The 57,671-nt window shown below is 37.2% G+C and carries 34 protein-coding genes, 3 tRNA genes and 1 pseudogene (1 of these 38 running past the window's edge); 21 read left to right on the top strand and 17 right to left on the bottom strand.

From position 1 onward, the window contains the following. Positions 1-731, bottom strand: the start of a protein-coding gene (locus tag OM074_RS10155; protein WP_301199362.1) for an NAD(P)H-hydrate dehydratase. The gene continues 799 nt to the left of window position 1, outside the view; the window shows 731 of its 1,530 coding nt (coding positions 1-731); its start codon is at positions 729-731; its stop codon lies off the left edge, out of view. Between the two features lie 294 nt (positions 732-1,025). On the opposite strand from OM074_RS10155, the gene OM074_RS10150 reads away from it, so the two are divergent. Further along, a complete protein-coding gene (locus OM074_RS10150; RefSeq protein ID WP_301199361.1) occupies positions 1,026-2,546 on the top strand; it encodes a peptide MFS transporter in 1,521 nt (506 codons plus the stop codon). Between the two features lie 194 nt (positions 2,547-2,740). After that, positions 2,741-3,748: a transglutaminase domain-containing protein gene (locus OM074_RS10145; protein WP_301199360.1), complete on the top strand. Its 1,008-nt coding sequence runs from the start codon at positions 2,741-2,743 to the stop codon at positions 3,746-3,748. 3 nt (positions 3,749-3,751) lie between these two features. Here OM074_RS10145 and OM074_RS10140 read toward each other — a convergent pair whose 3' ends face one another. The 5 genes from OM074_RS10140 to OM074_RS10120 form a co-directional block, all read right to left on the bottom strand. Next, a complete protein-coding gene (locus OM074_RS10140) occupies positions 3,752-4,693 on the bottom strand; it encodes a TonB family protein (RefSeq protein ID WP_301199359.1) in 942 nt (313 codons plus the stop codon). 26 nt (positions 4,694-4,719) lie between these two features. After that, positions 4,720-5,115: an ExbD/TolR family protein gene (locus tag OM074_RS10135; RefSeq protein ID WP_301199358.1), complete on the bottom strand. Its 396-nt coding sequence runs from the start codon at positions 5,113-5,115 to the stop codon at positions 4,720-4,722. 68 nt (positions 5,116-5,183) lie between these two features. Next, on the bottom strand, positions 5,184-5,573 hold the full coding sequence (locus tag OM074_RS10130; RefSeq protein ID WP_301199357.1) for an ExbD/TolR family protein: 390 nt from the start codon (positions 5,571-5,573) through the stop codon (positions 5,184-5,186). 150 nt (positions 5,574-5,723) lie between these two features. Then, the gene (locus OM074_RS10125) at positions 5,724-6,416 is read right to left on the bottom strand and encodes a MotA/TolQ/ExbB proton channel family protein (RefSeq protein WP_301199356.1); all 693 of its coding nucleotides are present in this window, start codon (positions 6,414-6,416) and stop codon (positions 5,724-5,726) included. Positions 6,417-6,597: 181 nt separating this feature from the next. Next, a complete protein-coding gene (locus tag OM074_RS10120) occupies positions 6,598-11,001 on the bottom strand; it encodes a translocation/assembly module TamB domain-containing protein (RefSeq protein ID WP_301199355.1) in 4,404 nt (1,467 codons plus the stop codon). A 266-nt stretch (positions 11,002-11,267) separates the two neighbouring features. On the opposite strand from OM074_RS10120, the gene tsaD reads away from it, so the two are divergent. The 5 genes from tsaD (at position 11,268) to OM074_RS10095 (ending at position 14,337) form a co-directional block, all read left to right on the top strand. Continuing rightward, positions 11,268-12,287 (top strand): tRNA (adenosine(37)-N6)-threonylcarbamoyltransferase complex transferase subunit TsaD, encoded by a 1,020-nt coding sequence (gene tsaD, locus OM074_RS10115; protein WP_301199354.1) that lies wholly within the window; start codon positions 11,268-11,270, stop codon positions 12,285-12,287. Positions 12,288-12,413: 126 nt separating this feature from the next. Next, entirely contained in the window at positions 12,414-12,704 is a 291-nt protein-coding gene (locus OM074_RS10110; protein WP_301199353.1) for a PqqD family protein, read from the top strand. A 20-nt stretch (positions 12,705-12,724) separates the two neighbouring features. After that, entirely contained in the window at positions 12,725-12,958 is a 234-nt protein-coding gene (locus tag OM074_RS10105) for a hypothetical protein (protein ID WP_301199352.1), read from the top strand. A gap of 8 nt (positions 12,959-12,966) precedes the next feature. After that, positions 12,967-13,869, top strand: coding sequence for a hypothetical protein (locus tag OM074_RS10100; protein ID WP_301199351.1), 903 nt, complete (start codon positions 12,967-12,969; stop codon positions 13,867-13,869). Between the two features lie 24 nt (positions 13,870-13,893). Continuing rightward, complete coding sequence (locus OM074_RS10095) at positions 13,894-14,337, top strand: S24/S26 family peptidase (RefSeq protein ID WP_301199350.1); 444 nt, start codon at positions 13,894-13,896, stop codon at positions 14,335-14,337. Between the two features lie 19 nt (positions 14,338-14,356). Here OM074_RS10095 and OM074_RS10090 read toward each other — a convergent pair whose 3' ends face one another. Further along, positions 14,357-14,563, bottom strand: a complete 207-nt coding sequence (locus tag OM074_RS10090; protein ID WP_301199349.1) for a hypothetical protein — start codon at positions 14,561-14,563, stop codon at positions 14,357-14,359. A gap of 302 nt (positions 14,564-14,865) precedes the next feature. On the opposite strand from OM074_RS10090, the gene OM074_RS10085 reads away from it, so the two are divergent. From OM074_RS10085 to OM074_RS10075, 3 genes are all read left to right on the top strand, one after another. Further along, positions 14,866-16,680, top strand: a complete 1,815-nt coding sequence (locus tag OM074_RS10085; RefSeq protein WP_301199348.1) for an ABC transporter ATP-binding protein — start codon at positions 14,866-14,868, stop codon at positions 16,678-16,680. 361 nt (positions 16,681-17,041) lie between these two features. Further along, entirely contained in the window at positions 17,042-25,249 is an 8,208-nt protein-coding gene (locus OM074_RS10080; protein WP_301199347.1) for a DUF8693 domain-containing protein, read from the top strand. A gap of 255 nt (positions 25,250-25,504) precedes the next feature. Next, the gene (locus OM074_RS10075) at positions 25,505-35,455 is read left to right on the top strand and encodes a T9SS type A sorting domain-containing protein (RefSeq protein ID WP_301199346.1); all 9,951 of its coding nucleotides are present in this window, start codon (positions 25,505-25,507) and stop codon (positions 35,453-35,455) included. 393 nt (positions 35,456-35,848) lie between these two features. On the opposite strand, the gene OM074_RS10070 is transcribed toward OM074_RS10075, so the two are convergent. From OM074_RS10070 to OM074_RS10055, 4 genes are all read right to left on the bottom strand, one after another. Next, positions 35,849-37,240, bottom strand: a complete 1,392-nt coding sequence (locus OM074_RS10070) for a hypothetical protein (protein WP_301199345.1) — start codon at positions 37,238-37,240, stop codon at positions 35,849-35,851. A gap of 2 nt (positions 37,241-37,242) precedes the next feature. Continuing rightward, positions 37,243-37,794 carry an RNA polymerase sigma factor gene (locus OM074_RS10065; RefSeq protein WP_301199344.1) on the bottom strand — a complete coding sequence of 184 codons (552 nt, stop codon included), beginning with the start codon at positions 37,792-37,794 and terminating at the stop codon, positions 37,243-37,245. A gap of 236 nt (positions 37,795-38,030) precedes the next feature. After that, positions 38,031-38,486, bottom strand: a complete 456-nt coding sequence (gene smpB, locus OM074_RS10060; protein WP_301199343.1) for an SsrA-binding protein SmpB — start codon at positions 38,484-38,486, stop codon at positions 38,031-38,033. Positions 38,487-38,514: 28 nt separating this feature from the next. Beyond that, entirely contained in the window at positions 38,515-39,126 is a 612-nt protein-coding gene (locus OM074_RS10055) for a YIP1 family protein (protein WP_301199342.1), read from the bottom strand. Between the two features lie 324 nt (positions 39,127-39,450). Here OM074_RS10055 and miaA point away from each other — a divergent pair, with 324 nt between their 5' ends. From miaA to OM074_RS10040, 3 genes are all read left to right on the top strand, one after another. Next, complete coding sequence (gene miaA, locus OM074_RS10050; protein ID WP_301199341.1) at positions 39,451-40,371, top strand: tRNA (adenosine(37)-N6)-dimethylallyltransferase MiaA; 921 nt, start codon at positions 39,451-39,453, stop codon at positions 40,369-40,371. Positions 40,372-40,519: 148 nt separating this feature from the next. After that, a complete protein-coding gene (locus OM074_RS10045) occupies positions 40,520-41,923 on the top strand; it encodes an adenylate/guanylate cyclase domain-containing protein (protein ID WP_301199340.1) in 1,404 nt (467 codons plus the stop codon). A 122-nt stretch (positions 41,924-42,045) separates the two neighbouring features. Beyond that, entirely contained in the window at positions 42,046-43,695 is a 1,650-nt protein-coding gene (locus OM074_RS10040) for a dipeptidyl-peptidase 3 family protein (protein ID WP_301199339.1), read from the top strand. A 387-nt stretch (positions 43,696-44,082) separates the two neighbouring features. On the opposite strand, the gene OM074_RS10035 is transcribed toward OM074_RS10040, so the two are convergent. The 3 genes from OM074_RS10035 to dpp5 all read right to left on the bottom strand — a co-directional run bounded on the left by OM074_RS10035 (position 44,083) and on the right by dpp5 (position 48,490). Next, a complete protein-coding gene (locus OM074_RS10035) occupies positions 44,083-45,240 on the bottom strand; it encodes a metallophosphoesterase (protein ID WP_301199338.1) in 1,158 nt (385 codons plus the stop codon). Positions 45,241-45,362: 122 nt separating this feature from the next. Continuing rightward, complete coding sequence (locus OM074_RS10030) at positions 45,363-46,307, bottom strand: protein kinase domain-containing protein (RefSeq protein WP_301199337.1); 945 nt, start codon at positions 46,305-46,307, stop codon at positions 45,363-45,365. A gap of 104 nt (positions 46,308-46,411) precedes the next feature. Then, positions 46,412-48,490, bottom strand: a complete 2,079-nt coding sequence (dpp5, locus tag OM074_RS10025; RefSeq protein ID WP_301199336.1) for a dipeptidyl-peptidase Dpp5 — start codon at positions 48,488-48,490, stop codon at positions 46,412-46,414. Between the two features lie 517 nt (positions 48,491-49,007). Between dpp5 and OM074_RS10020 the strand changes: the two are divergent. Further along, a pseudogene (locus OM074_RS10020) lies at positions 49,008-50,303 on the top strand (methyl-accepting chemotaxis protein); the annotation flags it as partial. Positions 50,304-50,482: 179 nt separating this feature from the next. Here OM074_RS10020 and OM074_RS10015 read toward each other — a convergent pair. The 3 genes from OM074_RS10015 to bcp form a co-directional block, all read right to left on the bottom strand. Further along, on the bottom strand, positions 50,483-50,848 hold the full coding sequence (locus tag OM074_RS10015) for an avidin-fold protein (RefSeq protein WP_301199334.1): 366 nt from the start codon (positions 50,846-50,848) through the stop codon (positions 50,483-50,485). A 138-nt stretch (positions 50,849-50,986) separates the two neighbouring features. After that, the gene (gene recA, locus OM074_RS10010; RefSeq protein ID WP_301199333.1) at positions 50,987-51,994 is read right to left on the bottom strand and encodes a recombinase RecA; all 1,008 of its coding nucleotides are present in this window, start codon (positions 51,992-51,994) and stop codon (positions 50,987-50,989) included. Between the two features lie 32 nt (positions 51,995-52,026). After that, positions 52,027-52,494: a thioredoxin-dependent thiol peroxidase gene (gene bcp, locus OM074_RS10005; RefSeq protein ID WP_301199332.1), complete on the bottom strand. Its 468-nt coding sequence runs from the start codon at positions 52,492-52,494 to the stop codon at positions 52,027-52,029. A gap of 255 nt (positions 52,495-52,749) precedes the next feature. Here bcp and OM074_RS10000 point away from each other — a divergent pair, with 255 nt between their 5' ends. The 7 genes from OM074_RS10000 (at position 52,750) to OM074_RS09970 (ending at position 57,592) form a co-directional block, all read left to right on the top strand. Further along, positions 52,750-55,281, top strand: coding sequence for a hypothetical protein (locus tag OM074_RS10000; RefSeq protein WP_301199331.1), 2,532 nt, complete (start codon positions 52,750-52,752; stop codon positions 55,279-55,281). Between the two features lie 75 nt (positions 55,282-55,356). Then, positions 55,357-55,632, top strand: a complete 276-nt coding sequence (locus tag OM074_RS09995; protein WP_301199330.1) for an ATP-dependent Clp protease adaptor ClpS — start codon at positions 55,357-55,359, stop codon at positions 55,630-55,632. A gap of 4 nt (positions 55,633-55,636) precedes the next feature. Beyond that, the gene (locus tag OM074_RS09990) at positions 55,637-56,104 is read left to right on the top strand and encodes an NfeD family protein (RefSeq protein WP_301199329.1); all 468 of its coding nucleotides are present in this window, start codon (positions 55,637-55,639) and stop codon (positions 56,102-56,104) included. 5 nt (positions 56,105-56,109) lie between these two features. Further along, positions 56,110-57,102, top strand: coding sequence for a flotillin-like protein FloA (gene floA / locus OM074_RS09985; protein WP_301199328.1), 993 nt, complete (start codon positions 56,110-56,112; stop codon positions 57,100-57,102). 198 nt (positions 57,103-57,300) lie between these two features. Continuing rightward, positions 57,301-57,387: transfer RNA gene (locus OM074_RS09980), tRNA-Ser, on the top strand. A 24-nt stretch (positions 57,388-57,411) separates the two neighbouring features. Continuing rightward, positions 57,412-57,486, top strand: a tRNA-Pro gene (locus tag OM074_RS09975). Between the two features lie 31 nt (positions 57,487-57,517). Beyond that, positions 57,518-57,592: transfer RNA gene (locus tag OM074_RS09970), tRNA-Pro, on the top strand. Positions 57,593-57,671 lie beyond the last annotated feature (79 nt).

Here is a 57,671-nt window from a genome sequence, read left to right as displayed (position 1 = left end):
AATTTATCACGGCTTTTAATGATGGATTGAATCTTGGATTTATCTGTGTAATAGTTTGTTGTTTGTTGTAAATCGATACCTTTTTCAAGGAGTCCAATGTTTAGTATTTCCCATTTGCCAACATATTTAGCGTTTTCTGGTAGTAAAAATGCCAGTTTGGGAAGTTGAAATGAAAGGGTGATATCTGCTTCAATAATTCCGCCTTCAAGTATCCTGGAGCTGTCGTATTCAGCAAACAGTCCGGATGGTATGTCAATAGAAATGACTGTATTTGTACAGTTGTTAATTTGTTCTATAACTTTTTTTGCCAGTCCTCTGGTTGGGCGGTTTAACCCTGATCCAAAAATGGCATCAATAAAAACAACATCTTCGTTGAAACATGAGAAATCAATATCGCTAACATCTGTAATTTCAGATATAATATTAGGTTTGGTTTTTCTTAATACTTCCAGGTTTGTTTGGGCATCGGGAGAAAGGTGTTCTGAAAACTTGATAACAAATACTTTAATATTAACAGGTAATAGCGATAAATATTTTGCCATTACCAATCCATCACCTCCATTATTCCCCGTTCCACAAAAAATAGCAAAAGAGTACTCCATGTGATTGTTTAAAATCCAATCCGTAGCTGCAGAGGCAGCACGATCCATTAAGTGAAGTGAGGAAATTGGTTCGTTTTTGATGGTATATTGGTCAATTTCTCTGATTTGATGTGGAGATAATATTTTCACGATGTCTAAATTTAAGTTTGCACTAAGGGGTTACTAAAGTAGTCTGATGATATTTGATATAGTAATTTACAAAAAAAGGATTCTGATATCAATAAATCTCAATATCTATTGGTTCCAATATCATTTTTCTTCTATATATGATAAAATGCACTAAATTCATGCCTCATTTTATCTACATTTGCCTGTATTAGCATTTTTACCATGAAATTATAAGGCTAATATCAATAAAAACGGTATAAAACAAATATAAGGAACAAATTACCTTGAAACATAAAATTTAAAATATATTATAACATGACTAATAACGATAAAGCTTTTTTTGGACACCCAATGGGATTGTCAACTCTGTTTGCCACTGAGATGTGGGAGCGATTTAGTTATTATGGAATGCGCGCACTGCTTGTTTTGTTTTTAACAGCAGAATTGGCTACAGGAGGATTTGGCCTGAACCGGGAGCATGCATTTACCATTTACGGAATTTTTACAGGATTGGTTTATGTAACACCGCTTATTGGTGGTGTACTTGCTGATAAAATCCTTGGACAAAGGATGACTATATATATTGGCGGTTTGACCATGGCTGTTGGTCAGTTTATGTTATCTGTTTCTGCCATTGGTGGGGATAACCTTGAGAGCAGGCAATTCTGGTTTTATGCCGGTTTAGGTGTTTTGATTTTGGGAAATGGCTTTTTCAAACCCAATATTTCAACCATGGTTGGGGATTTGTATGATAACAATGATCCTCGTAAAGACGGAGGTTTTACTATTTTTTATATGGGGATAAACCTGGGTGCCTTCTTATCTCCTTTTGTAGCTGGTTACCTTGGAGAGGCAATTAGTTGGGAGTATGGTTACCTGTCGGCTGGTTTAGGGATGTTGCTTGGTGTTATCTGGTTTTTAGTAAGGTCGGAGAAAACCCTTGGAAACATAGGTTTGCCCCCTAAAACAAAAATGGATCGCACCAGGTTGAAGCCTGTAGAATGGGGACAGATAGCATTGTATGTGGTAGTAATGGTGTTTGGTGTAATTGGTTTTATGAAAGGATGGGCTGCATTATCGGATGGAGCACAAACCAGTATACCAAGGATTGTAGGAGCACTTGGAGGAATATATCTTTTGGTATCTATAATCAGAGGAACTGAAACAAAAGAACAATGGGCCAGGGTTGCTGTTATTTTAATATTGGCTTTCTTTAATATATTTTTCTGGGTAGGTTTTGAACAAGCAGGTACTACATTTAACCTGTTTGCTGCAGACAACACTGACAGAATGATTGGGAGTTTTGAAATACCAGCCTCATGGTTTCAGTCTATTAATGCAATTTTTATTGTAATTTTTGCGCCGTTGTTTTCCATATTATGGCTGAAATTGGATAAGTTTAAATTGAATCCCAAAACCCCGTTTAAGTTTGCATGGGGGATGATGTTGTTGGCAGTAGGTGCTGCGGTGATGGCTATTGCAGATGGCATTTCCAATGGGGGTGAAGTAATGGTTCTTGTTTCTCCATTATGGTTAACTTTAGTTTATCTTATTTTTACCATGGGTGAACTTTGTATTTCGCCTATTGGATTATCTATGGTAACAAAATTGGCACCTCCTAAATTGGTTTCTACATTAATGGGAGTATGGATGTTCTCTTTTGCCGCAGGAAACTTTGGAGCGTCACAAATGGAGAAATTGTCTAAGTCAGTTGAGGTGGCTATGGGGCAACCGGTAAATGTATTCTGGTTTGTTTCCGTAATTACAGGTATAGCAACGGTTTGTTTGTTTATATTAGGGCCATGGTTAAGTAAAATGATGAAAGGAATTAATTAAAATATTTTTATTAAGATAAAGCCCGCTGGATATATTTCAGCGGGCTTTGTTTTTATATAATATCAGCTTTTTATAATATTAATGGTATAAAATGGTTTGCTTATCAAAATATCATATCAATTTAACACTACTTGAGTTAAATGTTAACCAGGGTTGCTATTTTTGCAGCTTATATGAAAAATACTGTTTTATAGATGAGAATATTAGGTTTTATAGTTTATATATTGTTTTTATGCGCACCATCATCTTTTTCACAAATAAGTGATGTGGTAAAAGAGCGTATAGATTCTGATTATAAAGGCATATCCGATATAAAGCATTTTGGTGCAAAATTAAACCATGATTTCTTTTCGAAAGATGATAAGCTTGGTGCTATATATTATTGGATTTGCACTAATGTAGAAATTGATGTAAAGAAATATTTTAGCAAAAATGGTGGCTATACCTATAATTTTAAATATAAAACGAGAGAAGAAAAAGTAAGGAAAATCCAGGAAACTGATAATAAGATGGCATTGGAGGCTTTTCGTTCAAAAAAAGCTACAGGGAAAGAATATGCCCATATGTTTAAAAAAATGTGCGATAATGCCGGGATTGAATGTGAGGTGATATCGGGTTGCCTAAAGAGTAAGTATGAGGATATAGGAAGGAAGCCTGGAAGATCAGATCATTTATGGAATGCAGTGAAAATTGATGGCAAGTGGCATCTGATTGATTCTTTTTGGGGTGCTGGATATTTAAATGAACAGGAGCAAACCTTTACCAAACAGTATTCCGAAAGGTTTTATATGTTATCTCCGGAAGAATTTTTTTTAAATCATTTCCCTAAAAGAACACAGTGGGTGTTGGTTGACAGGTCGCCTCAGGAATTTGAAGCCTTGCCATTATTCCACTACCAATATTTTTTCTTGAACATGAATTTACTAATCCCTGCCAAAGGGATAGTTTCTGTGGTTTCAAAGGGAAAAATATCTGTAGTTTTTAAAGAAAAGGGAGAAGGGATCAATACGCAAGATCTGTTTGGTTTTTCATATGGTTTTGAAAAGGATGAAACACTAGCCAAGATTATTCCCTTTAAAAAAGGGGAGTATGTTAAATTCCAGATACCTGTGCCGGACTTGAAACACGATTATTTTAGTATTTATTTTAAGGGACAACCGGTGGTTACCTATAAAATAAAACTGCCTGCAAATACTTTTTAATCCTTAATTCAATACAAAGTGATAAGTGATGGTTCCTTTCTGAAATGCAGCGGCATTAGGATCAGAGTTGAATTTTGCTTTTTTTGCAGCGGCAATGGCAGCAGCTTTTAAAGTTGAATTTTGAGTAGTGGAACCTTTTAGTTGATATACTGCACTTACTACCTTCCCGTATTTATCAACAGTTACCTGAACTACAACAATCCCCTCTTCCTGAATTCCGTAGCTGGGTTGAGGAAGGGAGCCAACCAATGAGCGACCTGTTAAGTCAAATCCTGAACCGGAATTGCCCAGTCCACTACCTGATCGGTTTTTACTGTTGGGATCTCCTGTTACGTATCCTTGGTTTCCTGATCCTCCGGCATCTCCTTCAGAACTGCTGTTACTGTTTGATTTTCCAAAAGCACTGCCAACTTTGTTTCTGGCTTCGTCAGCAATACGTTGTTCTTCTTCCCTTTTTTTGCGTTGCTCTTCTTCTATGCGTTTTCTTTCTTCTTCTGCTTTTCGTTCGGCATCCGCCTTTTCTTTGGCTATTCTGTCTGCTTCTTCTTGTTCTAAACGTTCTTTTTCTTCTTTAGCCTTTCGTTCTTTCTCTTCCTGTATTTTGCGTATTTTTTCTGCTTCTTCTTTTTTCTTTTGCTCTGCACTTTTTATTTCGGGGGCTTTGTCATAATCCTGGGTTTTAATGTTCTCTTCAGTTTTGGGTGCGGACTTTTCTTTTGGGGTTGGTGGAGGAGGTGTTGTTTTGGGTTGAACAGGTGTTGGTGTGCTCGACGACTTCGGTGGCTCAACTTCTCCCAGTCCGGTTTCTACATTTCCCAGGTTTACTAATATGCCTTCTTCTTGTTGAGGCAGGGTAGTTAAACCAAAGACCATAAGCAAAATAAGTATAATTGCATGAAATACAATTGAACCAATAATACCGTGTTTGTTATATTTTTTTTGCATTGCCTTGTGTCGTTTATTTTACCGGATTATTTGGGTTGGGTTGCCAAAATAAGTTTGTATTTGTTTTTTATGGCTATATCTCTAATCTTTCCTACTACAGAAAAGGGAACTGATTCATCAACGTGAAGCGCAATATAAGTTTCCGGTTCTGCATTCATTATTTCCTTCAATCTTCGTTCCATTCTCCAAAAAGAAACCTCTTCGCCCTCAATAAAATATCTTAAGTCTTTAGTTACAGAAATAGTGGTATTGGGTTTAGCTGAAACCTGATGGTCACTCTTGGGAAGGGTTAAATCGTTATTGGCAACAGGGGTTACAAGAGTGGATGTGATCATAAAAAATATCAGCAACAGAAATACAATGTCAGTCATGCTCGACATGCTAAATCCTGAATCCACCTTGCTTCTTCTTTTTAATCCCATTGTTATTTTCTATTTAATATTCGCATTATCCAACTCAGGACTTCATCCTTCAAGTCTTTAACTTCCAACTACCTAATATCTAGTACTACTTTAATGGCATGCGATTCTGCAATGTCCAATAATCTTGCCACATCACCGGTGGGAGCATTTTTGTCTGTCCTGAGTTTTATGTAGGTTTTATCCGTGCTCTTAAAATATTTTAACAGGGTATTTTCCAATGCACTTTCGTTAACCCTTTTATTCTCTACATAAAAATTTCCGGCGGAAGTAACTCTTGCGTTTATAAACTTTTCAATCACTACCTTTTTTGTTGCTTGTTTGGGAATGAGCAACTTGATGGCATTGGGGTGAACCATGGTAGAGGTAATCATAAAGAAAATAAGCAACAAGAATACAATGTCGGTCATGCTCGACATGCTAAAGCTTGCATTTATTTTCGATCTTTTTTTTAAAGCCATTATAACTAGTTTGTCAATAGTTTATAAAGTTTATAAAGTTTATAAAGTTTGTAAAGTTTTAAAGTTTGTAAAGTATTTGATCAGAAGTTGTCAATAGTAATCTAAGCAACTTTAAACTTTCAACTATTATACTTTCAACTTTGTACTAACTTATGCAACAGGTTCGTTCAGTAAATCCATAAACTCCATGGTTCTGGCTTCCAGTTTAAATACTACTTTTTCTACCCGGGCAACTAAAAAGTTATAGGCAAAATAGGCCATAATGCCAATAGCCAATCCTGTTACTGTTGTTACCATGGCAGTGTAGATACCGGAGGACAGCAAACGTACATCTATGTTGTTCCCGGCGTTGGCCATGTCAAAGAAAGCCCTGATCATACCAATAACCGTTCCCAGAAATCCAATCATAGGTGCGCCTCCTGATACTGTTGCTAAAGTTGGCAATCCTTTTTCAAGTCTGCTTATTTCAAGGTTGCCCACATTTTCTATTGCAGTGTTTACATCCTGAAGCGGACGGCCAATGCGGCTGATTCCTTTTTCAATCATGCGGCTTACCGGATTGTCAACTTGTTGGCATAGCGCATAAGCTGAGTCAATCTTCCCGTCAATGATATATTCTTTTATTTTGTTCATGAAGCTTAGGTCTTCAGCTGCCGCTTTTCTAATGGCAAAAAACCTTTCAATAAAAATATACATGGCAACAAATGATAAAAAAATCATAGGGACCATGATCCATCCGCCATTAATGGCCATTTCAATGTAATCCATTTGGTTTTGTGCAGATGCAGCAGCTGCATCTACAGCTTCTGTGGGTGTTGATTGTATGAATGTAAGTAGACTCATGAAATTCAAGTGTTAAAATATTTTTGGTAAAAATATAAATAGTTTCAAAATGATAACGGATTATTGTTTATAAAATTATGCAGAGAGGATCTATTCGTTGGTTTTCGTGTCTATTCCAAAGGTTTAAATATTAAAGCTGAAGAGAATCCAATATATTATAAGTGAAACGTACAGGTTGCTTCTAGTCGTCTTCGGGTTTAACTTCCTTTTCTTTTTTGGCTTTTCCGGTAAGCCAGTTCCAGTATTTCCTGATCAATTCGCCAAAAGTGTTGAATTCTTCCTGGTACGATAAGCCTACGCCCTGGGTTGTTGGTGAGTCGTTATAAGTGAAATCGTCGTTGCTGTGTGTATAGGCTTTTGCCCTGAGCGAACCGGATTTGTTTAACTTTACATCCATATCAAAATCGCCAACAATGTTACTTGTGTTCTGTTGGGTGGCGCTATATCCTCCATATTCAACATTCCCGTTCAGTGAAACCCGGTTGTTAAATATTTGCGTTGATAATGCCACTTCAATTTGCTCACTCGATATTTCATCTTCCGGACGGTAATTAATACCCACATCCAAATCGCTGCTGATTTGCGAAAGCCAATTGCTCAGGTAACTGGATAACATCTCTGAAGTGGTTGTTAAGGCTGCTCTGTTTACCTGGTTGCTGTTGCCGGTGCCTGAATTGTAACTTGGGGTAAAAAATTTGTTTAATATGAGCAAAGAAAGAACCTGACGGTTTAATTCTTCTTCTGTACTAATGGCATCTTCAATAATATTTTGGGTTGATTCTTCCATGGTGGGGGCCGAGATATCAAAATGTACTGAAGGTTGGGATAACCGGTCTCCTAAAATCAAATCACAGTTAATGGGGATGCGTTTATAAATTTCGCTGTTTTCGGAAATTTCGTCGGTGGAGGGGGCAACCAATGGTTGTATGGATGTTTTGATCTTGTATGTGGCCATAATATCTATTAAGGCATCATAAGGGTCTCCTTCCCATATTACCGTTCCTCCTTTGTTGATGTTAAATCTTTTGTTCACCACATTTTCCAGTGAAAACAGGTAGTCCCCGTCTTCTGCGGTATAATCTCCATAAAAGTTGATGTTTCCTTCTTTGGATATCTGAACCTGGATGTTGCCGTGCCCTATGGTTTTCAGGATGTCACCAACTGAAGGGTCGAAGATAACTTGTATTTCAGCGTCCTCAGTTACTTGTAAACCCATGTTCATGCTAAAATTTGAAAGGTCTACCTGGTATTCGTTTGTTTTTTCTAAGTCCGTATAAAGCGAAGTAGTATCTGCATGGCTGATAAACTGGATGAAATTGTTATCGAGCGACTCTTCTTTATCGGTTATAGGAATGTAAAATTTTGTTTTCCCTTCTGTTTTTCCTTGTATATCAATGTTTAAATCGTTTGTCAGCCCTTTAACCGAAAGGTCTCCTGATCCATATACTGTTCCATAGTAATAGGGGTTGTCCTGTACTTTGGTGTTTAATAAAAGCATATTATCAGCTCTGGCATATAAATCATAACTCATGCCCCGGAACAAGGTATGGAGGATTTCACCTTTAAAGCTACCGGTTTTTCCTTGGGGATCTGTTATGGTCATATTTTTAAATACGATAGAATCCTCGGTTAACCTGATGCTATCTTTTATATAAAAGGAACATTTAAGCAGATTTACATCAAACATAGCATTGTTAACATGCATATCCCCATCAATGTCAATATCCTTACTGTTGTTATTCAGGTTTACATGCCCGGATGCTGTGCCCCGGAAATTTTGAGCTACTTTGCTTAAATATAAGTCCAGGAATCCAATGGGGATGCTGTCAAAATCAAAGGCAAATTCAAAGTTTTTGTTTTTGGGACTAAAAAAGCCTTTGCCAACCATGGGCGTTATTGCATTGCGTTTGGCTTTAGTATCTAATACAACCGCCTTTTTTTCTTTGTCCCATTGAGAGTTGATACTTAAATTTCCGATTGATTCATTGTTAACAACAAAGTCGTTGATGATAATATCGCTGGTTACGATGGGGGAATGAATGTTCTCTTTTATTTCGATACCTCCATTCAAAATACCCCCAAACGATAGCCTTTTGATATTAAAGAATTGGGTACTCTCGCTAAGGTCGATATTTCTGAAGTAGGCTGACAGTTTATGGTTTCCTTGGTTGTACACAGAACCATTTATGCTGATCTCCTGGTTAAGGTGGTGGGTGCGGAATGTGTTGATCCGCATTCCGTTTGGATTGAAGTTGAATGAACTCTCCTGTATGGTCCAGGTAGTGTCGTTTATGATTATTGCAGATGGAAGTAGCTGGATGTTAGCGTATAATTCGCCATTGTATGATTTGTTAAAAGTGGAGCTGGTAAAAATGGCCCCGCTGTTGGTCTTCTCTTCCCAGTTGTTCCAAAATACATTGTTAACCAGTGTGTCGTTGCTGGCTTTTTGAGAGAGGGTAAAATTATAGAAAGGCAAAAAGTCGGATATTGAAAACTTCTCAAACCTTAATTCGTTGGATACTTTTTGGTTGTCGCTTTTTAAATGCAGGTTGATGTTTTCTCCTTGCAGCGATTTGTACTTGAGTTCACTAAAATCGGCGTAAATTTCCATGTGGCTGTTTGCATGGTTGTATTCACCGGAAATGGTACTGTTGTCTGATATTTTAATTTTTGGATTAAGGTTAAAGAGTAATTCTTCTATGTTTTTGGTTTTGATATAAAAGTTTATGTCGCAAGGTGTTTCATTAGTCAGGGTTTTAATATTAAACAGACTGGGAAGGTAGGAGTGCAACAGGTTGTTGGCTTGTATAGGTAGTTGCTTTAATTGGTAATCCCCGCTTAATTCAGCTTCAATCAGGTTGGATGCAACTTTTAATTGCCTGAAATTTTCAGCTTCCTTTATTGATGTAATGATGAAACTATCGAGCTCAAATGTGTTTTTATCAGTTATGATGCTGCCATTCAGTAGTTCTATATCTCCTTCTATTTCGTTTAAGTTTTTACCGTATAAGTATGAGTGCACTTCGGCATTGATACTGGTGTTTTCAATGGAAGGCGCTATTTGAAGGTTTGCCAGGTTCAGGTTTTTGACAGAAGCATTAAAATCAAATTCAGGAACTTCGTTTTCAAAATCCATTTTTCCATTGAAAGAAACTTGTGCATTAGGGTCGTTTAGCGAAATTTTACCATTAAAACGCTTGTTTGAAAGCAAGCCGTTTAAAACTATTTTTTCGTAATTATAGTGATTGTAGTCAATGGAGTCAATTGTTCCGTTTATGTATGCATTAAAATGTTTGTCCTTGGTTCTGTAACCCTGCACGGAGACATCCATGGTAATTTTATTCAGGTTTTCTTCTGAGTTAAGAAGTTTTCCTATGTTTAATGAGGTTGTGTTTAAAAAACCGGAATATACCAGTTTGTTGTCTTCTGTTATTTTAATGCCCAGGTCGGTTTTTATTTTCCCTATATCAGTTGTAAACTGCCCATATGCAACCAGGTTGTCAATAAATCCGGAAAATTTACCGCTGTATTTTATTTCGCCTAGTTGATCAAAAGATTTTGGCAAACTGAAATCGTCAGCATTTTTATACAGGGGCATAATCTTAGTGAGATCAGGAATATTTGTTGAAAGCTCTTTTACATTCAAAAACAAAAATGTTTCGCTGAGGTTTGGGAGCCCTTGTATGTCGAAATGGGTATTCAGGCGAGTGTCAATTCCTGCATTGATATGAATGTTGCGCCCTTTGATATTGCCTAGTGTCCCTTTTAATATCCCTTTCATGTTAATGGGATATTTTATTTTAGGAAAGGCAGGGAGAAAGTACGCTATATCCTGATGTGAAGCAGAAACGGAATTGATGTCAATAAAAAAGGGCATCTGGGCAAAATCCCTGTTTGCCTTATTTGTTGAATCAAGTTTCAGTTCCAGTTGCTGTATGCTCACATACGAATGTTTTGTCTTTGTTTTTAGTTGTTTGATAGTGAAACTACTATTCCCTGCAGCAATAATTCCTTTGGTGTTGTTTATGGCAAAACCCGACTTTTCAATAAACGACAGGTTCTTTATCTGTGTAGAAAAAGAATCTTTAAAGGTTTTAATCCTGTTAATGGTGAAGTTTAAATTTGAGATTTGGATATTGCCGGGATCAAAAATGTGGTTTTCCTGTTGTTTGTTGTTGGTTTTGTATAGTAATCGGCTGTTTATGAGCTTAAACTCAGTTGTGTTGTATTTCCATTTGCTACTGCCGGATTGTCGGGTTTGGATTGAATCCAACACGGTTTTAAAATTAAATTTGTTGTCGATTTTGTAGAGCTTTGAAATGGCATTTTCGGCAGTTATCCTTCCAAAGTATAACTGGTTCCTCGAAAATACCAGCGAATCAATATCGGCCTTCAGGCTTTTTACATACAAGAGCGTGTCGTGGTTGGTGTCTTTTATAATAAAGCCTTTTACCACAATACTCTTTATGGGCTGGATGTTTATTTCTTCTAAAGATACTTCCACACCAAAATCTTCTGATAGCCGCGATGTTATCAGTTGGCCAATTGAATTTTGAACACCTGGTATTAATACAGCAAAGTACATCAGCAGGGGTAAAATAATCAGGCCCAGGATGGAATAGAATAATATTTTATAAGATTTTTTAATAATTTTGCGTTTTTATATTGCAAAAATAAACAAAAAGGTGATTTAAATGCACTGTTTTATGGGTGCATAGCAAACATTTTGCCATAGATTATAGTTTTTTGATAATAAATGTTCAGAGGTTGTTTGTTGCTGGAGTGGAAACAGGAAGTTGTTTTTCTGTTTTTGCCAATAACCAATAACCAACGACTAATAACTATTATATAATGAGTACATATATTTTGGGTATTGAATCTTCGTGCGATGATACTTCGGCTGCAGTTTTTAAAGATGAGGTGATCCTTTCAAACAGGATCGCCAATCAGGATGTGCATAAGTCTTATGGAGGGGTTGTGCCGGAGTTGGCATCAAGAGCTCATCAGCAAAATATTATACCGGTTGTTGATCAGGCATTGAAAGATGCCGGAGTGGATGCAAAAGACATTAATGCAGTTGCTTTTACACGTGGCCCCGGGTTGATGGGATCGCTGCTGGTAGGGACTTCTTTTGCAAAAGGATTTGCATTGGCTAATAATATTCCATTGGTTGAAGTAAACCACCTTCATGCCCATGTGCTGGCTCATTTTATCAAAGAACCGAATGAGGATACGGAACACCCGGAATTCCCTTTTTTATGTTTGTTGGTTTCCGGGGGTAACAGCCAGATAGTATTGGTAAAAAGTTATACCGAGATGGAAGTTGTGGGGCAAACCATTGATGATGCAGCTGGTGAGGCTTTTGATAAATGTGCAAAGGTGATGGATTTGCCATACCCCGGTGGTCCGTTGATTGATAAACTGGCCAAGGAGGGCAACCCGGATGCTTTCCAGTTTGCGAAGCCCAGGATAAAAGGTTATGACTATAGTTTTAGCGGATTGAAAACTTCGTTTCTGTATTTTTTAAGGGATCAGTTAAAGTTTAATCCGGATTTTATCGAGGAGAACAAAAGGGATCTTTGTGCCTCTTTGCAAAAAACAATAGTAGACATACTTTTGGATAAGCTGGAAAAGGCTGCAAAAGATTTAAAAGTGAATCAGATAGCGCTTGCCGGAGGTGTTTCGGCCAACTCGGGATTGCGTGAAGGATTGGTCAGTCTGGCCCAAAAGAGAAAATGGAAAACCTTTATACCTAAGTTTGCGTATACTACCGACAATGCGGCCATGATTGCCATTACCGGCTATTTTAAGTTTCAGGAAGGACAATATGCCAATCATGAGGATGCTCCATTTAGCAGAGTGGTGTTTTAGTATAAAAAAATGACCATTTTATTAAAAAGTACCATACTTTAGTCAAAACTGGTGAAGTATTTTACCAAAAGGGTAAGGTATGAATATGTTTTTTTATATTTTTGTCGCGAACTGAAAATTAGATAGATGGATTTTTCAAAAGTCTACTACAAGAGTGAGGGTTTTGTGGAGAAAGCTATTGGTAGTGAAAAAGTGTTGGTTCCGTTAAGCGATAATGTGGCAGATATGAACCATGTATTGACACTTAACGAGGTTGGGACTTTTTTGTACGATGGGATAGACGGTGAAAAATCTTTGGATGAAATTTTTAGTTTGTTGCTTGAAGAATACGACGTTACCGCAGAGGTAGCAAAAAGAGATATAGAACAATTTATTGACGAAACGGTTAATAAAGGTATAATAATAGAAAAGCACTAGTGTAAACACATTACTAGTAGATGGAAGTAAAAAGAGGAAATAAAAAAGTATATTCAAGGCCTGAGTTGGAGGTGGTAAGTGTGGATAATGTGATATCTATGGTGATGGAGACAACTTTTTCTGAGGATGAGGAAGAAGATTTATGGGGTGACCCAACAACTAAGCAAATTTCTCCAACCAACAGTCCTGCAAAAACATATACTTTATCAGAGGAAAAGGATCCGTTTGGAGGAAGTACACCTTTTGATAATTAAACCAAAGTATGTGTATTGGCATCAATTTATTGGCTTTAAATGTAGCTGATCTGGTTATTAAATTTTTTTCTCAAAGTAAAAAAATAGAGTTTGATATAGAATCTTCAGTGTTGCATTACAAAGAAAATGATGATGTACCTGAGGATTTTTTTTTAGAATATTCCCTTTCGGATACTCCTTTTATACAAGATGCGGATTGGTCTTTTGTAGGTAAGCCTGATAAAAATTCTTTCCTGAATTATTCCTGGTATATTTTAAATGAAAAAGATAAAGTAGTTATTAAAGTTGAATATGAAGATCATATTCAGCTAAAAGAGATTACTGCCGTGCTGGATTTGAAGAAGGGTAAGGGAGTTGTTGCTGTGGTGCCCCTTAGTGGAAATGTTGATGTTGTAAAGATTGATCCTTTGATTCATCCGCTAGGTTCTTTGTTGTTGCTTTATTTGGTCCATCAAAAAGGAGGGTTGCTGATGCATGCTTCCGGCATAGTAGATCAGGGCAATGCTTATGTATTTACAGGTGTTTCAGGTATTGGTAAATCTACCATGTGCAGGTTGTGGAAGGAGTGCGGCGCCCGGGCTGTTAATGACGATAGGGTTGTTTTGAGATTGCAGGGTGATGATGTAATTGTTTACAATAACCCGATGCCATACTATGCACAGTTTCCTGTACAATCTACTCTTAATAAGATATTTTTGCTAAAGCAATCGCCTGAGAATTATATAAAACCTTTAAAAGGTGTATTTGCCTATTCAAGGGTATTGGGCAATTTTATACAGCAGTTTTATGATAAGGATATGATTAGGCAGCATTTGGAGTACATTGAAAAGGTTTTGTTAAAGGTAGAGGTGTATGAGCTTGGATTTAAGCCTGATTATGATATCGTGAAACTGGTTAGAGCAATGGATTGAGTTTGTTGATGTTTTTCTTTACCTATGAAAGATTCTAGATTAGAAAATATATCCTACACATTTATTGAATTGCTTAATACAGGAAAAGAAGTTGATATCCCTGTTTATGGGATGAGTATGTTTCCTTTTTTTCTTCCGGGAGATACTGTTCGTGTGAAAAAAGTTGCAGTTCAGGATTTAATTAAAGGGGATGTTGTTGTTTTTAGGGGGTCTTTGAGGTTAGTAGCTCATCGCCTGCTGAGTTGGGATAAGAATAACAGGCGTCTTTTTTGTAAGGGAGATGGTTTAATATATAAAGACAGGCCGGTTGTATTTAATGATTATTGTGGGAAGGTGATATTGCATTTTCGGAAAGGAAGAGTGATGGAGTCTTCAAACCTGGGAAAAAGATTAATTGCTTATGTTTCTCCTTTTACAGGAATTGTGTTTTTTATATTGGGACGTATTTGGTATCGATTTTTCAAGTGATGGTTTCTTTTTAAACCTGTTAGGTCTCCATTAACGGGGCTACTAACTGGGTTTCTACCCATCTCTCCATTGACAAGGTTGTTAATTGACGGTTTTTTAACCATCTCTCCATTGACAAGGTGGCTAATTGACGGTTTTTCACCCATCTTTCCATTGACGAAGCAGCTAACTGACGGTTTTCTACCCACCTCTCCGTTGACGAGGCTGCCAACAAACGGTTTTTCACCTATCTCTCCATTGACGAGGCTGCCAATAAACGGTTTTTTACCTATCTCTCCATTGACGAGGTAGCTAACTGACGGATTTTTACCTACCTTTCCATTGACGAGGTGGTCAAAAAATCTCTTTTTTTGTACTAAATATTGGGGGATAAACGCATCCGGGAGTTTTTTGCGTTATAATAAAACGATCTGGCACATGCAACTCGCTTACTCATATTTTTACTACCTTCGACCAAAGTAAGATATTGGGTATTGCCTATAATTTTAATGCTTGATACTTTATCCTTTATATGTGATTCAAAATAAAATGAGAATAAACAGCAATAATATTTACCGTGCACTAAGGTTGGTATGGGAAAGTTCCCGTAAATGGAGTATAATAAATTTCTTTTTTGTTATACTAAAAGGCTTGATGCCGCTGATGCTTATTTTTGTGGTACAATGGTTAGTTGATGAAGTGGCTGGGTTGTATGGTCAGGGATCAAATGGTGTGTATTCCGCTTTGTTTAGGGTGTTGTTTTTTGCAGGAGTAGTTTTTGTTGTAAATGCTTTTTGTAATGCAGTTGCAGGCATTGTTCGTGAAAAACATTCTTTCTTTATAAGTGATCAAGTTCAGAACATGATTCATTCCCGTACTACATCCTTTTATTTTGCTAATTATGAAGATCATAAGTTTCAGGATGTTTATTACAGGGCTGTTAATGAGGCCTCGTACCGGCCATCTCACACCTATTATTCATTTATTGGATTGGTTCAGAACGGCATTTCTCTTTTGTTGATTGCAGGATTGCTGGCTTCGCTGCATTGGTCAATGATAATAGCGTTGCTTATAGTGGCTTTTTTAATCATCTCAATCAGGTTAAAGTATTCTCAAAGAGTGTATCGCTTTAAACGAGAGCATACCGAAGATGAAAGGTGTGTTGGTTATTATAACCGGTTGCTTACAGGGAAAGAATTTGCAAAGGAATTGCGTGTTTTTAATCTGGCAGGAATATTTAAGGCTAGGTTTGAGCAGCGGAAAGATAGTTTGCGAAATAAAAGATTTGCCTTATCTAAATTAAAAACCTTTTATGAACTTGGGGTGCAGTTGTTAACAACTTGTGTGTTGTTGGTTGTTTTTGCATTTGTTTCAAACGAGGCTATACAGGGAAATATAACCCAGGGGCAGATGGTGATGTACTTCTTGGCTTTGTATAGGGGGTATAATTTTTTGCAGGATTTTTTAGGCAGGATATCCAGTTTGTATGAGGATGGGTTGTTTTTAAAAAACTTCTTTGAGTTTTTAGATTATGATTTGATAAAAACAAAAAAAGTAGGCAGGGAGACTTTGTTTCCTGAAAAACTTAGAAAGGGAATAGTGGTGAAAGACCTGTCTTTTAAGTATCCGAATAGTGCTCGTAGGGTATTTGATAAAGTCAATTTTAAGATTTTGCCTGGAGAAACAGTTGCTTTTGTAGGCGCTAACGGGGCGGGGAAGTCAACACTTGTAAAATTGTTGTGTGGATTATACCAGCCAAATGAGGGAAATGTATTTTTTGATGATGTGGACTTGGCGACTATTAAGCCGGAATCTTTAGCTGAGAATGTAAGTGTCGTATTTCAGGATTTTATGCTGTATAATATTTCAGCAAGAGAAAATATTTGGTTGGGCGACGTGAATAAAGATATTTTGCATGTGGGGATAGAGGAAAGTGCTAAAAAATCAGGGGTTCATAACTTGCTTAATGATTTACCCAGTGGTTATGAAACTACTTTAGGTACACTGTTTAAAGATAGTGAAATGTTGAGTGTTGGAGAGTGGCAGCGCCTTGCGTTGTCGCGTTCTTTTTTTAACGATGCCCAGGTGGTAATACTGGATGAACCTACGAGTAGTATGGATGCTCAAACGGAGTCTATGTTAGTGGAAAACTTTAAGAGAATAACTGCCCATACTACTTCGATAATTATTAGCCATAGGATGTCGACCATTAAGTTAGCAGATCGGGTTGTGGTGATTGATGGCCATGGTATTGCAGAAGAGGGGGCACCGGAGCAATTGATGAAGCAAAAGGGTGTTTTTTATCGGATGATGGAGGGCGCTCATCGGGCAGGTCAAATTGGAAAAAATGATATTATGGGGTAGTTAAGTAGGTCGGGGAATATTTGATAAAATGATTTTATAAAGAGTTTCGCTTTTGGTGAAGCTCTTTTTTTGTGCTGTGATGTATTGTTTTGTATTTAATTGCTAATTGTCATTAAAAATACCGAAGAATAATGCTAATAGTTAAAAAAATCCAATAAAATATAGAAGTTTGACTAAGGTGTTAAAGTATTCTATAAAAAAGTTGATTTATTTGATTAAAAGCCCTAATTATTGGTCAAAAAAGTGAAACCCTTTTGAAAATATACGTACAAATCTAATGTCTGCCTATTTTTGTGGACAGAAACCTCATAGATGTAACAATTATTATTGGGCGTTATTACTTTACGAAAAATTATTAGTTATGAGAAATATATACTTCTTCTTGTTGTTTGTGTTCCTTTTGGTAATGGGAACAACTGTACAGGCGCAAACAACCTGGTATCTTAAAAATAACGGGGATTGGAATGTGGCAACAAACTGGACGCAGGATCCTGCGGCAGCCGTAATAATACCTACAGGAGGTGGGGTTCCTGCAGCCTGGGACAATATAGTTATTCCCAGTGCAAGAAAAGTTACGGTTCCGGATGCTTTAAATCTGGAGTGCAGCAACGTCACAATTTATGGAGAAATTGATTTGGCAACTTCTACCGGGCATACTTTTAATACGTTAATGGGGAATGGAGTACTGTCTCTGGCCTCAGGGAATTTTCCGGCAATTGGTGATGATTCTGATTTTGTTACAGAAGGAGAGGGCGAAGGAACTGTCAAACTGTATGGGAATACTTATTCCTTAACTACAGATAAAACATTTTACAATCTGGAAGTAAATCTTACCGCAGGACAAACTGTGACTTTGGGGGCTGATTATACAATAAATGGAAACCTGACCATTAAATCAGGGAAACTGGATGTTGGTAATTCAACCACTTCAAGGAGTGTTGATGTGTTGGGAAATGTTAGTGTTGAAGGAACAAATGCATATTTTGAAGTTGGAGACTACAATGCGTTTCATAATCTTACTTGTTATGGCGATTTTTTTAATAGTGGTACTGTAAAATTTACCAATCAATCCCAGCCAGATTATGGAAGCCCTACTTCTACCGGAGCTTTATTGTTGACCATGGCCGGATCGTCTGACAACTCGTTAACGTGTAATAATACTACTGATTTATACCGTTTAATTATTAATAAAGGTACGGATCAGACCTATACCGTAAGTCTTTCTGCATTAAGCGAAGAGTATTTTCGACTATACTGTGAAACCAATGTTAGTGGAGCTGCCAATAAATCGTTATACCTGCAAAATGGTACGCTTAAGCTAAGCGGTAATATGTTTATCCCTTCGCTAACAGAGGGTGGATCTGACTTTGAAATACCTACTACGGCTCAGTTGTGGTTAAATAGTTCGGGAGTTACCGTATATTCTACAGCAAGGAGTAATGCTGAAACAACAGTTGGTGGTATTACCGGTACCGGGGTGAATACAAATAATTCAGGTTCCCAGTCGTTTACGGTTAAAGGGAAGTTGAGGATTACAGAAGGTACACTGGATACAAAATCGCATGGATTAGTGGCATGGAACGATGGTAATGCTATTGTACAGATTGAAGGAGGGGTAATCACCACTCCCGGATTAAGAAGTGCCGGAACATCTACAGGAAGGTATTCTTATCTTCAATCAGGAGGTAGTGTTACTATGTATGGTGAAATAAATAGTGATGGCATTGAAAATACATCTGCAACTTTTAGTATTAAAGGTAGCGATAATGTATTTAGTATGACCGGGGGTACTCTGGAAATCCAGGACGGTAATGATGTTGGTGGTCCCGATAGAGCAATAGAAATTGAATCCGCTGAAGGTAATTATAATGTTACAGGTGGTACTATTCGTTTGAATAGAGTGAGTGGTGGTGGTGCAGACTTTTATGTGGCAAGTACGGCGCCATTGGGTAATTTGGAAGTACTTGCTGATGTGTCCGGTACTAACGTGGTATTTGAGTCAGAAATTTCTATTCTGGGGGATGTAACAATTAATGCAAATGCTACCATAAACACGGCGAATTATAATTTAAGCATAGGTGGCGATTTTACAAACAGTGGAACATATACACCAGGAACAAATGCTACAATTTTTAATGGATCTCAAAATAGTAGTATTGTAAATACAACTGTTTCGTCCGTTGTTAACTTTAATAAGTTGGTGATTGATAAGGATGAGAATACTTATGGCTTAAGTATAACTGCAGATAGTTTTACCGGAGATCATCCGGTCAATGTATCAGATAGTTTAACCATATATAAAGGACAATTTGATCTTAGTGGTTTTGAAGTTGATGTTCAGGGTGATTTGACAGTTTTAGATGGTGATATTTTGGATACAGAGGTTTCTCCAGGTTTGATTGTTTTAAATGATGGGTCGGGCTCTCAGGTTATAAGAGGTTCTGCTATTTATAATCCTTCAATGGGGTACATAGAGCAGGATAACTCTAATGGTATTTCAATTGCTACAGATGTTGAAATGGAGGATTTTACATTAACAAATGGAGTTTTAAGTATTGGAGATTATAGACTCACTGTTAATTCTGGTTCAATTTCCGGTAGTGGATTTAGTTCATCAAAAATGATTCAGGCTTCAGGAGGCCATGGAGCAAGGGGATTAAGATTAAAATTGGAAGCGGATTATACAACAAATGATGAGATTCTCTATCCGGTTGGTACACCGGGGGAGTATACAAATTGCATAGTTACAATAACAGGAGATATTGTTCCTGTTAATGGATATCTTACAGTAGCTCCTGTTGCACAAGAACACCCAACTCACGAAACAGGAAAGAATATCGATGTAATGGCAATTTATTGGAAAACTATCGCAGAAAGTCTTTCTGGTATTATAGGTGATGTTCAGTATGACTTTTATTACGATAATAGTTTTACAAGTTATGGTAAAGAATATTATTATTTGGGAACAACATGGGCTATGGATGCAAATGCAAATTCTCCGCTTACTTTTGAAGAGGGACTAATAGGCGGTTTTGCCACAGGTGATTTTACAGCAGGAGAGAATAATGGCTTTAAAAATGTAACAACAGTATATACAGTTGGTTCAGGAGATTGGACTGCAGATGCAGCTACGGTTTGGAGCGGAGGAAGTGTGCCGGAATCATATGAATTTGTTGAAATTAGGGATGGTCATACTGTAACGATGGACGGTAATAGTATTACTGTAGGTTCATTAGATATTCAGGATGGAGGTAAATTAGATGTAGGTACAACAACAGGCCATTCATTTAATATTGTTAAGGGAGATGGAACATTCAGTATTGCTTCTGAAAATATACCTACGGCAGACTATTACGAGTTTATGAATTCAGATCTTGCTACATTTGAGTATTATGGGGCAACTGATATTGATATTCCTTCAACATTTAGTGTGTATCCTAATTTACTTATAACAGGAACCAGTTCCAGTCAGAAGCTTCTTCCTGATGGTATAGATGTTTTGGTTAGAAAAGACCTTACAGTAGATGGAGATGGCTCTCTTAGAACAAATGATGCTGATGATTTGATAATTCAAGAAGATTTGATCGTTTCTAACGGTGGATTATTTGAAATAAATAATGGTAATTCTCACCAAATTACAGTGTATGGATCAATTGACTTGAGTGGAGCAGGTACAAATGAGGTTAAGGTTCGGGATGGAAGTGGAAATGCAAATGTCTCAATATTAAATTTGTATAATGATATATTGTTGTCGGCCAGTTCGGTTGTGGATTTATATAGTGACATTAATAAGCCGGTTGAATTGCATTTTGTAGGAGATGAAAACTCAACAGTAGATAATTCAGCTGGTGCAGATTTAGACTTTAGTGAAGTTGTAATTAATAAATCATCACTTAGTGATGTTGTATATATTAATGGGGCTATTGAACTATTAGCGGATGCTGATGAGGCAGATAAACCATTAAACCTTATTTCAGGAGAGTGTCACCTTGAAAATTCAGGCTCAGTTACAATATCTTCAGGAGGGTATGATTTTGATATTCCATCAGGTACAATCTTAAGGGTTGATGATGGTACTACATTAAATGTAACTGGTAATAATAAAGGGATTTGGCTTGATGGTAGTCTGATTATTGAAGGATCTGGTGTTTTGAATAATAATGGAGGAACAAATAATTATATTGAATATTCATCATCAGGTGATGCAAGTATTTCATTAGCTGGTACTGCTCAACTTAGGGTTGGTTCTCAGATCAGGAGGTCTTTGTATTCTGATGTAGGAACAATAGATTTTAGTCAAAATAGTGAAAATACAACAGTAGTAGTAGGAGATACTGATGCAGGAGATGCAACACGAGGTGTGTTTGAAATAGTTGGTGGAAGTTCATCTTTTTCTCAGGCTGAAAATGCTGAAATAGTTATTGAAAGAGGACATGGAAGCAGTAATGTTGCTTTGGAGCTGAGTCCGGGAACTTCTGTTATTAATTCAGGAGCAGGTTTTGTTATTGGAAATGATGATACTCCAGCCAGTCATACTATATCTGTTTGTACGGAAGTAGAATTGGAAAACCTAACGGTAGAAGGAGTTAATAATCCAACGGTTCAATTGCTTATATTACCTGCTACTTTAAATGGAACATTAGATATTCAATCAGGTTCTTTTAATGCTAACAGTCTTGATCTAACAATAAATGGAAACTTATCTGTTAAGGATGGGGATTTATTATGTGATGCTAATACTACTACTTTTTCAGGTATTGTTGCTCAAACAGTCGATATTGAAGCATCCGGAACAGGCTCTTATACTTTTGATGATGTTGTACTGAACTCAGGTAATACATTAACTTCCGGTGTTGACTTAACTGTAAATGGTGATCTTACCATATCTTCGGGTACTTTGAATTCGGATGGTAATGTGGTTAATGTGAAAGGAGATTTGGTTAATAATGGAATAACATTAAGTGGTTCAGGAGATGGAATTGTATTAAATAACACTACAGGTTCTCAAAATATATCTGGTTCGGGTAGTTACGGGAGGTTAACAATTAATAACGGGGATGGAGTGGTGATGCCATCACAATCCTCAGCTATTACCATTACGGAAATGCTTAAACTGGAGGACGGTATTTTTGATATTGGCCGTAACCTTATGGTATTGACAAATACAGCCGTGTTTGATGCCGGAGCGACCTATTCAGGTAACTTTACTGATGACAATATGATTCAGACTAATTTGTCGTTTACGGATGCAGGTATTAAAAAAGTATTTTCAGATACACAAAGTGGTGCTTTTGTTTATCCGGTAGGTTCGTTTGGTTTGTATACTCCGGTTACTATTGATTTTGCAGCAAATGGAAATTCAACAGGTTCCATTAGGGTTAAAGCGGCAAATGAGCCACATATCACTATTTCAGGAAGTGACATGGATCATGTATTGCAATATAACTGGACATTAGATGCAGATGGAATTACAGGATTCCAGGGAGATATAACTATGCAGGCAGACGCTTCAGATGAGCCTGCTTCCAGTGATCCGGCGCAATTTATAGGTGTACGATTCGAATTGGGCGGTACTGAAGTGAATTTATATCAGGAAGCTGATGATTATAATGAAACCTTGCATACGGTGAATATAGATTTTAATGAACCGGGTGTTTATTTAACGGATGATGAAATTGACGGTGATTATACGGCGGGAGAGTCCTCGGTGAACTATGATGTAAAGGCGTTTATTTCAGTGGGAGCCGGAGGAAACTGGACCAATAGTGCCACCTGGGATTATTATGATCCGGATACGGGAGCAACATCAGATAACGGAACAGATACTCCACGGGGAGCAATTGTTTACATAGCTGATGGAACTACTGTTGTTATGGATGCAGATGAGCGTGTTGCTTATGCTTCGTTTATACAAGGTACAGGTAGGTTGGAAGTTGGTACAACACTAAATCACAGGTTAGGTTCCGTATCGGGTACAGGTACACTATCTGTTATGTCAGGAAGCCTGCCTGCCGGAATATATACCGACTTCTGTTCTGCATCCGGAGGTACACTTGAATATGCAGGTTCTTTTACATCCTCTGTTTTAAGTGAGACTTCGGTTGTAAATAATATTTCATTTTTAGGTTCGGGTACAAAAACTTTACCTAATTATGAGACAGAGGGGGTAACTGTTTTAGGTAATTTAATTATAAATGGACCAACGGTTCAGGCCTATACGGGTCAGGATTTAAATATAGAAGGAGATCTTACATTTACCTCCGGAACTTTTGATGCAAACGATGGGAAAGTAATCTTTAATGGATCGGCATTGCAAAATATAGCTGCAGGAAAGGCATTTACTGCTGTTAATTTAAGTGATTTTTACGATTTTGAAATTGACAATTCTGCCGGAGTATCAGTAACTAATGATATTGAAATATCAAACAGGTTAACGCTTACAGAAGGAGTGTTGTATACAGATGCCGGAGGAAGCCTGGCGCTAACAAAAACAAATCCAACAGCCGAGGATATTACAGCAGCTACAGGTAAGGCTTCTTCTTATATTGATGGACCAATGATAAAGAAAATTGCTGATGGGGATAGTTTCGTCTTTCCGGTAGGTGATCAATCAAGGTATTCGCCAATAGAAATCAATACCGATGGAATAGACACCGATGGTGGTGGTTCTGATCCTGAAATATGGGAGGTTGAGTATTATAACGACTCTTATTCCGATGTATCAACCTTGCATGATGTGGCTTATGTTAGTCATGGTGAATACTGGCGGGCTGAAGGCCCGGATACTGAAGAGGCCATTGTTACTCTATGGTGGGATGATTTAAGTGGGGTGAATCCAGATGATACCAATTCAAGGATGGTTCAATACACCTCAGCAAATGGATGGAGTTCTGTGGCGGCAAGCTTTGATGATGTTAGTTCATCAGTTGCTTCAAGTGCGGATGTAGTGTTCAATGAGTATAATCCTAATGGTAATTACTTCACTTTTGGGTCATTAGCTATTGTGGGTTTTGAATGGGATGGAGATATTAGCTCAGACTGGTTTACTGCCGGGAACTGGGAAGGTGGAGTTGTACCTTCAGCAGGTTCGGATGTTACTATTGATGCCGGAGATACTTATGAGGCTGAAATTAGTGGAGCTGCCAGTGTAAATAGTCTTACCATTACAACCGGGGCTTTAACTTTAAAACCTGGCTCGCAATTAACGGTGAGTGGAGCCTTGGCTACCAATAATGCGTTAACCGTTCAAAATTCAGTTACTAATCCTACATCTATTATTACCAATGGATCGGTTAGTGGTAATGCAACCTATACATGGACCGGGTTTGCGAATTTGTCATGGTACCATATTGCGCATCCGGTAAACGGGGTAACTACTTCAGAATATGATACCTCTTTTGGAGCAAGTAATTTTGCGCTGAACAGGTATAATGCCGGAGCATGGGAAAGAGTTGCAGGATTGAATAATATTGGGGCATATACTTTTAATGACCCGCTGGAGGGCTATTCGTTAAATATCAGATATGCTTCTCAAACACTTACTTATTCCGGAGAATTGAACTTTTTATCAAGTTATTTGGACAATACTTATACTGATGGTTGGTACCAGGTAGCAAACCCATATCCTTCATATATTGATGTGGAAGAAGTAGGTTTTGATATGGGTGATTTTTTGCAGACCATATATATTGATGGCTACGATAAAGTGACGCATACTTATAATATCGAAACTAATGTGGGAGTTAATGGTGGATCAAGATATATTGCACCGGGTCAGTGTATGTGGCTGAGAACCTATACGGCTACAGCAGATGCTATTTCAATAGCAAACTCTACTAGGGTTCATTCTACAGGAAGCTTGAAGAGTGCTATGATTGAAGATAACAATATTTTCAGGATGGAGGTCTCTGATGGCTCTACAACTGATGAGTCGGTGGTGTTGTATAGTGCAGAGTTTGGTTCGGAATTGATTACCAGATATGATTCGGAGAAGAAAATGAATGGTGGTGATGTGGTTAATATATATAGCATTAAAGAGGCTGGAAATATGGCTATCAATGCACTTCCTGAATTATTGGCAGCTGATATTGTGCCAATTGGCTATAAGGTTTCAGATGCCGGGGCGTTAACCTTTAAAGCAACAAATATTGTTGGGTTTATGCCGGAGGTGGATGTTTATCTGGTTGATAAGTTGGAAGGTATTGAGGTTGATCTAAGAGAAGATCCTGTTTATCCGTTTACCTCATCAATAACAGAGTCTTCAGATAGGTTTGAATTAAGGTTTGAGGCTGCAGTTATAACAGATATCGAAAAGGGTAGATCGGATGTGTCGCAACGAAATGTTGTAATTTATTCAGCAAAGCAAGAAGCTACAGTAAAAGTAACCCAGGAAGTACTGCAGAAAGAGAATAGGATTATTGAGGTGTATAATGTAGCAGGCCAGTTGGTTGAGCAACTTGAACTAAATGATGTTGAAACAGTATTTGATCTTCCGCAGGCTAATACTATGTATATTATTAATGTTAAAGTAAATAATTCATCCTACCAGCAAAAGGTACTGGCTAAGTAATGTCTTTTATACCAGTTAATAGCCTTGTAGCGTAATTGGGTTAAATAATAAAGTAATAGTATATTTCAACCTGGTAGGTTTCATTAACTTGTCAGGTTTTTTTTGTCATTTAATTTAGGTAGTTAATCAGCATTAGGAATGTGTTCGTTAAACAATGGCGGTGTTTGTGTCGTTGTTTTCTGAAAATATCTATTTTTGTAGGAATTTTGAAATTATAATGTTTGTAAGTCAAATATTTTATAAAGATTGATTTGTATGAATAGAAGTTTTCAGTTTCTGGTTTTACTGTTCTTTATTAGTGCTTTGGGTTTAGTTGCCCAGACTGGTCCGGGAGGCATATGTACCAGTGATGATTTGGTGGTTTGGCTTAAGGCTGATGCCGGAGTTACAATGGATGGATCAAATATAGTGAGTGAATGGGTGGACCAATCTGCTAATGGTTTTGTTGCCTCGCAGTCGAATGCAGGTTATAGACCAACTTACCTTGCAGATGGAGGGAATGGTTATCCGGTTATTCGGTTTGATAAGGATTTTTTATTTATTCCTGATAATTCTGGTTTAGATGGTTTTGCTAATGGAATATCGGTTTTTGTTGTTCTGAAATCAAGCGGTGCTAGTGAGTTTCAAGGAGTAGTTTCTAAAAGTACTAGCTGGAATGCGAATTGTTCTTATAATATGTACATACGTAGTGATGGAGATTTAAGGATGATAGTAAATAATGGCGGAGCAGATGCTCAGTCCCTTGGAAGCGGAACAATTGGTTCAGATACTTATATTTTATCAGGTATTTATGATCCTATAGTTAAGCAGAGTTTGGAAATTTTTTATAATTCAACCTCTAGTGATATAGATGGAGGAGAAACTGCAACTGTAGGTTCTTATAATTCAAATTTAAATATTGGAAATGACACGCCTTCAGGTAATACGAATGCCTTGAAAGGAGATATTGCCGAGGTCATCATTTTCAATAAAGGATTGAAAAGTGCAGAGCGTTTATTGTTAGAGAATTATTTAAGTGAGAAATATGGAATAACAGTTTCCTCTGATATTTTTGGAGTTGATGGAGGTTATGATTCATCATATTTTACAGACTTTACTGGTATAGGACAAGAATCAGATGGAGCTGTATCTATTGCAAATAGTGCTGGTTTTTATATCAGTGATAATGGAAATTCTTTGGACAATAGTGAATACATTACATTTGCTCATAGCAATATTGTCAATTCGGTGGTTACTACTGAAATTTCAGGAAGTGTTGAAGCCAGGTGGGCCAGTGATTGGTGGCTTGAGAAAACTTCAGTAAATGGGATCAATGCAAATATAACTTTTGATTTACCGGAAGGGATAGAAGGTGGGGAATACCCACAAAATATCTCTAATTACGTTTTATTATATCGGGCGTCAACCTCAGGAAACTATTCTGTTGTAACGGCTACCCCAAGCATTGGAGATGCCGATCAGGTGGTGTTTGATGTAACTGATGTTAATTTGCAAAACGGGTATTATACCCTGGGTACTAATAATCAAACCGATAGCCCGGTAGAAGGAGCGCCCGGAATCACATGGTACACATTAAAAACAGGCAATTGGGATTCCTGGGAAACCTGGACCTTAGATCCGTCTGGCGCCTTGCCTAATAATCCTGATAAAACATACCCTCAGGAACTTACAGATAGAGTTGTGATCAAGGACGGAAAAACGGTTACAATGAATTTGAATAATTTGCATTGTGCCAGTATTGAAGTTGAAGGACGTTTAGACTTGGTTCAAACCTCGGGGCATACCTTTGATAAGATATCCGGAGGAGGTAGGGTTTTAATGGCCTCGGATAATTTCCCATCATATCTTGATGCCTCAGGATTTATGGATGTTGGGCAGGATGAAGGAACCGTAGTGTATTATGGAAGTAGCTTTTCTTTACAAAACGATTACACTTTTTATAATATGGAAGTGAATATGACTTCGGGAAATATCCTGACAGTTTTGGGAGATTATACTTTAAATGGTGATTTGAACATTAATACAGGTACTTTTAGAATAAATGATAATGATGAGGAGGATGTAATTACCTTGACTGTAAATGGGGATGTAGCTGTGAAGTCCGGAGCTGGAATCCGAACAGGATCAGGTGATACTTATACATGGTTTGGAGGTAATCATGACCGATATCATCAAATAATAATGAAGGGGGATTTTGTTAATAATGGTACTGCCTTTTTTACCAATAGAACAAGTGCTGACTATAATGATGACGATGATACAGGTGCTTGTGAGGTGATTTTTAATAGTGATATTCGTAATCAAACAGTTCTGTGTAATGGAATAACCCGTTTTAATCAGCTTACTTGTGATAAAGGAACTGATAAAACATATATTTTGGATGTGTCAGCAAATGCCGTGGCTAATTTCAACTTATTTGGCCGCAACAATGAAAATGTTTCAGGCGATAATGGAGAAGGAGGCGACAGGGATGGCAACAAAGCATTACGCCTGTTGGCAGGAACATTAAAATTGGGTAGCAACATTGTTATTGAAGAATTAGCAGAAAATAATACCTGGGATATTGATGCTGATGCCAGATTGTGGCTGTATGCAAATGCTTCGGTTAAAATAGATGGGGCAAATTATTTGGCAATATATGGTACCTTACAGTGTTCTGACAATGCTACTTTTAGCGAAGTAACAGGTCTGGGTGCCATATTGCGTAATAGAGGAGTACTTAAAATTGAAGGGGGAATCCACTCTTTCAATTCAATCAGAACGTCATCCTGGGGGGCGGGTGATGATCATCTGGGGGCATATGTTCAGTCTGGAGGAACCATGAATGTAATAAATGAGTCGGGTCAAAACCAATATGCAGCATTTCACCTTCCATTTAAAACCAATGTGTTTCAGATGAGTGGTGGAACCCTGTTTATTAATGATCAGCAAAACGGAGGTGATGCTGATGATTTTTCCATGATTGTTAACTCTAGTGATGATAACAGTAATGTTACTGGAGGTACCGTGATAATTGATGCTGGACAGAATGTAGGAACCAGCAATTCATATAAACTCAATCTTAGGGCTCCGGTTTGGAACCTGATCCTAAGGAATTCATATAGTACAACATTTTCTATTGAGATAAGTCCTTATGATTATACCGGAACCGGAGGTGATGCAGAAGATATGGAAGCTTTACCTTTAAAGGTGTTGAATGATTTTGTTATAGAAGGTGCTGATTACACTAACTCACTTCCTGAATATTCAAATGCTGCTGATGTTACTTTTAACACGAATAATGCAGATGTGTACATTGGACGTAATTTTAGTATTTATGAAGGAGCTACTTATAATTATGGTACCAATACCACAACGTTTAATGGAACAGAGGATGGAGAGTTATATATTGGCTTTTCTACACCTGATAATGGTTATGAGCAACATTTTAATGATTTTGTATTAAATAAATCCCAGGGTAAAGCATTGAAAGTTGTTGGAGATGAGCAAAAAACAGCTCAATATCAGCTTGATAATGGTTATGCTCCTTATAGGGCAAATTTGGTGTATATTGATGGAGATATAACTATAGAGAGTGGGATATTGGATCAGGGGGCGCATAATGTCAGGTTGTTTGGAGCCAGTAACACGGTAAAGAAAAATGGACAATGTGGAGTTTATGAAGAAGGTTTGACCAATCCATTTGCTTTGGTTATGTTTAAAGATGGCACAATTAATACCGAAAGTGGAGCCGTATTTGGGAACGTAAAACTAAATCCAGGTAATGGGAATTCAGTCGCATTTACTAGTGATGTATATGTTAAACGTATATTCTTTGCAAATGGAATGCTTAACCTTGGATCGTATAACCTGAAAGTAGATTATTTGGATGATTATAATAATGGTATTAATAATGGGAATTATGATTATGATCCTTATGAAATAAGTGATGGTAGTTCATCTGAGTTTATTTATACTGCAGGCAATGTATCTGACGGAGGTTTAACATTGCTTGTAAATGAAAACCGGACTTACGGTTTCCCAATAGGAGTAAGCGGTAAGTACACACCTGCAGAAGTAATTGTTTCTAACATAGATGATGCTGGTTATATAACGATTAACCCTGTTGATGAGGTGTTGAAAACGACTAATGATGTTGGAAATGTTTTAGAGTACTACTGGCGGGTTCGTCCGGATGAGTTTTCTGTGATGCCTGATGTTATTTATAATTTAACATATGATGACTCAGATGTAATGGGTGGTACTAATGCTGAAAAGAATTACTACCCGGGAAGGGTATTAGGTGAAAGCCCATATACACGATTACACATTCATGACAAAGGCAGAGTTGACGATGCAAACAATATTATAACATACGATGATTCAAGTGGAGGTGGCCTGCCATTAGTCAGAGCTAACTATACAGCAGGAGATAATAGTCGATTTACGGGAGATGTAGAAATATTTTACTCCAGGGACAATGCCCGGGAAGCAAGATGGAGATCTAACAACACCTGGACACGTAGTGACCGCTTGAATGACCTGGATGGGAATGGTACAATTGATGAATATGAATATCATGACAGCCGCCAGCCAGGTGTAAATGATTACCCTAAAGAAGGTGATGTGGCTGTAATAGGTTGGGTTCCTTGGGGTAACACAACCGGAAATGGAGGGGAAGGAGAACCGCATGGGATTTGGATCGATGGTACCCAAGAGGCGTGTGCTGAGTTAATCTTTACTCCCATGGAAGATGTTTCAGGAAATCCAACGGCTCGGGTATATAGATCAAATTTTCAATTTAGGCCATGTTTATGTATAAATAATAATAGTGGGGAATTAACCTGTGACCTGGTTAGCGGGGAAGGTATGATTTGGGCAAGAATTGGAGATCCGGATTTTTCTTTAATGGATTTAAAGGAATTTGTTGTGCAAGATTCTTCTTATATTGTTTACGAAAACTTTAGTAATGATAGGATTATTAGCAATTCGCCCGATATTTCGCCCAACTTGATGATTGCTAATAGTGGCTGGGGGAGTAGTAATTTTAATGTTACCCTGGATAAAGATATAGTAACCAACGGGAACTTTGAAATTTTAGGAAACGCAAATGTGATTTTGGATAATGACTTAGATGGAGATTTTACTATAGGTCGTAATTTGGAATTTTTTGAGATAACTAATCCGGAAGAAGGATCTCCAAGTGGGGGAGGTGCGGAATTAGTTTTCCAAAATAATGGAAATGAACGAAGTGTAACTGTTGGTGGAGATATTCTCCTTCGTAACACAAACAACCAAATTTATGTTCAAAATGCCAATGGTTCAGCTTTGGATCATGAGTTGTTTGTTTTTGGAAGTATCAACCAGTCAAAGGCAGGAATCGGATTAAATTTATGTGATGGACCCGGTAATGATAGGATTACGTTGTGCTTTAAAGGAGATTCTGATGAAAGTATTGATATACTTGCAGGAAACAATCCTGATTTATATAGACTAGTAATTGATAAAGGAAATGATAATACCTCAGCCTTATCATTAAATTGTAACTTTTCAATTCAGGGAGCAACTTCCGGGGTAGGAGTTGAAAAGGCCATAGAATTACAAAATGGTAAGTTAATAGTTAACCATAGTGGTATAGATATGGATTTAACTACAGGAGATGATGATTTTTATATCCCATCGACAGCAGCTTTGGAGGTGCAAAAAGGAACTGTAAATGCCCTAGGAAATTCAGGTATCAGTTTGGACGGTTTGCTGAAAGTATCGGGAGGTATTGTTGATATGGCATCGGGTAGTGGAGATGACAATCCAATAGTATATTCTGCTTCGGGCAGTGCAGCTATAGAAGTAAGCAATGGGGGTCAACTTTATGTGGGTTCACAAATCCGGCGTAGTGAAACTAGTCTGGAAGGTGTTCTTTCATTTACCTTGCAGGATGAGTTAAGTAAAGTGGAAATTGGGCAGGATGCTGCAGGGATAGATGATAGAGGGATTTTTGAAATTTTGAATGATGGAAGTTCTTTTACTCATACTGCAGGAACTTTTACTATAGTAAATGATCTTAGGGCCAATGCTTCTACGCCAACTTTCTATTTTAATCCAGAAACAAGTAATCTGACTAGTGGTACATCTATAAATTTTGGTAATGGTAATACATCATTCCAAGGTAAAGTCTTTACAATTTATGCCGGGGCTGAATTGGAAGACCTGAATATAGATAACACTAGTATGGAAGGTGTTAAATTAACATCTAATGTTGTTCCTTTAACTGTTAATGGGAGTCTTAATATTACCGAAGGCGCCGAGTTGGATGCAAATGGACTGGATCTAGTTGTAAATGGTAATTACTTTAATGCAGGAACCTACACAGCCAAATACAATAATACATACTTTTCAGGATCTGCAGACCAGGTTGTAACACAAACTGGTATTGGGAATTTCTATAATTTGTATAAAAATACTTCAAGCAAACTGGTTCTTAATAATAATGTAACAGTCGATCGGGAAACACATTTAACAGCCGGAACATTTAATGATGGGGGTTATTGCTTTTTTGCAAAAGGAGATATGTATATTGATATAGTTACATCATCTGGTACTGATGTTGATGGAGATGGAAAGGGGATTGTTGCTTGTGGAACAGAACAACAGAACCTGTTTGGAAATCCAACAATGGCAGTGTTTAAAATGGATAATCAGGAAGGAGTTCAGATTCCTGTAGGAAATCAGGTTACTATTTCCAATGAGTTAATTATGAATAAAGGTATTCTGGATATTGATCAGAACATGCTGGTTATTCAGAAAGGTGCAGATATAATTGAGGAATCATCCTTTTCAGAAGACAACATGATCCAAACCAATATATCATTTACCGATGCAGGGATTAAAAAGTACTTTAGTGCCATTAGTTCTAATACTACTTTCACTTATCCAATTGGTTCTCAAGGAAAATATACACCTGTTGTTTTTTCTATAGGGACGCTAAATGAAGATGCTTCTATCAGAGTAAAAGCTGCCGATGAACATCAGCCAACAGTTCAGGAAGGACTAGGGGTTATGGGTAGCGGTGAAACAGATAATGTATTACAATACTATTGGATACTTGATGCAGAGGGTGTGAGTAATATTGCAGCATCGGTTGTGATGCAAGCTCAGGCTGATGATGAATCAACAACAGGAGTATACAATACAGGTCAGTATATTACAGCCAGGTTAAGAAGTCGGAACTCGGGGATTTGGGATAAGTATGGAAATGCTGTAAGTAATGATTATAATGAGAGCACCCATGAATTGACATTTACTTTAGCGGGAGGTAATGACCAAATTGATGGAGATTACACGGCAGGAATTGATGATGCAATACCAGATCAGGTAGCACAATATGTTTCTGTTAAGAATGGTAGTTGGGGAGATGAAGATACGTGGTCACCAACAATACCTAATGGCCCTCGTGGAGCAAGGGTATTGATCAGGCATGATGTTGATATGGATGATAATTATAAAGTTTCTTATGAAACAAGAATCGATAATGGAGGTAAGCTTATTGTTGGGGATTCATATGGACATCGCCTGGGGAATGTGTATGGAACCGGAACTTTATATATGGAAAGAGGCGATATGCCGGCTGGAGAATATGATGGTTTTTTTGCTGCAGATAGTGGAAGAATTGAGTTTGGTTACACAGGGGTTTTAGATGGTAGTGAAGATTATGATATTTTGAGCTCAATTCCTTCATGTAATACAGTTGTAGTTAGTGGTGATGGAATACGTCGACTGCCCAATATTGAATTGCAACTGCATGGAGATTTGATAATTGGAGAAGAAACAGAAACAGACACACCAGTATTAATTAATGAGCATAACCAGAAACTGAATATTAAGAAAAATTTAATATTTTATAATGGTACTTATACGTCAAAAAACGGTGCTGATTGTACGATTAATTTTAACGGTTCTGCCCAACAGATGATTGGAGGTCCTAGGGGTTTCACTACAGGTAATTCCAGTACACTTTATAATTTAGAATTAAACAACAGTACTGGTTTATTATTAAGTAATGATATTGAGATTTCAAATAATCTGACATTTGGATCTGGTGTAATATATTCTTCAGAAAGTGCTAATATTACTATAACCAACACTGCAACCAATTGTGTATCCGGAACTTCAGATTTGAATTACGTCTCCGGGCCTTTAATAAAAGCAATAAGTGCGGGTGATAAGTTTGATTTTCCTGTTGGAGATGCCGGGCGATATGGGAATGTGGTTGTTGATAACGTGAGCGTTACGGGTAGTTGGGAAGCTCAGTATTATAATAATAATCCTGGAGATGATGGTTTTAGTCCCGATAATATGGTTGATTCTCCTGAGTCTGAAAAAGTAGCTTATGTCAGTCATAATGAATACTGGCGAATTGAAGCGCCTGCATCAGGTAATACCGCAAACCTTACGTTAAGGTGGGATGAATCTAGTGGAGTAAATCCAAATAACGAATTTAGGGTGGTTCGTTGGACAGATCTGTCTCCTGATGATTTGTGGTCTAAAGTTAATGTTGGCACAGTTGATATAGATCTAAGTACTGTTGATTTAGAATCAGATTTGACTTTTGGATATACAGGCGGAAATAACAATCACTATGTAACTTTTGGTTCTATTACGATACCTGCATACGATTGGAATGGTACTACTTCGGATTGGTTTGATAGGGATAATTGGAATTCAGGTTCTGTTCCTACCGCAGGAACTATCATAACTATAGATAATGTTGGTGAAGCACCAATTATTTCTAAAGGTTCTGTAGCTCAGGTTTATGATCTTACTATTGCATCAGATGCCAGTTTAACGCTTAAGCCTGGAGCTAAATTAACAGTAAATGGAAGTTTGAAAACAAACAATAAGTTATTTGTTCAGAACACAGTTGCGAATCCTTCATCCATTATTACGTATGGGTTAGTAGAGGGTAACGTAACATATAGCTGGACTGATTTTGCAAACTTATCCTGGTATCATATAGCACATCCTGTTTCAGGTGTAACGAATGCTCAATATGAGGCGTCTTTTGGATCAGGTAATTATGCTTTAAACAGATATGTAAGTGGATGGGATCGAGTTGCAGGGTTGAGTAATAAGTATGCAGATAACTACAGTTTCTCTGATCCATTAGAAGGTTATTCGTTAAACATCAGGTATGCCGGACAAACGCTCTCTTATACAGGGGCTTTAAATAAAGGTGATAGTTATACTGATGATTTCTCATCCGGTTGGTATCAGGTTGCCAATCCTTATCCTTCATATATAGATGTAGAAAACAGCGGATTTAATCTAAGTGGATTTTTAAATACTGTTTATATTGATGGGTATAATAAAGTGACGCATACATATAATCGAGAAACAAATGTGGGAGTAAATGGAGGTTCAAGATATATTGCTCCAGGACAGTGTATGTGGTTACGGACTTATTCTGACCAATCGGTTACTATAAATAAATCAGCACGGATACATGCATCGGGAAGTTTAAAAAGTGTATTGGTAGAAAGTAACAATATATTTAGGATGGAGGCTTCTAATGGTATTTCTACAGATGAAACCGTTGTATTGATAAGTGATGAGTTTGGATCAGAACTTATAACAAAATACGATTCTGAGAAAAAGATGAATGGAGGAAATATTATTAATCTTTATAGTATTAAAGACAATAATGATCTAGTAATAAATTCAGTTCCTGAATATGAAGAGAGTGTAATTCCTTTGGGATATCAAGTATCAGAAAAAGGTATGGGCGAATTTACTTTTAAAGCAACAAATATAGCGGCATTTATGCCTGAGCTTGATGTATATCTTGTTGATAAAGTAAATAAAGTAGAGGTTAAATTAAGAGAAGAGCCAATATATACTTTTACACCAGATTCAACTGAAGCTAATGCCAGGTTTGAATTAAGGTTTGAGGCTGCTGTTACTACGGATATGGAAACAGAAGAAACTAAGGTTTCGCAACGAAATGTTGTTATCTACTCAACAAACCAAACAGCCACTGTAAAAGTTACAGAGGATGTATTGGCTAAAAAGAACAGGTTGATAGAAGTGTATGATGTGGCAGGACAGTTGGTGGATCAAATAGAGTTAAATGATAAAGAAACAACCTTTGACTTACCGCAAGCTTACGTGATGTACATTATTAAAGTAAGTGCCGGAGGTTCATCATACCAGCAAAAGGTAGTGACGAAATAAAACAAAAAAAGGCAATAGCTTAAATACAGGCCTGACAGTTTTTTAACTAGTCAGGCCTTTTTGTATTACCATTATGTCCTAAAGCAGGTTTATGCCCCTGAAACCCGCGACAGGACAGGAGAAAGTGGTGCAGACGATAAGAAAGTAATACAGCTTCACTATATTTTTATGCAGGACGAGAAAATTTTTATGCAGGACAGCGGGAAACTCGTGCAAGGTGTTAAGAAACCCGTGCAAGGCGGGGAGAATATCATGCAAGTGTAAAAAACTTTACAATGCCCTTTGCTATTGTTTCAAAATAAGGAACCGATCTTATTTACAAGGTGCTTATAAAGATCGTATCCTATTGGCTATAGGCTACCGGCTATCAGCTATTCGCTATCAGCTCTTTGCTTAAAACTTGTAATTTACCCCAAATAATACCCCAAATGAATAAGGCTTATAATCATACCCTGTTGCATTGGTAATGGAGTTGATAAAATACTTTAAACGGGGCTCCACATTAAAATCAAAAGAGGAATTTAAAGGAGTACGAAGCCCAAACCCAAAACTGGCACTATATCCCACGGAATTGATATTTTCCATACTGCCAATTTTGCTTTTGCTATTGTTGTTTATCCTGTATGCATTATTCCCGACTAACAAGTTGGTGCTAAACCCGCCGTTTAGGGATACTGCAATTTTTCTTTTAATGAGGTCATATTTTAAAATAAAAGGAATCTCAATGTAATCAAGCTCTTGCTGAACATCAACTTCATAAGAGCTGGTACTTGTCAACGAAGAGATGTAATCCGTTTTTTCGGAGATAACACCTGGGCTTGGAGAGTCGGCATACACATTACCGGAAGATCGTTTTTGTATAGTTCCCAGCGAATTTTGCAATTCGTTGTTGCCAGAGGTAACCCTTTCTCCATAATCGGCTATTGCATCGTACGACAAGGAGTTGTTAAAGACTATAGATGAATTGCTAAACTTTTGGCCAACTTGAGTATACATAAGGCCAGTTTCTATCCTTAAGCGTTTGCTTGTTTTAAAATCCAGGTTTATTCCACCGGTCAAACTGGTTATACCACTTTCTTTATTGGCATAATTTTTATCCGAATTTCGATAGGAATAGGATGGAGCAATTTTACCTCCAATTGAAATTTCCGAAAATAATTGTTTCCTGTTTTTTTCTTTAGTATCTGTTTCAGAAAACACAAGGTTGGTTAACTGGTTTGTTTCAAAATCTTTATTGAGTACAAAAAATACAACAGACGCATTAATCTCTTCGGTTGGTAAAGCTCCTGTTTTGTAGTTATCTAACTTTGAATATTTGGGGTGTTTGTTTTTATTTAATACAATTGTGTTCTTTTTATTTAAAGAAGCGAAGTGCGTATTGTTTTTATTTAATTCAGATTTTTCCATAACAGGGCCTTGGTAGTTTTTTGATAAGGTTTTTTCATAATTCGTACCAGCCTCCTCCTGTCTATCTGAATCAATATGGTTTTCTATACTTGAAATTACTTGAGTGTTTTGTTTGACTGTTGTTTCTGTAATCGAAGAATTATCAGCTGTATAATTAGTTTTTTGGGTATTGGAGATTCTTTGATTAAAGAAAAGAGTGGCTAAAAATATTAAGCCAATAATAGCTGCAGCAGCTGTACCTTGCCAAATTACCAGGATCCTTTTCCTTTTGCGTTCCTTACCCAATTGGGAGTTTATGGCGTCCCATACATGAGTAGGAGGTGTTTCCGAATGATTGGATAATCCTTCCCTAAATAACCTGTCTATGTTGTTTTCCATGCTCATGCTATTATCGAATCATTTTTTTTTACTGCAAGTTTGTCCTTTAATATTTTTCTTGCCCTGCTCAGGTTCGATTTGGAGGTTCCTGTTGATATGCCCAGTACTTCAGATATTTCCTGATGTGATAATCCCTCCATGGCGTATAGGTTAAAGACCAGTTTGTATTTAGGAGGCAGCTCTTCTATCATTGAGAGTAATTCTTTAGGATTTATTACCTCAACGGTATTTTCGGTATCGGCAGGTTCGTCTTTAACGATATTTTCCAGTGATTCTACAAAATATACCGGGTGTTTCTTTCTGAATGATTCAATAATGGTATTTACAACTATCCGTCGCATCCATCCTTCAAAAGAACCTTCGAACCTGTACTTTTTAATATTCGTATATATCTTAATAAAACCTTCCTGGAGATTATCCTCAGCTTCAGTCCTGTCCTTGCAATATTGCAGGCACACGCCAAACAGCCACGGCGAAAAGGTATCGTATAATAACCTTTGAGCCTTGGAGTTATTCTTTTGGCAACGTTTTATAATATCTTCCAGGTTTTCCACTTAGTATTTTGGTCTCAAGCTATTTGGTTGACTAATCATTACAATGATTTTTGTAAAGTTAATCTAAAAGCAGGAGACTTGCTTTTTTATTATTGATGATGAAAGATAAAATAAAGGGTTGCGTGGGATAAAAAAGAAAAGCTATTAGCCTATAGCTATTAGCCATCACCTATATGCTATTAGCCATCAGCTAAGAGCTATTAGCTATCAGCTATATGCTATGAGCTAACAGCTATTTAATGAATCTTTTTCATCCGATCCATTTCTCTTTTGGCATCTTTAAGTTTAAGAGTTTCTCGTTTGTCGTGACTCTTTTTACCTTTAGCCAAGGCAACTTCCACTTTTGCCCAGCCTTTTTCGGTAATAAAAACCTGTAGCGGAATAATGGTCAATCCCGATTCTTTGGTCTTTCTATCCAGTTTTTGAAGTTCTTTTTTGTGCAGCAAAAGCTTTCTTTCCCTTAAAGGCATATGGTTATTATAGGTGCCAAAAAAGTATTCGGCAATATTGAACCCTTTAATCCAAAGCTCATCCTTTATAAAATAACAATAGGCTTCTACAAGACTGGCTTTTCCTAGTCTCAATGATTTTATCTCGGTTCCTGATAGTTGGATGCCGGCAATAAACTTCTCCATGATTTCGTAATCATGATATGCCTTTTTGTTTCGTATGTTGATTTTATTTTGAGCCATGAATAATATTTAATGCCATTTTAAAAGATCAAAAACCGCTTAATTGAGCAAAAGCTTTTGAAATCATATATGGAAGCAACAAAATTAATAAAGTAATGATAATTGTGAGCACAATCTTTAAATCTTTAGTTTCAAAATCACCAAGATAATTTAATCCAACCCATACAATATACCCTGTGTAAAGTCCTAAACCTCCAATCTGGAATAAATAGAACTGAGGAATTAGCAACACAAGAATCTCTATTAGAAAAACAACCACCATGGAGTAAGCTGTGATTTTTACCGATAATTCTTTGATATCTGCTTTTTTTGAAATCTGGGCAAAACGGGGAATTGAATTGATCAATATATAATAGATTGCCACTAATGCTCCAAAATAAGAAGTGAACTGGGCAATGGCATTTTTCAAGGCAAAGGTAAAATCCGGATCCTGATGTGCCGTAAATGAATTAACAAATGCAATTAGGGTAATGATGGCAATATAAGGTAATGCAAACTCACTCAGTATTTTGTTAAAGTCACTTTTCTCAGAAAAAATCACGACCCATTCTTTTTGAGGCGTTATTAAAAGGTTTTTCGTTCTTAAAAAGATGTTTTTATACCTGTTGATTATGCTTTCTTGTGTGTTTTTAGAGTTCATATGTGCTCCATTAATGTGAGGTGTGTTACTTTTTGTAGCTATTATTAATTAGTTTTGTGGTTACAAAAATATAAAAAAAGAAACGAGCCATGAGAAAAAGTTGTTACACATGAGAATCATTTTTTTTCGTTGGGCGCCCTTTCCGTTTTTCAGGCGGACGAGTAGCACTTAATAAGAAATAATTATACATGTGAAACTATCATGATTAAGTAAGCTCACAGGATGACGAATTAATAGCTTTGAATTCCCTTTCTTCAAAACTCAATTCATTGATCTTGATACTTGTGTCTCGTATACTAATTTTTAACACGTGAAACTATAGTTATGAAACAGGAGTCACCATATAATCTGATTGTTATTTTAGGCCCTACGGCAAGTGGGAAAACAACTCTGGCCACCCAACTGGCTTATAAAATAGGAGGTGAGATTATTAGTGCAGATTCGCGGCAGGTGTACCGGAGTATGAATTTGGGAACAGGAAAGGATCTGGAAGATTATGTTGTTAACCATACCCCAATCCCATACCATTTAATTGATATTGTTGACGCCGGATACAAATACAATGTGTATGAATATCAAAATGACTTTTTTAAAGCTTTTGAAGATATAAGAAAGAGGGGCAAGATGCCTGTGATGTGCGGTGGAACAGGTATGTATATTGAAGCTGTGTTGAGCCATTTTAAAATGGTGCATGTCCCATCCAATCCGGAATTGAGGAAAAAGCTGGAAGGAAAATCTCTGGATGAGTTAACGCAGATTTTATCCTCTTTTAAAAAACTACATAATACAACAGATGCAGATACGGTTAAAAGAGCTGTCCGGGGAATAGAAATAGAAACTTATTATAGTGAGCATCCTGAAATTGAAGTGGAACTCCCAGAACTAAATCCTCTTATTATTGGAGTAAAAATTGACCGGGAATTAAGGCGGGAAAAGATCACAAAACGCTTAAAGTCCCGTTTGGATGAAGGGATGGTTGATGAGGTACGGGGTATCCTTAATTCAGGAGTAAAAGCTGAGGATTTAATTTACTATGGCTTGGAATATAAATACCTGACCTTGTATGCCACAGGTGAAATTTCATATCAGGAAATGTTTGAAAAGCTCAATATTGCCATTCACCAGTTTGCCAAGCGCCAGATGACCTGGTTTAGGAAAATGGAAAGGAGCGGGTTTCAAATTCATTGGATGGATGCCATGGAGGCCGAGGAATTAAGAGTTCAGGAAATTTTGAATTGGTTGTAAATTGAATTCATCAAGGGATTGAAGCTGTTTGTCATTAAAAATAGTGTTTTAATAAGTAATTGGTACAAAACAAAAACTTCTTGGTTTTTTTAGCGTAATTATTATTGTCTGAAAAATGAACGATTAAAAGTATTGTATTAGCGTAGTAATGGACAATATTGAGTTATATATAAACAGGATATCTAAGCTTGCAAACAGGAATAAGGAGCTTAACAGGGAGATGAATGAAATTGTAGGAAGATACAATTTTATCCAAAAACAGAATGATAAGTATCTTAGCCTTTTGTCCAACTTTTCGTTTGAAGAAGAGGATAAAAAGGTTACCCCCAGAAAAAAAATACGGCGTTTTAAAAGAGCGTCTCTGTTGTATGCTTCTATTGAAGGGTTTCATAAACTTAGCGGCCACCCCAATGCAGAAAAGCTAATGGACAAATTGGATGAGCTGCAGCTGCGTATGGGTGATATAGCCAAAAAATATGATATTATTAAAATAAAAACAGTAGGTGATATTTTTATTTTTGGAGGGGGGATGCTCGAAGAAAACCGAACAAACCCTATAGATGTTATCCTGGCTGCCATTGAAATGCAACAGGCAGCCATTGAAATCAATGGTGGCGAAGGTGGTACGGCTTTCTGGGAATTGAGCATAGGTATCCATACCGGTCCGGTTTTGGCAGAACCAACAGGACGAAAATCCACACCCTTCCGATTGGCTGGAGACTCAGTTAATTTTACCAGCCGTTTGGGAAAAGCATGCAAGGCCGGAAGTATAAATATATCGGCAATGACTTATGAATTGGTGAAGGAGTTTTTTGAATGCTGTTCATCCGGCGAAATGCCAGTGAAATATAAAGGTTTTATGGAGTCGTTTTATGTAGACAGGCTTTTGCCCGAATTTGTTAAGGAAGGAACCTTGTTTGGTACAAATAATAGCTTTAATGTTAAGTATTCGTTGATTCAGTTTTTAGATATTCAGGAAGAGGTGTTGGATATGCTTGAGCAAAACCTTCCGGAATACCTGTTCTATCATAACATTAAGCACACCATTGACGTTGTTACTGAAGTTGAACTAATTGGCTGGGCAGAAGGATTGAGCGAGGAGGAGATATTGATTTTGAAGCTTGCCGGATTGTTTCATGATGCAGGGCATGTAATCAGTTATGAAGATCATGAGTTTCATGGTACAGTGCTGGCCAGGAAAATGTTAAAAAAATACCATTATGCACCTGAAATTCTGGATAGGGTTTGTGCATTGATAATGGCGACACAGTTTCCTCCCGAACCCCAAAACCTACTTGAAAAAGTGATGTGCGATTCTGATCTGGATTATTTGGGAAGGGCAGATTTTATTCCCGTGTCAAATATGCTTTACGAAGAGCTTAAGGTTAGGAATATGGTTGGTTCTTTTACAGAATGGAATATAAAACAGCTCACTTTTATTCGCAAACATCAGTATTTTACAGATACAGCACAAAACCTTCGTGAGGTAAATAAGAACAAACAGATAGAACGTTTAGAGCGGTTGCTCGAAGTAGGGGCGCAAGGGAGTTAGTTGTTCAATGAACAATGAACAAATTGATAATTGATCATTGATCATTGTTCATTGAAATATGTCAGGTTCTTTTATTTGTGGTTTTAATATCTTTGGTGTTAAATAACTAATATATTAAAATTATGAAGAAGAGCCTTTTATATTTAATGGGCGGTTTGTTAACCTTAGCTTCCTGTAAGGATGCAAAACAAACAAAAGCAAGTTACGAATCTGCCATTCCTGATGTTAAAGAAAAAGTAGAGGAATTTATTCCTGTTGAGTTAAAAACAGACCTGTCCCAACTCACCGAAAATGAGCGTTTGATGCTCCCAATTTTATTTGAAGCCGGAAAAATAATGGATGACTTGTTCTGGAAACAGGCCTGGGGTGATAAAGGTGCCTTAATGCAAGGAATTCAGGATGATTACCTAAAGAAGTTTGTGGATATAAATTATGGTCCCTGGGAACGGCTGAATAATAATACTTCATTCATTAAAGGTATTGGCGCAAAGCCTTTGGGTGCAAACTTTTATCCGCAGGATATGACAAAGCCAGAGTTTGATGCCCTTGAAAATGAAGCTAAAAATAGTTTGTATACTCTTTTAAAGCGTGATGATGCAGGTAAATTGACTGTCGTTCCATATCATGAAGCTTATCAAGAAGAACTGACAAAGGTTTCAGGGTTATTGAAAAAAGCTGCGGGTTATGCTGATGACGAAGGTTTGAAGGACTATTTGTTAAAGCGTTCTGAAGCTTTATTGACAGGGGAATACTTTGAAAGTGACATGGCATGGATGAGTATGAAAAACAATACCATTGACTTTGTTGTGGGACCGATTGAAAATTATGAAGATGCTTTATATGGTGCAAAAGCTGCATTTGAAGCGTTTATTTTGGTTAAGGATAAGGAATGGTCGGGTAAATTGGCTCACTTTGCAACACTGTTACCGCAGTTGCAGGCAGCTCTGCCAGTGGATAAAAAATATAAGAGTGAAGTGCCTGGTAGTGATTCTGATTTAGGGGCATATGAAGTGATTTTTTATGGGGGTGATTGTAATGCCGGAAGCAAAACAATTGCTATAAACCTGCCTAACGATCCTAAAGTTCATGTTGAAAAGGGAAGTAGGAAACTTCAGTTAAAAAATAGCATGAAAGCTAAGTTTGATAAGATTTTGGTTCCCATTAGCCAACTGTTGATTGATGACGACCAGCAAAAGAATATCTCGTTTAATGCCTTTTTTGAAAACACCATGTTTCATGAAGTAGCACATGGTTTGGGTATTAAAAGAACTTTGGACGGAAAAGGAACTGTTCGTGAAGCATTAAAGGAAACAGCTTCTGCTATTGAAGAAGGTAAGGCCGATATACTTGGGTTGTATATGGTTGATATGCTAACTGATATGAATGAGCTGGGTGAGGATCAGGTGCTCATGGATAATTATGTGACCTTTATGGCCGGGTTGTTCCGTTCAATTCGTTTTGGAGCATCGAGTTCTCATGGAAAAGCAAATATGATACGTTTTAATTATTTTAAGGAGAAAGGTGCATTCTCCAGAAATGGGGAAACCGGAAAGTATCGTGTTGACTTTGAAAAGATGCGAAAAGCAATGGTTGAATTGTCTGCAGATATTTTAATTATGCAGGGAGATGGGGATTATGCTAAGGCAAAACAGATGATTGAGGAAAAGGGATTTATCCAACCGGAATTGCAAGCTGATCTGGATCGGATTGCTCAGGCAGGTATCCCCAGGGATATCGTGTTTAAACAAGGCAAAAACGTAGTTGGTTTGTAGTGTTTACACTAAAGGTGTATTCCTGAAAAGGAAAATGTTTTACGTTACACAATGTGGCAATTGTGTTGTGTATCAAATGCTAATCAAAGTTTAAAAGTTCGACTCCTCTGGAGTCGATATAAATTCTGGTATAATACTATAAACGTTTGAAGCCTCTGGTTTCATTTATCTAATCTAATTGAACTCCAGAGGAGTTAAACGTTTATAGAATATTTGTATTAATAACATTAGCGACTCCAGAGGAGTCGAACATCTTTGCTGCCTTAATTCAGACTCTGATACAAACCTTTGTTACTTTGCGTAAAAGTATTTTGTTTAAGTGTCTTGTAAATCAGTTTTTTGGCTCAAATATAACGTCTATTACTTTTTAGAAGGATCTTCAGGTCTTTATTTAAAAACCAATGTAAACTCTAATATTTCCGGTCTGTTGCCCAATCTTACCGGAGGTCCCCAGGTTCCAAACCCGGTGCTGACATAAAAATGGGAGTCCCCTTTCTTTTTATAGCCTCGGCTTACTTCAAATATTCTTTTTGTAATATATCCTAAAGGCCATAGCTGGCCGTGGTGGGTATGTCCGCTAATTTGCAAATCAACACCTGCATCACTGGCTAATTCAAGATGAAATGGCTGGTGATCAAGTAAAATGATGGGTTTGTCCAGGTCTAGCTCCCGGGTAAGTTCATTGGGGGTTTTTCTGGGGTTCCCCGTGAAAGAAGTCTTGTCTTTGTCTTCTCGTCCTGTAATGTAAAAGCTGTTGTTAATTAATACAGAGGTGTCTCTTAATATTTTTATACCATGTTCTTCCAGGTAACTTACAGAAGCTTCTGCCCCTCCAATGTATTCATGATTGCCAGTTACAGCATAAGTGCCCAGAGGGGCTTTTAAATTTAGCAGGTTTTTGCCAAGGTTTTGTTCTATTACAGGTTTAACGTCTTCATCCACTACGTCTCCGGCAAAAAGTATGATATCCGGTTTTAAGGAGTTTATAGTATGGACTAGTTTGCCTGTTTTTCTTGGTCCGATTATAGTTCCCAGGTGTATGTCGGAAGCAGCTACAACTTTAAGTGTTTTATATTTTCCACCATCTTTATTGATTTCAATAGTTTTTCGTACAATTTTAGGTGTCCAGGCATTAATATGTCCGGCGATGATTAGTAGTATAATCCCGGTAGTTACAATATAGGTAGTATTAAGTTTGAGTTGTGCATAATTTCCCATCCAGGATGTGGGTAGAAAGTTAAACAGACTGTTACTCCACCGGATTATATCTATCGAGAAGATAGCTAGTGTAAAGTATAGCATTCCGGCAAACCAAAATGCTCCTGTCCAATGAAAAAAGTTTGCAACTGGCGAATACCAGGCTTTTTCTAAAAAGCGCCCCAAAGGATATGAAACAAAAAGTATTAACATGATCCATTTTAACCAATAAATTAGGTGTGGTGCAGCTTCCAGCCCCTGAGTTGCCCTTTTGAAAATATATAGGTTTACTAATGCATGGATGCTTAGGATAATAATAATAAATATTGCCATTTTTAATTTTGTCATTAGTTTCAATTATTTACAAACGAAAATTCAAAGATATTGTTTATTGCAAAGAGGTTTGCAGGTTTTTAAACAAACTAATTGTTTATATGAGTGAAGTGGCGTTTGGGCCGGCTAAAATTGTTTTATTGCTTTTCTATAAAAATTCTATAGAATAATTTATTAATCCAGTGTGGCTCTCTTTGGGGATGATCGTCAAGCCATTTTTCCAGATTCTTGATTAAGTCTTTAGAATGCCTTTCCCGAATCTCTACTCCGGTTGTCAGGATTTTTATTATTTCATCAGTATGAAGCAATCGCGGAGGTCTTGGAAAACGCTCCTTGTATATGGCAGGTGAAATGATATTGAATAATTCAGTATCAATATTTCTGGGTTTGGGTATTGGATAAGTAAGTTGTAGGTTGATTAAAATCTCTGCATTGCAATCGTATAAAGGTTTTTGCTTTGTAAGTGCTTCAAGTAGTGAAATTGCAGTGGCAAAAGTATCTGTTGATTGGCTAAAAAGATCCCTTTTTTTTAAAACTTGTTCGGGAGGAGAGTAGATTAAAGAGAAAGATTTGTACTGTTCTCCTGCATGCGCTGGGAAAGTGATGGCCCGCTCATAATCTAATAGGACTATATTTTCAGGATTCCATTTAGATGGATTTTCTTTGGGATGGTGTTTGATGAAAATATTTGAAGGTTTTATGTCTGTGTGCAGGATGTTGTTTGAATGTAATACCTGTAGTTCTTTAAGTAGATTAATAAACAGCTGTATAATGAATCTTTTAGGTATTTGTGCATATTTAAACGAACCTTTTATGGCCGTTTTAAGGTCTGTCCCTTCTGCGTAATCTCTAATAATATAATGTTTGTTGTTTAGTTTAAGGTATGTAGACTTTAAAAAGGAGGGTGAATTGAGGTTGTTGATTGTTTTAAGTATTTGCAGCAATTCATCTTTGGGAACATGGTATAATTCCTTTATAACAACCTTTTTTTGTGTGTTTGGATGAGTAGCTTTGTATGTTTTGCCAAATTTGTTTTTAGCAAGAATCTTCTCAATCTTATAATCACCAATTTGTAAATCCATACAGTTTGTTTAGCTATTATTTTTTGAGAATTTGGAATGCAAGAGGGTGTATAATGAAAAAACATCAATATACACCCTTTTGTAAAAGTATTAAAAAGTTGAGATTATTTTAGATATTCATCCAGCCATCTGAAAAACTCCCGGTGCCATAGGATGCCGTTCTGCGGACTTAAAACCCAGTGGTTTTCTTCGGGGAAACAAAGAAACCGAGCGGGAATGCCACGCATAATAGCTGTGTTAAAAGCTCCCATGCCTTGGGTGTATGGAATCCTGAAGTCTTTTTCGCCATGGATAACTAAAATGGGCGTATCCCAGTTTCCAACAAACTTGTGAGGAGAGTTGGCATAGGATCTTTGGGCAATTTTGTTGTTTTTGTCCCAATAGCTTCCTTTTAGGTCCCAGTTTACAAAAAACATTTCCTCTGTGGTTGAGTACATTTGCTCAAAGTTGAAGATTCCACAGTGAGAAACAAGGGCCTTGAATCTTTTGTTGTGGTTTCCTGCTATCCAGTATACCGAAAAGCCGCCATAACTTGCACCAATTGCCCCAAGCTTGTTTTCGTCAACAAATGGTTCCTTTGCAAGGGCATCAATAGCACTGAAATAGTCTTTCATATTTTGTCCGCCATAGTCCCCGCTTATTTGTTCATTCCATTCTTGTCCAAAACCTGGCAGACCTCTTCTGTTTGGGGCAACAATAATATAATCATTGGCCGCCATAAGCTGGAAATTCCATCGTAAACTCCAGAATTGACTTACTGTACTCTGGGGGCCTCCCTGGCAGTAAAGCAAAGCCGGATATTTTTTTGAAGGGTCGAAATTGGGTGGGTAAATAACCCAGGTTTGCATTTTTTTGTTGTCAGAAGTAGTAATCCATCGGCTTTCCACTTTGCCCATTTCCAATTGAGCCAGCATTTCTTTGTTCTCAAATGAAATTTCTTTATCAGACCCATTTTCAGGGTTTACCAAATAAATTTCTGTAGGGTGCATCATTGAACCCTTGGTTGCCACAAGTTGGTTTTTAGCAGTAGTTACTGAGTAATAGTTATGAACTCCTTCCGTAGTTTTGTTTATTGAGCCATAGCTCAGTGCCAGGTTGTAAATTTCATTTGTTCCCTGGTAATTGCTGATAAACCAAATTTTATCGCTTTCTGGCGACCAGGAAAGGTGGCTGGCATTATTGTCAAATCCTTTGCTGTAGTCTTTTTTCTTTCCGGTTTCCATGTCAAGGATAAATAACCTGTTTTTGTCAGATTCGTATCCATTGCGTTCCATGCTTTCCCATGCCAGGTATTTGCCATTGGGAGAAAATACGGGATTAAGGTCGTATCCCATCATGCCTTTAGTAAGGTTTTGGGTTGTTTTTTTATCAAGACTGTATTGGTAAATATCTGCATTAGTTGAAAAAGCATAACTCTTTCCGCTTAGTTTTTTACAACAGTACACAAGGTGTTTTGAGTTGGGCGACCAGGCTATTTGTTCAATGCCACCAAAAGGTTTTAGTGGGGTGTCATGGGGTTCATCTTGCATTAAATCGGTTCCGGAAGTAATGATTCCATTTACCGGGGCAATAAATACGTGACTATAATTCGTGTCTTCCCATGTATCCCAATGTCTGTACATAATGTCATCTTCAATAATGGCATTTGCATGAGGAAGATCCGGATACCTGTCGTGAATGTCTTCTTTGATTTTTACGTCTGCCGTATAGGCAAGGTGAGCTATGTCAGGAGAATACATGTAGTTCGATATTCCCTTTTCAATATTAGTTAATTGCTTTTTATTATGGCCGTTGGCATCGATCTCCCAAAGTTGAACAGAACCGCTTTCGGCTGATAAGTAGTTAATCATTTTTCCATCGGGACGCCATGTAACCGCAAATTCATTTGTTTTGGAGTTCGTAATCTGAGTTTTTAATTCGTTTTCAATTGAGTATGTGTAGATATCGGTATACGATTTGTCTTCTTCAATGTTGGTATATGTAACCGTATATAGGATGGTTTCTTTGTTGGGAGATACAGAAACATTTCCTATTCGTCCAAGCATCCATAGAGTTTCAGGGCTTAGTTTTGAACTTGGCAATGTTTTCCCTTTGTTTGAGTAGCTGGTTTCAGAACTTTGTTTAGGTTGCATGCACGATATAGTGCATATAACCAAAAATAGCGGAACAATTATTTGTTTCATGAGTTTATGTTTATGTAATTGAAATATTGTTTTTTATATGGGGTGTTGTATTTGAGTTAGGGAAATACGATCCATTTAAAAATACTAAATTATCCTTATGCAATATTATAATTAGCTGGTAATTTATACAAGTTGTTTTAAACATTGTAAAGATGATTTTTGTTAGTGTTATAGCGGGTGTAAAATAAATGACTATACCAGTCGGTGTTCCTAATTTATAGAGTTGCTAAGGCTTTAGGTAAACATTATAGAATTTATGACGTATATCATTTAGCAAAATGGAAATGGTTTTTGCTGAATGATTTCGTTTTGTTGTTTTCAGTTAATTACATTAAGGTATATGAGGATGGGTGTTGTTAAGATGTTTAAATTCAGGTCGATAATTGGTCAGATTATCTCTGTAAATCTTACTATGGCTATTATTATGGCATTGTCAATTGTTGTTCCTTTGGGAATTTTGTCCTATAAAGCAGAAATGAAGAGGTTGGTTGCCCTTGAAGATATGTTAAATCAAGATTATGACAGGGGGATTAAAAATCAGGTAGAAACAGCGTATAGTTTATTAAATGAGGTATATAATAAATACGTTCAGGGTGAATTTTCTGAGGAAAGGGCAAGGATAATAGCAGCAGACATGGTTAGAGGCTTGACATATGGTGAGGCGGGGTATTTCTGGATTGATACCAGTGATGGAACAAATGTTGTTTTGCTTGGAAATGCAACTGAAGGAACAAATCGGTTTGATCTTCAGGATGTTCATGGGAAATATTTGATTCGTGAGATTATAAAGGTTGCTGTTGCAGGGGGCGGTTATACAGAATATTGGTTTCCAAAAAAAGGGGAAACAGAGGCTTTGCCTAAACGAAGCTACTCAAAGTATTTTGAACCATTTGATTGGGTATTGGGAACTGGTAATTATATTGATGACATAGCTACAAGGATTAATGCCGAACGCGAAATTGAAATGGCTGAATTAAAGAGAGTAATGTGGATGATTATATTGATTTCGTTGGCAGTGCTTGTGTTAGCGGCTTTGGCTACAATATGGTTTGGTCGTAGTTTTTCCAGGCCAATAATTTCTTTGTCAGAGAAAACACAACAATTAGCAGCTGGTAATTTGGGTGTTGGTTTTGATAAGAGCAGGGATGATGAGATAGGTGTTCTGCAGGCTTCTTTAAAAACTACTATAGAAAAATTACGTGGCGTAATCAGGGAGGTGATAGATGGGGCCTCTAATGTATCTTCGGCTAGTGGTCAAATGAGCAAAACAGCCGAGTTTATGGCGCAAGGTGCCAATACACAATCTGCATCTACAGAGGAAATATCTTCATCGGTGGAAGAAATGGTCGCTAATATCCAGTCAAATTCGGAGAATGCTAAAGTTGCTGAAGGGATAGGGGTTAATACGGAAACCAATATGAATGTTCTTCAGAAAACAATGAGGGATAACCTTGATTCAATGAAAGAGATAAAGGCGAAAACCAATATAATAAATGAAATTGCCACACAGACTAACCTGTTGGCACTAAATGCCGCAGTGGAGGCAGCACGGGCCGGTGAGTATGGCCGGGGCTTTGCGGTGGTTGCTGCAGAAGTCAGAAAGCTGTCGGACTATACCCAAAGAGCTGCTACGGATATTGACAGGTTAACAACTTCAAGCCTGGGTGCAGCAGAGGAATCATGGGAAAACCTTGAGAACCTGTTGCCGGAGATTCAGGCAACGGTTGAAAGAGTGAGGGAAATATCATCTTCGAGTAAGGAGCAGGAGATAGGCGCTGGCCAAATTAATAATGCTGTTCAGGAATTGGTTAATGTTACCTCGCAAAATGCGGCCTCATCTGAGGAGCTGGCATCAAGTTCAGAAGAGTTGTCTCGCCAGTCAGAACAACTAAAGGATGTGATTACCTTTTTTAAATTGGAGAAATAAATCCCCGTGAAGGGTGTTAGGGTGTTGATTTATCGGTTTAAAGGAAGTGTGTTTGAATAATTAAGTTAATTAGCTTCATGGTATATGGTAGGGTCAATCTCTTCAAGGATCGACCTTCCTTTGGAATAATCCCTGCATGTCCACTGCCAATCCTCAATAATGCGGATCTTACCAGTTTCCATTATTTCTATTTTTGAATGGCAAATGCCGGTAAGCAGTTTGTTTTCCTTGTTTGTGTGGTGGTATTGCATTTCGAGGAAACCATTGGAGTCTAAGGTGCCGCTTAGGCGACCTGATTTAATGGTGCCTCCTTTGTATTCAGCAGTTACATAGTTTCCAGATTGTTTATACAGGAATACAGTTTCGGAATTGGTATCCCCGTTGGAGGTGTTGCTTTTAGTTATAAATGCTTTGTTGTTTAGGTCTATCATGTCTGCTTCAGGTTAAGGGAATGTGTGTATTAAATTAACTAACTTTTTTTGATGAAAACAAGAAAGGTCAGTTTTTATCCTGACCTTTCTTGAATTTTTTATGCGATAAAACAGGAGTATTCCTGTTTTTATGGTAATCTACTTGTTGTTTTTAGCTTCAATTATTTTTTGCTCCAATTCATCCATCAGTTCCGGGTTGTCTTTAATAACATTTTTTACAGCTTCCCTTCCCTGTCCGAGTTTTGTGTCACCGTAGCTAAACCACGAGCCACTCTTTTTAATTATATCCATATCAACACCAAGGTCAAGTATTTCACCAACTTTAGAGATACCTTCACCATACATAATGTCAAATTCAGCTTTTTTAAACGGAGGAGCTACTTTATTTTTTACAACCTTAACCCTTGTGTGGCTACCAATAACATCTTCGCCATCTTTTAATTGAGATGCCCTTCTGATGTCAAGTCGTAAAGAAGCATAGAATTTAAGCGCATTACCCCCGGTTGTAGTCTCGGGATTACCAAACATTACACCGATTTTTTCACGTAACTGGTTGATAAATATACAGCAGGTATTTGTTTTATTGATGGTAGAAGTTAGTTTACGTAATGCCTGCGACATCAGGCGGGCTTGTAATCCCATCCTGGAATCCCCCATCTCACCTTCTATTTCGGCCTTTGGGGTTAATGCAGCAACTGAATCAATAACAATAATATCAATAGCAGAAGATCGGATCAGCTGGTCAGCAATTTCAAGTGCCTGCTCTCCGTTGTCTGGTTGAGAAATTAATAAATTTTCAATATCAACGCCTAGCTTTTCTGCATAAAATCTATCAAAAGCATGTTCAGCATCTATAAAGGCAGCAATACCTCCGCTTTTTTGTGCTTCGGCAATGGCGTGGATTGCCAGGGTTGTTTTACCTGATGATTCAGGTCCGAATATTTCTATTACCCTGCCACGAGGGAATCCGCCAACACCCAAAGCCATGTCTAAAGATAATGATCCGGTCGAAATCACAGGGATGTCTTCAATCTCATTATCTCCCATTTTCATTATAGTTCCTTTACCATAGGCTTTGTCAATTTTGTCCATGGTAAGTTGTAGCGCCTTTAATTTTTCTTTATTAACTTCTTGTTTTTCTGCCATTTTAATCGTTGTAAAATATTTTCTTATATTATTTATGCTATTTCCAGTTCTGTGAAAATCTGGTTAGTGTGGTCTTTGGTCTTTACTTTATTAATTATCTTTTCAATATAGCCTTTTTCATCAATAATGTATGTGGTACGTATTACACCCATATACTCTTTGCCATACATTTTTTTTAAGCCCCAGGCATTGTATAATTCAAGAATTTCATGTTGGGTGTCAGCAATCAGGTCAAACTTAAACCCAAATTTATTTATAAATTTTATATGCGATGCTTCGCTGTCAGGACTTACCCCGATAATAACAAAACCCTTTTCTGTAAGTTCTGTATGGTTGTCGTTTAGGTTGCATGATTCAGCCGTACATCCGGGAGTATTATCTTTTGGGTAAAAGTATAAAATAACTTTTTTTCCAAGATAATTACTTAATGAAATATCTTCACCGTTTTGATTTTTTCCTGTAAAAACAGGAGCCTGATCACCTTCTTTTAAAGTTTTCATTTTGATAAAATTTCAAGTTGCAAATATACCCCATAAAACGAATACATTTATACTTAGTTCAAAACTTGTAAAAAAAACAAGGATGATAAAGATATAAATAAAGTTGAATTCTGAATATAAGTCCTTGAAATTAATAAGACAAGGGAGGTTGGGTGTTGGGGAATTTTATAACAGGGATGTATTAAAAAACATAAGGATTTAGGGAATTGAGCTTATATTTATATTTTTGACAAGAATTAAAATGGTTTGATTGTTATGATTAAATATTATTTGGGAGTATTGATATTATTAATGGGGTTTTCTGTGGTGGCACAAATCCAAACAGAAAAAAAAGAATATACTCCTCAGATGGGATTGGATTACTTTAGGTCAGGAAATTATATTGAAGCACAAAAAGTATATCAGGAACTGTTGGTTAAATATCCTAAAGACGCCAGATATAATTTTTATATGGGTATTTGCGAAGTGAAAAACCGCAGTAATATTTCCGGTGCCATAAAGAAGCTGAATTATGCAAAACTAAAGAGGGTAAGTAAAGATGTTACTTATTATTTGGGACGGGCGCATCAATTGTCGTATAATTTTGAAGAGGCTATCTCTAATTATAGTTTATTTGTTAAAAACACAACGTCATCCGATAAAAGGATAGAAAAGGCTAATGTTTACATTCAGGAATGTAATATAGGTAAAAGGATTACTTCAAAGATTTATAACCTTGAAGTTTTAGAAAAAACAAAGGTCAATAAATCAACCATGTTAAGTCAGTATCATCTGGCAAAAGATGTTGGAACTTTATTGAGAAATGGAGACTTTTTTGAGTCGGGAGTTGATCCTGATAATGTTATGTTTGAGACTGAGAGAGGTGACGTGGTGTATTTTTCGATGGAATCTAATGATGAGGATACATTGAGTATTTTTAAAATGGTGAAGCTGATTGATGGATGGGGAGAGAGTGAGACTGTTGGAGCACCTGTTAACTCTGTGTATAATGATGCTTATCCTTTTTTGGCTACAGATGGCTTAACTTTTTATTTTGCTTCTGATCGCCCCGGTGGATTGGGGGGCTTTGATATTTATAAAGCATACTACGATAATGAGACCAATAGTTTTCTGGATCCAATTAACCTGGGAGTGCCGTTTAATTCACCGGATGATGACTTTATGTTTGCATCAGATGATTTTAATGAGGTAGCTTTTTTTACTTCTAACAGAGAAACCTGCGGCGACAGTTTAATGGTTTATAAGGTACGTTGGAATGGCCGTCAGGTACGTAATATGGTGGATGATATGAATCAGGTTGGGAATGCTGCCAGATTGAGTTTGTCGACAAATGAAAATACCAGGATAAATACTTCCAGAGAGTTAGATGATACTAAAGCTAAAACTGTCCAGCGCAACAAAGGAGTCTTTCAGTTTGAGATTAACGATACATTGGTGTATACCCAATATGAACATTTTGTTAGTACAGAGGCCAAAGAGATGTTTATGCAAGGTTATGCTTTCGATCAGGAAAAGGATAGCCTTTCATCGCTTTTAAAGCAGAATAGGGCTAAATATAGTATTGTTAGGTCGGAAGTTGAGCGGAATGAGATAGTTAATGAAATTTTAAAGCATGAAAGCAAGGTATATAGTCTGGAAGATAAGATAGAGGAAAAGTATCTTTATGCGCGTCAAAAAGAGCTTAATGAAATCATCAGTCAAATTCAAAGCGGAACTTATAAACCTGATAAGGAGGTTGAAGAATTAAAATCAAAAGCAAAGAGTATTGAAGGAATTTTGATCCCTGAAAAATATTCAATGTTCACTTCAGAAGAGTTTGATAAGCATTACTCTAAAAATAAGGAAATGTATAAACAATTGTTTTCTGATAATGATATAAAAACGCTCCGATATGCTGATTCGTTATATGTATGGGCTAATATATTAAATCTGGAATCATCACAGCTCCTGGCACGTTCCACACAGGTGGAGGAAGACAATTCTATCAAACTGAACAGGTTGATTAAAAAAGAAAATGAAAATACGGAAGAGCCGGAGGAATCAAAAGCTTCATCTTTAATTAAAGAATCCAAGGAATTGAAGATTCTGTCCACAAGGATATATCATAAAGCCTTGGATAAAAAATATCCGGTTTATTGGTTGAAATTGAAAGATATTTCAGGTAAGGTAGATGAAGGATCCGGTAAAGAGATTTTTGAACTTACTTATCAGGGGAATGCCTATTTTAGGGAAGCAAAAAGAGAATTGAGTACATTGGGCGGATTAAATATTGAGTCTTTTGAAAAAGCAGGGGCTATGAAAAGAGCCGGTATTGAAAGCCAGGAAAATGCACTTAATTTGTATTGTTCAATGATAAAAGATGGATTTCAGGTTATTGAAAGTAAAGCGAAAGAGACAAAAGGAACCATTCAGAAATCATATAGTGAAATACATAAGGGTAATAGTGGAGAAGAAGTTTCTGAAGTCATAAAGGAAGTTGAGCAACCAAAGGCGGAGAAACAGGAAGTTTCTGTAGTTGAAAAAACAAAAGAAGTTGCATTAATAGAAGAGTATAAAGTTCAGATTGGTGTATTTAGAAACCAACCATCAAAGGAGGCATTGGCAAAAATTCCTGCAGTTTCTTCAATTGAGTTAAAAGGAAGAGGATTGACCAAGTATTTTAGCGGAAGTTATAAAACAAGGCAGGAGGCGTTGGAAATTATTCCCGTAATAGTTGAAGCAGGATTTCCCGGAGCATTTGTTGTGTATTTCAAAAATGGTGTCCAATCATCGATTCCAAAAGAATAGGCTGTAATAAATAAATTTGCAGGAACAGGATTTTTTGAATAAAAAGTGTTATTTTGGAATACAAATAGATGTGTTATGGATTCTTTTGGAAAAAAATGGAAGAGTGATCATTTAAGTAAGGGGAAAGAAAGCATAAAATCCTTAGTGCTTCATAATGACAATGTGAATTCATTTGAGTTTGTTATAGAAGCCTTGGTTGATGTTTGCAATCATGATGATATTCAGGCAGAGCAATGTGCTTTTTTAACCCACTTTACAGGAAGATGTCAGGTTAAACGAGGTACAAAACAAGAATTAACGCCTATTAAACAGCAACTGGCAAATAAGAACCTTTCAGTAACTATTGATTAAAGATATGTCAACAACAATTATTGTACTCCTTATCCTTTTAGGATTGTTTCTGCTTATTTTAGAATTTTTTGCCCTGCCTGGAGTAACATTCGCCGGAATAGGAGGGGCTTTGTTTATAGGTGTAGGTATTTTTATGGCCTATAAAAATTTTGGTTCAATAGGTGGAAATATTACATTGATAAGTACTGTTTTGCTTTCTGTGTTTTTGGTGGTTTATTCATTAAGATCCGGGACCTGGAAGAAACTTATGCTGGATTCTGCGGTTGAAGGACAGGTAGAAGTAAAGGAAGAGTCTGCTATCAGAACGGGAGATGAGGGAGTGGCTATTACAAGACTTAACCCTGTTGGTAAAGCAATTGTTAATGGAACTACCATAGAGGCTCATTGTCCGGGTAACTTTGTAGATGCCAATACAAAATTAGAAGTAACAAAAGTTTTTAAAACATATATAATCGTTAAACCTAAAAAATAATAATTATGGTAGATATTGGAGGCCTTGGATTTTTTGGCCTATTAGCAGTAATAATAGTACTGTTTTTCTTGTTTTTGTATTATGTGCCCATTATTTTGTGGTTCTCGGCATTGGTTTCGGGAGTTAGAATTTCATTAATTCAGCTAGTTTTAATGCGAGTTCGTAAGGTTCCGCCGGCTGTTATTGTGCGGGCGTTAATTGAGGCTCATAAAGCTGGGCTTAAAACCATTAAAAGAGATGAGCTGGAAGCTCACTTTTTAGCAGGGGGGCACGTGACCAGAGTAGTTCATGCACTTGTTTCTGCAGCAAAAGCAAATATCGATTTAACATTTCAAATGGCTACGGCAATTGATTTAGCTGGACGTGATGTATTTGAAGCAGTGCAAATGTCAGTAAATCCCAAGGTGATAGATACCCCACCGGTAACAGCAGTGGCTAAAGATGGTATTCAGTTAATCGCAAAGGCCAGGGTGACTGTTAGGGCCAGTATAAAGCAGTTGGTAGGAGGTGCCGGGGAAGAGACGGTTCTTGCCCGTGTAGGCGAAGGTATTGTATCTTCAATTGGTTCTTCTATGTCGCACAAGGCTGTGTTGGAAAATCCGGATTCAATTTCAAAAGTAGTGTTGGAGAAAGGATTGGATGCTGGAACTGCATTTGAAATTTTGTCTATTGATATTGCAGATGTAGATATAGGTAAGAATATAGGTGCGGTGCTTCAAATAGACCAGGCAGATGCTGATAAAAATATTGCTCAGGCCAAAGCAGAGGAAAGAAGAGCTATGGCCGTTGCATTAGAGCAGGAAATGAAAGCCAAAGCACAAGAAGCAAGAGCAAAAGTAATAGAAGCTGAAGCTGAGGTTCCCTTAGCCATGGCAGATGCCTTTAGATCGGGTAATTTGGGGGTGTTGGATTATTTAAAGATGAAGAATATTGAAGCAGATACTTTAATGAGGGATTCGATTTCAAAAACACCACCTGAAAATCCGGATAAAAAATAAAAAAATATAGGGGCATGAAAATGCTCCTTTTTTTTGTGCTGCAATTGTTTACATGAGTGAAGGTAAATATTAAGTGAATTTTAGGTTGATTTTTTTTTATAAAACTATTGCAGCATAAAAACATTTTCCTACATTTGCACTCGCAATCACAAAATGAGTGTTGCAAAGGGGTCTAAAAAGTTAGACTTTATGACACCTGGAGGGGTGGGTGAGTGGCTGAAACCACCAGTTTGCTAAACTGACGTACGGGTAACTGTACCGGGGGTTCGAATCCCCCTCCCTCCGCAAGAAATTTTGAGTTTAAAAGTACGGGGTGTAGCGCAGTCCGGTTAGCGCACCTGGTTTGGGACCAGGGGGTCGGGAGTTCGAATCTCTCCACCCCGACATAATAAACTTAAAATATTCTTTAAAAGTACGGGGTGTAGCGCAGTCCGGTTAGCGCACCTGGTTTGGGACCAGGGGGTCGGGAGTTCGAATCTCTCCACCCCGACTACTTAAAAAACTAAATAAGTTAAAAGCCTGTAAAATGTATGTTTTACAGGCTTTTTTATTTTTTGTTATTTCAATAT

Source organism: Plebeiibacterium marinum (assembly GCF_026013615.1).
Lineage (GTDB): Bacteria > Bacteroidota > Bacteroidia > Bacteroidales > Marinilabiliaceae > Saccharicrinis > Saccharicrinis marinus_A.
This window is presented reverse-complemented; position numbering and strand designations above follow the sequence as displayed.

Excerpts from the sequence above, each read along its gene's own strand:
- OM074_RS10150 (WP_301199361.1), top strand. The coding sequence starts at position 1,026 with ATGACTAATAACGATAAAGCTTTTTTTGGACACCCAATGGGATTGTCA.
- OM074_RS10145 (WP_301199360.1), top strand. The coding sequence starts at position 2,741 with ATGAGAATATTAGGTTTTATAGTTTATATATTGTTTTTATGCGCACCA.
- OM074_RS10140 (WP_301199359.1), bottom strand. The coding sequence starts at position 4,693 with ATGCAAAAAAAATATAACAAACACGGTATTATTGGTTCAATTGTATTT.
- OM074_RS10135 (WP_301199358.1), bottom strand. The coding sequence starts at position 5,115 with ATGGGATTAAAAAGAAGAAGCAAGGTGGATTCAGGATTTAGCATGTCG.
- OM074_RS10130 (WP_301199357.1), bottom strand. The coding sequence starts at position 5,573 with ATGGCTTTAAAAAAAAGATCGAAAATAAATGCAAGCTTTAGCATGTCG.
- OM074_RS10125 (WP_301199356.1), bottom strand. The coding sequence starts at position 6,416 with ATGAGTCTACTTACATTCATACAATCAACACCCACAGAAGCTGTAGAT.
- OM074_RS10120 (WP_301199355.1), bottom strand. The coding sequence starts at position 11,001 with ATGTACTTTGCTGTATTAATACCAGGTGTTCAAAATTCAATTGGCCAA.
- tsaD (WP_301199354.1), top strand. The coding sequence starts at position 11,268 with ATGAGTACATATATTTTGGGTATTGAATCTTCGTGCGATGATACTTCG.
- OM074_RS10110 (WP_301199353.1), top strand. The coding sequence starts at position 12,414 with ATGGATTTTTCAAAAGTCTACTACAAGAGTGAGGGTTTTGTGGAGAAA.
- OM074_RS10105 (WP_301199352.1), top strand. The coding sequence starts at position 12,725 with ATGGAAGTAAAAAGAGGAAATAAAAAAGTATATTCAAGGCCTGAGTTG.
- OM074_RS10100 (WP_301199351.1), top strand. The coding sequence starts at position 12,967 with ATGTGTATTGGCATCAATTTATTGGCTTTAAATGTAGCTGATCTGGTT.
- OM074_RS10095 (WP_301199350.1), top strand. The coding sequence starts at position 13,894 with ATGAAAGATTCTAGATTAGAAAATATATCCTACACATTTATTGAATTG.
- OM074_RS10085 (WP_301199348.1), top strand. The coding sequence starts at position 14,866 with ATGAGAATAAACAGCAATAATATTTACCGTGCACTAAGGTTGGTATGG.
- OM074_RS10080 (WP_301199347.1), top strand. The coding sequence starts at position 17,042 with ATGAGAAATATATACTTCTTCTTGTTGTTTGTGTTCCTTTTGGTAATG.
- OM074_RS10075 (WP_301199346.1), top strand. The coding sequence starts at position 25,505 with ATGAATAGAAGTTTTCAGTTTCTGGTTTTACTGTTCTTTATTAGTGCT.
- OM074_RS10070 (WP_301199345.1), bottom strand. The coding sequence starts at position 37,240 with ATGGAAAACAACATAGACAGGTTATTTAGGGAAGGATTATCCAATCAT.
- smpB (WP_301199343.1), bottom strand. The coding sequence starts at position 38,486 with ATGGCTCAAAATAAAATCAACATACGAAACAAAAAGGCATATCATGAT.
- OM074_RS10055 (WP_301199342.1), bottom strand. The coding sequence starts at position 39,126 with ATGAACTCTAAAAACACACAAGAAAGCATAATCAACAGGTATAAAAAC.
- miaA (WP_301199341.1), top strand. The coding sequence starts at position 39,451 with ATGAAACAGGAGTCACCATATAATCTGATTGTTATTTTAGGCCCTACG.
- OM074_RS10045 (WP_301199340.1), top strand. The coding sequence starts at position 40,520 with ATGGACAATATTGAGTTATATATAAACAGGATATCTAAGCTTGCAAAC.
- OM074_RS10040 (WP_301199339.1), top strand. The coding sequence starts at position 42,046 with ATGAAGAAGAGCCTTTTATATTTAATGGGCGGTTTGTTAACCTTAGCT.
- OM074_RS10035 (WP_301199338.1), bottom strand. The coding sequence starts at position 45,240 with ATGACAAAATTAAAAATGGCAATATTTATTATTATTATCCTAAGCATC.
- OM074_RS10030 (WP_301199337.1), bottom strand. The coding sequence starts at position 46,307 with ATGGATTTACAAATTGGTGATTATAAGATTGAGAAGATTCTTGCTAAA.
- dpp5 (WP_301199336.1), bottom strand. The coding sequence starts at position 48,490 with ATGAAACAAATAATTGTTCCGCTATTTTTGGTTATATGCACTATATCG.
- OM074_RS10015 (WP_301199334.1), bottom strand. The coding sequence starts at position 50,848 with ATGATAGACCTAAACAACAAAGCATTTATAACTAAAAGCAACACCTCC.
- recA (WP_301199333.1), bottom strand. The coding sequence starts at position 51,994 with ATGGCAGAAAAACAAGAAGTTAATAAAGAAAAATTAAAGGCGCTACAA.
- bcp (WP_301199332.1), bottom strand. The coding sequence starts at position 52,494 with ATGAAAACTTTAAAAGAAGGTGATCAGGCTCCTGTTTTTACAGGAAAA.
- OM074_RS10000 (WP_301199331.1), top strand. The coding sequence starts at position 52,750 with ATGATTAAATATTATTTGGGAGTATTGATATTATTAATGGGGTTTTCT.
- OM074_RS09995 (WP_301199330.1), top strand. The coding sequence starts at position 55,357 with ATGGATTCTTTTGGAAAAAAATGGAAGAGTGATCATTTAAGTAAGGGG.
- OM074_RS09990 (WP_301199329.1), top strand. The coding sequence starts at position 55,637 with ATGTCAACAACAATTATTGTACTCCTTATCCTTTTAGGATTGTTTCTG.
- floA (WP_301199328.1), top strand. The coding sequence starts at position 56,110 with ATGGTAGATATTGGAGGCCTTGGATTTTTTGGCCTATTAGCAGTAATA.